This window comes from Streptomyces sp. CAI-85 (genome assembly GCF_013363615.1).
GTDB lineage: Bacteria > Actinomycetota > Actinomycetes > Streptomycetales > Streptomycetaceae > Streptomyces > Streptomyces antibioticus_B.
On sequence record NZ_JAANNX010000001.1, the window covers coordinates 402,305 to 459,975 of the forward strand.

Genomic DNA, 57,671 nt, shown 5'->3' on the forward strand with positions numbered 1-57,671 from the left:
GTCGGTCATCAGGAACTGCCGCATCCCGTAGGAGGTGTCCTTCAGCGGGCCGATGCGCGGCAGGCCCCGGGTCGGGATCCTCCCGTAGGCGGCCTTGAGGCCGGTGCGGAAGGCGTCGTAGAGGCAGTCCACGTCGTCGGTGACGAGGTAGCAGGTGCTCATCGACGTCGAGGGGTCGAAGCTCTTCAGGCCGAAGAACTGAAGCTGGACGGCGCCGCGTTGGACGACCGCGTAGGGGTTGGGGCTGCGCTGGGTGAAGGTCACCTCGAAGCCGAGGGCGGTATAGAAGTCGAGCACCGGCGGAAGCGTGCGGCACGGCAGGATCGGAATCGTCTGCTCTCCCATCCCCTCACTCTAGTCAACTTTGACTAAAGCGCCAGGCGCATCAGCGTCAGATCGAGCCAGCGCCCGAACTTGGTGCCGACCTCAGGAATCACCCCTACGACCCGGAAGCCGAACCGTTCGTGCAGCCGGACGGACGCCTCGTTCCCGGACTCGATGCCCGCGATCATGACGTGATGACCGGCCTCGCGCGCCGCGTCGACCAGCACGGCCATCAGCGCCGAGCCGACACCGAGCCCGTGCCGCCCCTCGCGGACGTAGACAGAGTTCTCGACGGTGTGCCGGTAGCCGTCGTACTGCCGCCACGGGCCGTACACCGCGAACCCGACGACCTCGCCACCCGCCTCGGCCACGAACGCGGAGCCGCGCTCCAGATGGGCGGCGAGCCACAGCGCGCCCTCGGCGGGAGTCTGCGGGGTCTCCGTCCACAGGGCCGTCGAGTGCTCGATCGCGTGGTTGCGGATGGCGAGGATCGCCGCCCCGTCCTCGGCGCGAGCCGGGCGCACCGTCACCGCCACCGTCGCCTTCACCGTCCCCGCCTTCCGGCCGTCCCGCGACCTCTCGTATATTGGATTCATGTCCAACATAGTAGATCCCCTGGTCGGGCAGATCGCCGCGCGGGTCCGGACGGAGCGGGAGCGGCGCCGGTGGACCCTGGCGCGGCTGGCGGAGATCTCCGGGGTCTCGCAGGCCATGATCAGCCGGATCGAGCGCGGGGAGAGCAGCCCCACCGCCGTCGTGCTCGGCAAGCTGTCCGCCGCGTTCCAGCTCAGCGTGTCCTCGCTGATGGCCCTCGCCGAGGGCACGCCGAGCGGGCAGACGGAGACCGGGGTGCGCCGCCGCGCCGACACGGCCGAGTGGCGCGACCCCGCCACCGGTTACCGGCGGCGCCAGATCACCGGCCCGCGCTTCCCCGCCGAGATCGCCGAGGTGCTGCTGCCGCCCGGCGCCCGGGTGCCGTACCCGGCCGCCGCCTTCGCCTTCGTACGGCAGACCGTGTGGGTGCTCGACGGGCACCTCACCTTCCACGAGGGCGACACGGTCCACGCCCTCGGCGCCGGGGACACCATCGAGCTGGGCGAACCGGTGCCGTGCACCTTCGTCAACGACAGCGACAGCGAGTGCCGTTACGCCGTCGTCCTCGTCCGGGGCGAGCGGCCGTGACCCGGGATGCGGCGGACCGGGGCCGCACGCTGCTGCTGGCGGCCGTCGCCGGTACGGCCGTCGCGAACAACTACGCCGTCCAGCCCGCGCTCACCGATGTCGCCGACCAGCTCGGCGTGCCGTCCTCCGCGATCGGGCTCGTGCCCACCGCCGCGCTCGTCGGCTGCACCGCCGGCTTCGCCCTGCTGCTGCCGCTCGTCGACCGGGTCGCGCCGCGACGCCTGATCGCCGGGCAACTCGCCGTGCTGGCAGGCGCGTTGACGCTGGCCGCGGCGGCTCCCGGGGCGGGCGTGCTCCTGGCCGCCTATCTGGTCATCGGCGCGACGGCCGGGGTCGCGGCCCAGGCGGGCGGCATCGCGGGCCGCCTCGCGCCGCCCGGGCGCCGCGCCACCGCCGTGGCCACGGTCGCCGCCGGCATGTCGGCCGGGATCCTGCTCAGCCGGCTGGTCGGCGGCGCCCTCGCCGACGCCCTCGGCTGGCGGCGGATGCTGCTCGTCTTCGCCGCGCTCGCCCTGCTGGGCGCGATCGCCGCCGTACGGCTCCTGCCCGCGCGACGGCCGTCCGCCGACCGCGGCTACCTGGCCACGCTCGGCTCGCTCCCGCTCCTGCTGCGCCAACACCCGCCGCTGCGGCGGGCGGTGGTCTGCGGCGGCCTGTGGTACTTCGCGTTCAACCTCGTCTGGGTCTCGCTCGCCCTCGCGCTCGGCTGGCCGCCCCACGCGCTGAGCGCCACCGCCATCGGGCTGTACAGCCTGGCCGGGCTCCTGGGGTTCGCCGTGCTTCCGCTGACCGGTCGGCTCACCGACCGCCACGCGCCCGGCACCGTCATCGCCGCGAGCATGCTGGTCGCCGCCGCGGGCACGGCACTGCTGGCCACGGGCCTCGGCAGCCCGGCGGTCACCGTCCTCGGGCTCGCGCTCTTCGACGCCGGCTGCTTCGCCGCGCAGGCGGCCAACCAGAGCCGTGTCCTCGCCCTCGACCCGGCGCGCGGCGGCAGCCTCAGCAGCGTCTATCTGGTGCTGTACTTCGTCGTCGGCTCCCTCGGTACGGCGATTGCCGCGCCACTGCTCGACACGGTCGGCCGGCGGGGCACGACGGCCGTGGCGCTGGCCGCGCTGGTGGCGGCGGCGGTCGTGGGACGACGGGCCCACGAGCACCGGGAGCGCGAGCCGGGGAACCGAACTCCCGTCAGACTCCGAGCTGATGCTCAGTGAGCCCGTTCCACGCTCCACCACGGCAGCCGTTCGAAGAACTCCACCGCCTCGGCCCGCCAGCGGGGACGCCAGGCCGCGGCCTCCTCGGACGCCTGCTCCGCATGGCGGCGCATGTCGGAGACCAGCCGGTCCGCCACCCCGCGCGCGAGCCCGATCTCCCGTACCGCGGCGACGGTCTCCGCCGTGCAGGCGAGGTCGCCGAGCGCCGACTCGACCAGGGAGCGCTCCGCCCCGGTCACGGCCGACAGCAGAGCGGTCACGGCGTAACTCCGTTTCCCGTCCCGGATGTCGGTGCCGGTGGGCTTGCCCGTCACGGCCTCGTCCCCGAAGAGGTCGAGGTAGTCGTCCCTCAACTGGCCGCAGATGCCGACCAGTCGGGCGTAGCGGCCCAGTTCCGGGGCGTGGCGCTCCGGCTGTTCACCGGCGGCCAGCAGACCGAGTTGAAGGGGTGCGAGCAGTGAGTAGCGGGCGGACTTGTAGTCGGAGACGGCGTGCAGGACGTCCTCGGTCGGCGCCTCGGGGGTCACGTCCCGTTCCAGGTCGACGATCTGGCCGACGAAGGTGTCCGTCGCGGCGCGGGTCTGCACCTCGGCCATCGCCTGGCGCACGCCGAGAGGTGCCTCGGAGTCGAGCAGCACGCGCAGGGACAGGGCCAGCGCGAGGTCACCGGCGAGGACGGTGAGGCCGAGCGCCGTCCGGGGGCGTTCGGGGAACCGGTCCCGGTAGGCGTAGTAGGTGGAGGGGCCGCCGCGTCTGCGGGGGCTGTCGTCGATGAGGTCGTCGTGGATCAGGCCGTGCGTCTGGAGCAGTTCGACGCTCAACGCCGCGTCGTCCAGCCCCGCCACCGGTCCGTCGGTGACCAGCCGCGCCGCCTCGTGGACGAGCACGACCCTGATCCGCTTGCCGCCGCGCAGCGACAACTCCCGCACCAGATCGAGGCATTCGGGGGCGAAGGTGCTGAACTCCGGTGCGTCGAAGGTGGATCGCAGGGTGTCGAAGTACGCCTCGAAGAGCGCGTGGAAACGGCGCTCGTGACCGGCGAGCCGCTCTCTCATGTCTCCCGCCAGATCGTCGTGTCCACCGTGAGGAAGCTGATCCCGGGGGTGTCCCACAGGGCCGTCGACTTCACCTGGACCACGAGCAGCGCGATGGCGCCGGAGGGATGCTTGACGCAGATCTCGCTGCCTGCCGCCACTGCGGCCAGTGGGAGAGACCCCGCGTCGGGGTTCTTCCCGGTCAGGGCGACGCGGCAGGTGTCGAGGCCGGCGCCGGGCTTGTCGGTGTAGAGCAGGCGGATATCGCTGGTGTCGCTCTCCAGCGCGCAGCCGGCCTGCTTGCAGCGGAAACGGATGTCTCCCTTGCCGTTCTCGCGCCGCAGAGGCTCCTCGAAGGAAAGAGCAGTCTTCTCGTCCAGCCACTGCTGGGGATGCGCCTCCGGCCGTGGTGCCCCGTCGGCCGCCGAGGGAGATTCCGGCTCCTCCCCGGACCCGCCCTCGGCGTCGGCACCGGCGCCCGCGGAGCCGGTCTCGGAATCCGCCCCCGCCGCCGATGCCGATGGCGACGGTCCTCCGGAAGTCTTGGGTCCCGGTGTCGAGGACCCGGACGCGGCGGCCTCCCGTTCACGGATCCGGTCCGCCGCCTCCAGGACGGTCCAGGTCAGACCGCCGAGCACCAGCGCGCCCGTGGTCACCAGGGCGGTGACCAGCGCGGCCCGTCTCCTGCGGGACCGGCGCTCGTCGGCCGCGGAAGACTGCGGCCGTGTCACCTGCAAGGGCTGCGGCGGCCCCGCGTGGAGCGTCGGCGTGTGTACCGGCGTGGGGGCCGGGACCGGCGCCGGGACCGTCACCTCGGGTCCGGTGATCTCCCGCCAGACGGCCGGTCCGCCGCCCGCGTCGGCGTCCCGGCCGAGCCGCTGCCGGCACCAGTCGACGATCTCCGCGAGGTCGGCGCGTCCGTCGGGGTCCCGGGCCAGGCATCGCGCGATCAGCGGGCGGAGCTGCTCGGGCAGCAGGGTCAGATCGGGTTCCGAGTGCACGATCCGGTACAGGACGCCGACCGAGGGGCCGTCCCCGTACAGCGGCTCCCCCAGCGCCGCGAACGCCGCCGTCTGACCGAGCGCGAAGACGTCGGTGGCCGAGGTGACCGCACCCGCGGTGGCCTGCTCGGGGGCCATGAACTGCGGGGTGCCGACGGCGGTGCCGGTGGCCGTGTGGGCGGTGAGGCCGGCGGCCAGCGAGATGCCGAAGTCGATCACGCGCGGCCCGTCGGAGGCCAGCAGGACGTTGGAGGGTTTGAGGTCCCGGTGGACGATCCCCTCGGCGTGGATGGCCTGGAGCGCCTCGGCCACCCCCGCCACCAGCCACAGCACCGCGGGCACGGGCAGCGGGCCGCGCCGGGCGACGGCCTCCGCGAGGGAGGGGCCGGGGACGTAGAGCGTGGCCAGCCAGGGCGGTACGGCGTCCGGGTCGGCGTCGAGGAGTTCGGCGGTGTAGGCGCCCCGGACCCGTCGGGCCGCCTTGATCTCCCGGCCGAAACGGCGCCGGAAGTCGGGGTCGTCGGCCAGTTCGGGCCGGACCACCTTGAGAGCCACAGGACGGCCGCCCGGCGTGTGCGACAGGTAGACGCGGCCCATGCCGCCCGCGCCGAGCCGGGCGGCGAGCCGGTAGCCGGCCACCTCGTGCGGATCGTCCGCCTGGAGTGGCTGGAACACCTCCGTTGCGCTGCTCATCTGCCCCCGTCCCCGTGAACCTCATGATCCGATGAAGTGATCACCAGGAGAAGCCTAAAGGGTCTCGGGCGTACGGCCGTCAGGGGCAGAGCCGGCGCAGGTCGTAGCCGTAGGTCTCGCCGAGGTGGGCGCGGAGGACCTCCACGAAGCCCGGGCCGTCGTCGTTCCTCAGCCGGGCCACCAGGTCCTCGTGTTCGGCGATGACGGCGTCGCTGCGGGCGAGGAGCGTGTCGCCGTAGGCGAAGAGGAGGAAGCGCTGCCGGTCGGCGAGCCGGTCGTGGAGTTCGAGCATCACCAGGTTGTCGCCGGCCTCGACGAAGGAACGGTGGAAGGCGACGGTGAGTTCGGCGAACCGGCGCAGATCGCCGTCGGCGAGGGCTTGCTTCTGGTGGTCGATGTCGGCGGCCAGCCGGTCGGCGACGGCGAGCCTGCGCCGGGGTGTCGCCCGCTGGACGCCCGTGCCCTCCAGGATCAGCCGGGCGTCGGCGAGGTCGGCGACGGCCTTCTCGCTCATGCCGCGCACCAGTGCGCCCCGTTTGGGATACACCGTGATCCAGCCTTCGTCCTGGAGCCGGGCGAGCGCGGCCCGGACCGGGGTGCGGCTGACGCCGAGGCGGGCGGCGAGACCGGCCTCGCCGAGCATGGTGTCCGCTGCGTGGGTGCCGTTCAGGATGCCCTCGCGGATGGCCGCGTACGCCCGCTCGGAAGCGCTCTCGCTGGTTGACATGCGACCCATCTTCGCCCGTCCGATGGGCCGCCGTCCCCTGGCTCGAAGCGATCCATCCGACGGGCGGCGCCATGGGCCCGGGGCGGACGGCCGCCTAGGATACAAGTTGCACTCCAGTGGAGTACCAGCGGTGACGGGCGCCCTGCGGCCCGCGAACGACCGTTCCGTGCACGCCACATGACGAGGAGTCACATCATGTCCTCCCGTTCCGGCTCCGCCTCACCCGCCCGGCGTCACCGGGTCGTCATCGTCGGCGGTGGCAGCGCCGGTGTCGGCGTCGCCGCCCGATTACGCCGTGCCGGGGTCGAGGACATCGTCCTCGTCGAACCCTCCGGCACCCACTGGTACCAGCCGCTGTGGACGCTGGTGGGCGGCGGCCAGGCCCCGTTGGCCGGTTCGCGGCGCCCGCAGGCGTCGGTCGTGCCGCGCGGGGTGCGCTGGATCCGCCGGGCCGCGACGGCCGTCGACCCCGACGCCCGCACCGTCACGCTGGACGACGGCATGCAACTCGCCTACGACCACCTGGTGTTGGCCGCCGGTCTCCAGCTCGACTGGGACGCGGTGCCCGGTCTCGCCGAGGCGGTCGGGCGGGACCGGGTGAGCAGCAACTACGCGGCCGCCCACGCCCCGCGCACCTGGGAGCTGATCAGGGAACTGCGGTCGGGCACCGCCGTGTTCACCCAGCCGGCCACCCCCGTCAAGTGCGGCGGGGCACCGCAGAAGATCATGTATCTGGCGGCCGACCACTGGCGGCGGAGCGGGGTCCTGGCCGGGATCCGGGTCGTCTTCGTGCTCCCCGAGAGCGAGTTGTTCCGGGTGAGCCCCTACCGGGAGATCCTGGAGCGGGTGGTCTCCCGCTACGGCGTCGAGGTGCGGTTCCGCTCGGAGATGACGGCCGTGGACGGCGCCCGGCGCACGCTCACCGTCACCGACCACACGTACGGCACGACGGAAGACCTCCCCTACGACCTGCTGCACGCCGTTCCGCCGCAGAGCGCGCCCGACTGGATCAAGGCGGGGCCGCTCGCCGACCCGGCGAGCCCGCAGGGGTTCGTCGCCGCCGACCGGCACACCCTCCGACACCCGGTGTACGACAGCGTGTTCGCGCTCGGCGACATCGCCCATCTGCCCACCTCCAAGACCGGCGCGGCCGTGCGCGCGCAGGCGCCGGTGGTCGCGGCGAACCTGGTCCAGGCGATGAACGGCCGTCCCCCGAACCGGCGTTACGACGGATACACGTCCTGCCCGCTGGTCACGGCCCGCGACCGCATGCTGCTCGCCGAGTTCGACTACGACCTGCGGCCCCGGCCGTCGTTCCCGCTGATCGACACGTTCAAGGAACGCCGTGACATGTGGGTGTTCAAACGGTACGTCCTGCCGCCGCTGTACTGGCACGGCATGCTGACCGGCCGGCTGTGACGTGCCCGGTGGGTTCTCTGTCGGCTCCCTCCGAGTGAGGAGTGCGCGCGTGTTCTTCATCGACACCGTCGAGACGGCGGGGCTCGGCAACCGGGGCTATCTGGCCGGGGGTTCGCGGAGCGCCGTCGTCGTCGACCCGCCGCGTGACATCGACCGGGTGATCGGGGCGGCGGCCCGGTCCGGGGTGCGGATCTCCCATGTCGTGGAGACGCATCTGCACAACGACCATGTGTCCGGCGGTCTGCATCTGGCCCAGGTGACCGGCGCCGCCTATCTGGTGCCGTCCGGTGCACGGGTGTCCTTCGCCCGGACCGCCGTGGACGACGGGGACACGGTCGTCGTGGACGGGGCGTCCGGGCTGACCCTGCGGGCGCTCGCCACGCCCGGCCACACCCCGCACCATACGGCGTACGTGCTGGAGGAACGGGGCGTGCCGGTCGCGGTGTTCACCGGCGGGTCCCTGCTGCTCGGCACGGTCGGACGGCCCGACCTGGTCGAGCCGCGGCTGACCGGACACCTGGCCCGCGCCCAGCACGCCTCCGCCCGCCGACTGGCCGGCACGCTCCCCGACGACACGGCCGTGCTGCCCACCCATGGGTTCGGCAGCTTCTGCGCCTCGGCACCGGCGGCCTCCGGCGCGGCGACGATCGGCGGGCAGAAGACGGCCAACGCGGCGTTGACCCGCGACGTGGACGGATTCGTCGCGGATCTCCTGGCCGGTCTGGACGACGTGCCCGCCTACTACACGCACATGGGCCCCACCAACGCGGCCGGACCAGCGCCGGTCGACCTCACCCCGGCGGGGGCGGCCGACGCCGACGAGATCGCCGAACGGCTGGCGGCGGGCGAGTGGGTGGTCGACCTGCGGCATCGCGTCGCGTTCGCGGCGGGGCATGTGGCGGGGACGGTCAACTTCGAGACGGACGGGCAGTTCGCCACCTGGCTCGCCTGGCTGCTCCCCTGGGGCCGGCCGGTGACCCTGCTCGGCGACTCGGACGATCAAGTCGCTTACGCGCAACGGGAGTTGGTGCGGGTCGGCATCGACCGGCCGGCCGCTGCGGCGACCGGCGGTCCCGCGGCCTGGCTGACCGCGGGCGAGAAGCCCGTCTCCTTCCCGCGGGCCCGCTTCGACGACCTCGCCGCCGTGCACCCGCGCGAGGGGCTCGTCGTGCTCGACGTCCGGCGGACCGCCGAGCGGGCGGCCGGCGCCGTGCCCGGCTCGGTGCATCTGCCGCTGCACCATCTGCCCCGGGGTCTCGGCGACCTGCCGGACGGTCAGGTGTGGGTGCACTGCGCGGGCGGCGCGCGGGCGGCCGTCGCCGCCTCGCTGCTGGACGCCGCGGGGCGTGCGGTGGTCGCCGTGGACGACACGTTCGAGCCGGACCGGCCCTGGTGAACCCGTGTCCCCGCCCGCGCGCGCCGTCGTGACCGCCCTGGTCCTCGCGCTGGCGGCCGGCTCCCTCGTGGGGCTGGCGCTCGGCGCCCTCGGCGCGGGCGGCGGCCTGCTGACGGTCCCGGCGCTCGTCGGGCTGGGCGTGCCCCCGGTCGCGGCCGGCACCGCCGCGCTGGTCGTCGTGGCGGTCACCGCCGCCACCGCGCTCGCCCGGCACGCACGTCAGGGCCTGGTCCGCTGGCGCACGGGACTGCTGTTCACGGCGGCAGGTGTCCCGACCGCCGTGGCGGGCGGTGCCCTGGCGGCCCGGCTGCCGGACGCGGTCCTGACGGGCGCCTTCGCGGTGATCGCGGCGGCCGCCGCCCCGCGCATGCTGCTCCCGGGACCGGCCGCCGGGGATGTCGTACGGCCGCCCCGGCCCCTGCATGCGCTGGCGGCCGGTGCCGGGCTCGGCGCGACCACCGGAGTCCTCGGCGTCGGCGGCGGATTCCTCGCCGTGCCCGCGCTGACCGCGGCGGTCGGACTGCGGATCCGGGAGGCGGCGGGGACGAGCCTGCTGGTGATCACGCTCAACTCCCTTGCCGCGCTGGCGGTGCGCGCCGGGCCCGCCGACGGGCTCGACCCGGCCGTCCTCGCGCCGTTCGCGGGCGCCGCCGTCCTGGGCGCGTGGGACGGCGGACGGCTCGCGGCGAAGGTCTCCGGGGCGGTGCTGCGGCGCGTGTTCGCCGGGATGCTCCTGGCGGCCGCCGCCCTGATGGCCGTCGAGACGGTGGTCCTCGCAATCACATCGTGACCCGCGATCACAGGATCTCGACTCGGCGCCTGGCACCCGGATGCGATAGAAGTTAGCCTTACCTAAGTCAGAGGGTAGGCTTCTCAAGTGCCGTGAGCCATCGGTCCGGAGGGAAACGTGAGCAAGGCGGACCCGCCCGGCCGGAAGGTCCTGCGGCGTGCCGTGCGCGAACAGCGTCGTGATGTGACGCTGGGCGCCGTACTGGGCATGGGACATCAGACGGGCGAGGCCCTCGTGCCGGTGCTCATCGGTCTGGCGATCGACGAGGGCGTGGTCGACGGCGACGTGCCCGGACTCCTGCTGTGGCTGGGCGTCCTGGCGGTGGTCTACGTCGGGCTGTCGTTCAGCTTCCGGTGGAGTGCCCGCGCCGGTGAGCGCGCCGCCCTGACCACCGCGCACCGCCTCAGGACCGAGGTGATCGGCCGGGTCCTCGCGCCCGAAGGCGGCGCGGAGGAGGGCCGGTTGCCCGGCGAGCTGGCCAACATCGCGACGGAGGACGCCAAACGGGTCGGCGCCGTGATGATGGCGCTGATCGTCGGCATCGCGGCGGCGACCGGTATCGCGGTCGGCGCGGTCGTGCTGCTGCGGGTGTCGCTGCCGCTCGGGCTGCTCGTCCTGCTCGGAACTCCCCTGCTGCTGTGGCTCGTTCATCTGCTGAGCAAGCCTCTCGAGGCGCGCAGCGAGCACGAGCAGGAGCAGGCGGCGCGCGCCTCCGGTGTGGCGGCGGACCTGGTCGCCGGACTGCGCGTGCTCAAGGGCATCGGCATCGAGCCGACGGCCGTCTCCCGCTACCGGCGCATCAGTCAGGAGTCCCTCACCGCCACGCTGCGCGCGGCCCGCGCCGAGGCATGGCAGAACGCGATGGTGACCGTGCTCACCGGCGCGTTCCTGGCCGTCGTCGCGCTCGTCGGCGGACGGCTCGCGGCCGCCGGGGACATCGGGATCGGCGAACTGGTGTCGTCCGTCGCGCTGGCCCTGTTCCTCATCGGGCCGCTCTCCGAGTTCTCCTGGGTCAACGCCGAGTTGGCGCAGGGCCGCGCCTCCGCCGGCCGGATCGCCGAGGTGCTGGACGCGCCGCGCGCGGTGTCCCCCGTGACGGAGTCCGCGCGGACGGCCGTACCGGCGGGCACCGAGGACCGGCCCGGTCTGCCGGTGGCGCTGCGCGGGGTGTCGTACGGGCCGCTGCGCGCGCTGGATCTGGACGTCGCCGCCGGTGAGACGGTCGGTGTCGTCACCGTCGACCCCGCCGACGCGGCCGCGCTGCTGCGCCTGCTCGGCCGCCGCGCCGATCCGGACGAAGGGGCCGTGGAGCTGGACGGGACGGCGCTCACCGCGCTGGAACTCACGGGGCTGCGGGCCGCGTTGCTCGTCGCCGAGCACGACGCCGATCTGTTCGAGGGAACCCTGTTGGACAACGTCACCGCGGCGGTCCCGGCGGCCGTCGGAGGCGCGCGGGTCTCCGCCGTGCTCACCGCGTCCGCGACGGACGAGGTCGTCCGCACCCTGCCCGACGGCCGCGACACCGCCGTCACCGCGCGCGGGCACTCGCTCTCCGGCGGCCAGCGGCAGCGGGTGGCGCTGGCCCGGGCGCTCGCCGCCGACGCGCCGGTCCTCGTGCTGCACGAGCCCACGACCGCCGTGGACGCCGTCACCGAGGTCCGGATCGCCGCCGGGATCAGCGAGATACGCGCTGGCCGCACCACCGTGCTGGTCACCAACAGCCCCGCCCTGCTCGGGATCACGGACCGGGTGATCCTCCTCGACGGCGGCCGCGTGGCGGCGAGCGGCGGTCATGAACAGCTCGTCCACGAGTGCGCCCCCTACCGGACGGCGGTCCTCTCATGAGCGAGCGCCTCACGGACAACGGCGAGCGCCCCACCGAGACCGGCAAGACCTCCACCGAGACCGGCGAGACCCCCACGCTCCTCCCCGTGGCCACCCCCGCCCGCACCCGCGCCGCCGTCGCCGAACTGGTGCGCCCGCAAAGGCGTCTGGCGCTGGGCGCGCTGACGGTGATGGTCGCCTCCACCGCCGTAGGACTGCTGGTGCAGCCGCTGCTGGGGCGGATCGTCGACCTGGCCGCCGACCGGGGCTCCGCGGCCGCCGACGCCATCACCACCACCGCGCTGCTGCTGGTCGCCGTGGCCGTGGCCCAGGGCGTCTCGACCGGGTTCGGGCTGTCGCTGATCTCCCGGCTCGGCGAGACGACGCTCGCCCGGCTGCGGGAGCGGTTCGTCGAACGCGCGCTCGGACTGCCCCTGGAGCGGGTGGAGAAGGCAGGCGCCGGAGACCTCACCGCGCGGGTGACCGCCGACGTGTCGCTGATCGCGGACGCCGTGCGCAGCGCGCTGCCGGAGTTCGCCCGCTCGCTGCTCACCATCGTGCTCACCTTCGGCGCGCTGGCCGTCCTGGACTGGCGGTTCCTGCTCGCCGCGCTGGTCGCGGTGCCCATCCAGGTCGTCACCGCCCGCTGGTATGTGGCCCGCGCGGTGCCGCTGTACGCGCGGCAGCGGGTGGCGGGCAGCGCCCAGCAGCAGCAGTTGCTGGACACGGTCGGCGGCGGTTCCACCGTGCGGTCGTTCCGGCTGGAGCGGGAGCACACCGAGCGGGTCACCGAGCGCTCCGGGTCGCTGGTGGCGCTGATGATGCAGGGCGTCCGGCTCGTGCTCGGCTTCTACAGCCGGCTGCACGTCGCCGAGTACCTCGGTCTCGCGGCGGTCCTGGCGACCGGCTGCTGGATGGTCGACGCGGGCCTCGCGTCGATCGGTACGGCGACGGCGGCGGCCCTGTACTTCCACAGTCTGTTCGCGCCGGTCAACGCCGCCCTGGTGCTGCTGGACGACGCCCAGTCGGCCACCGCCGGCCTGGCGCGGCTCGTCGGTGTCACCGATCTGCCGCCGGCGCAGGCTCCGTCCCGCCCTGCGGCCACCGGCGAGGTGGACATCGCGGTGCGCGGCGTCGGCCACTCCTACCGGCCCGGTCATCCCGTGCTCAGCGGCGTGGACCTGACGGTCCGGGCGGGCGAGCGGGTGGCGCTGGTCGGGGCGAGCGGCGCGGGCAAGACCACGCTGGCCCGGCTGGTGGCGGGCATCCAGCAGCCGGCCGAGGGCACCGTCCTGGTGGGCGGGGTCCCGCCGGCCGAGCTGGGGGCGGCGGGCGCGGGCCGGACGATCGCCCTGCTGACCCAGGAGACCCATGTGTTCGCCGGTCCGCTCGCCGACGATCTGCGGCTGGCACGCGCCGACGCCACCGACGACGAACTGCGCTCCGCGCTCCAGCAGGTCGACGCCCTCGACTGGGCCGAGGCGCTGCCGGACGGGCTGCGCACCGTGGTCGGCGACGGCGGTCACCGGCTGGACGGCGCGCAGACGCAGGCGCTCGCCCTGGCCCGGCTGGTCCTCGCCGATCCGCCGCTGGTGATCCTGGACGAGGCCACCGCCGAGGCGGGCAGCGCCGGTGCCCGTGCGTTGGAGAAGGCCGTGGCGCGTGCCGTGGACGGCCGGACCGCGCTGATCGTCGCCCACCGGCTGAGCCAGGCCGCGACCGCCGACCGGATCGTCGTGATGGACGCGGGCCGGATCGTCGAGACGGGCACGCACGACGAACTCAGGGCCGCCCGGGGGCCGTACGCGGCCCTGTGGGACGCCTGGTCCGACACCCGCTCCCCCGGCGCCTCCTAGACCCCACACCCCCACGCCCCAGCACCCTCACATCCCATCCCCCACACCACCGCCCAGCACCACAGGAACCTACCGAAGGAACCACCGATGCCCCGCTTCCGCAGAGCGTCACGTACGGCCGCAGCGCTGGCCTCCGCCCTCGTCGTCCTCGCCACGGCCGCCGGCTGCGGCGGGGACGACTCGGACTCCGGCTCCTCGTCAGCCGGTTCGAAGGCCACGGCCTCCGGGAAGTCCGCGTTCCCGGTCACCATCACGCACAAGTTCGGCAGTACGACGATCAAGTCCGAGCCGAAGCGGATCGTCACCGTCGGCCTCACCGACCAGGACTCGGTGCTCGCCCTCGGCACGGTGCCGGTGGGCACCACCGAGTGGATCGGCGGCTACAAGGGTGCCGTCGGCCCCTGGGCGTCCGACAAGCTCGGCGGGGAGGCGGCCCCGACCGTCCTGAAGGACACCGGCACCGGCCCGCAGGTGGAGAAGATCGCCGCGCTCAAGCCGGACCTGATCCTCAGCGTCTACGGCGGCATCACCAAGGAGCAGTACGAGTCGCTGTCGAAGTTCGCGCCCGTGGTCGCGCAGCCGAAGGAGTACAACGACTACGGCGTGCCGTGGCAGGAGCAGACCGAGACGATCGGCAAGGCGCTCGGCAAGTCGGCCGAGGCGGCCGCGGCCGTCAAGGAGACCGAGGCGAAGATCGACGCGGTCAAGGCGGAGCACCCCGAGTTCGCGGGGAAGACCGCGCTGATGGCGACGCCGTACGAGGGCATCTTCGTGTTCGGCAGCCAGGACCCGCGCTCGCGGCTGCTGACCAACCTCGGGTTCACGCTGCCCGCGGACCTGGACAAGGTGATCGGGGACCAGTTCGGCGCGAACATCAGCAAGGAGCGCACCGACCTGCTGGACCAGAACGCGATCGTGTGGATCGTCGGTGACGTCGCCAAGGACTCCGCGAAGCTGCACAAGGACGCCACCTACAAGGACCTGAAGGTGGTCACCGAGGGCCGTGAGGTGTACGTCAACGAGTCCAGCGACTACGGCAACGCCGTGTCCTTCGGTACGGTGCTGAGCCTGCCGTACGAACTGGAGCGTCTGGTGCCGCAGTTGACGGCGGCGGTCGACGGCAAGCCGGCCACGAAGGTGGAGCAGCCCGCCTCCTGATCCGGCGGACGTGAGCATGACTGAGGGGGCCGACGGTGTCGGCCCCCTCAGTCATGTCCCGGTGTCTGCTGCCCTGTTGCTCAGCCGTCCATCGACTCGGCCAGGCTGCGCGGCCGCATGTCGGTCCAGTGGGTCTCGACGTGCTCCAGGCACTCCTGGCGGGAGGCGGGCCCGTGGACGGTCCGCCAGCCGGCCGGGACGTCCACGAAGTCGGGCCACAGGCTGTGCTGGTTCTCGTCGTTGACGAGCACCAGGTAGACGCCCTCGGGGTCCTCGAACGGGTTGCTCATGCCGATCCTCTCCATGCCCTCGCGGTCCTCACCGCTGCTGCTTCCTCTCCGCACATGCGACGAGGCCCTCCAGTGCCCTGAACCACGTGCCCGCGAGATCCTCGACGGTCTCGCGCGCCAGCAGTCCTTCCAGATAGGACCAGTGGGCGGCCAGTACCGGCCCGTCCGCCCGATCCTCGGTGACGACGTTGATGCTCAGGGCGTGGCCCTCGCGCATCGCCGCCTCCGGGCCGATGTCGGCCGCGTCCTCCTCGGGCGCGTACGACCAGTCGGTCTCCTCGGGGATCCCGAACCGGCCCAGGTAGTTGAACTCCACGCGCGCCTGCTCCCGGCCCGCGAGCACGTCGCGGGTGCGCGGGTTGAGGTGGCGCAGCAGACCGTATCCGACGCCGTTCGCGGGCAGTGACGCGAGGTGCTCGCGCACCCTGCGCACGGCCTCCTCGGCGGCCGTGCCGCCGTCGAACGCCTCGGCGGGGTCGACCGGTCCGGCGTCGAGCCGTACCGGGAAGACGCTGGTGAACCAGCCGACCGTACGGGACAGGTCGACGTCGTCACCGGCGAGTTCCTCCTCGCGGCCGTGGCCTTCGAGGTCGACCAGGAGCGTGCGGTCGGCGCCGCCCGTGCGCCGGCGCCAGTCGGCGACGGCGAGGGCGAGACCGGCGAGGAGGACGTCGTTGACGGCCGCGCCGAACGCGGCGGGCACGGCGGACAGCAGCGGGCCGGTGCGGTCGGCGGGCAGCCGCAGGACGACCTCGCGCTGGGTGGCGGTGGTGTCGCGGTCCGGGTCGGGCTCGCGCAGCAGCGGCAGCGGTTCGGTGCCGCCGTCCAGGACCTCGGTCCAGACGGGGAGTTCGGCCTCCCGCTCGGGTGCCTGGGCGAGCGTGGTGAGCAGCCGGGACCAGCGGGCGAACGAGGTCTCCACGGGCGGGACGTCGGCCGGGCGGCCGGCGCGCACCTGCTGCCAGGCGGCGGCGAGGTCCGGGAGCAGGACGCGCCAGGACACACCGTCGACGACGAGGTGGTGGCCCATCAGCAGCAGCCGTCCCGGCCGGTCCCCCGCGTCGAACCAGACGGCGCGGACCATGGCACCGGTGTCCGGGTCGAGCAGGGCCCGTGTCGCCTCGGTGTGCCGACGGACCGTGTCGCCCAGCTCCCCTGCGTCCAGGCCGGTGACGTCGACCCGGTCGAGCCAGCCGGCGGCGTCGACCGTGCCGGTGGGCGGCACATGGAGCGACCAGTCCTCGGTGTCCTCGCGGGTGGGCCGCACGAGGGTCGCGCGGAGGAGGTCGTGGCGGTCGGCGAGCGACTGGAGCACGGCGGTGAGGCCGGTCAGGTCCAGTTCGGCCGGGGTGCGGACCAGCGCCGCCTGGTGGTAGGTGGCGAAGGGGCCGCCCAGTTCGCGCAGCCAGTGCATGACCGGGGTCAGCGGCACGGTGCCGGTGCCGTCGTCCACGGGGCGCGGCGCGGCGGTGTCGGCGGTCTCGGCGACGGCGCCGAGGGCGGCGACGGTGCGGTGGCGGAACATCAGCCGGGGGCTGATGCGCAGTCCGGCCGCGCGCGCCCGGCCGACGAGCTGCATGGCGACGATGCTGTCTCCGCCGAGGGCGAAGAAGTCGTCGTCCACGCCGACCTGTTCGAGGCCGAGCACCTCCGCGAAGACCGTGCAGAGCAGTTCCTCCACGGGGCCTTCGGGGGCGCGTCCCGAGGACAGGGCGGTGAAGTCGGGCGCGGGCAGCGCGGACCGGTCCAGCTTGCCGTTGGCGAGCTGCGGGAACCGCTCCAGGGTGACGACGGCCGCCGGGACCATGTGGTCGGGCAGCCGGGCGGCGACATGGCCGCGCAGCAGCGCCGGGTCGGGTGCGCTGTCCGGGGCGGGGACGACGTAGGCCACGAGCAGCTTGCGCGCACCGTCCTGACGGACCGTCACCAACGCCTGGCCGACGGCCGGGTGGGTGGTGAGCGCGGCCTCGATCTCGGCGGGTTCGATACGGAAGCCGCGGATCTTGACCTGGTCGTCGGCGCGCCCGAGGTAGTCGAGGCGGCCGTCGGCGGTCCAGCGGGCCAGGTCGCCGGTGCGGTACAGCCGGGATCCGGGCGGCCCGAACGGGTCGGCGACGAACCTTTCGGCGGTCAGGCCGGGGCTGCCGAGGTAGCCGCGGGCGAGTCCGCCGCCCGCGAGGTACAGCTCGCCGGGCACACCGGGCGGCAGCGGCTGGAGCAGGTCGTCCAGGACGTAGGCGCGGGTGCCGGTCACCGGGCGTCCCACCAGCGGGCGTTCGCTGTCGCGGACACGGGCCACCAGGGCGTCGACGGTGGACTCGGTGGGGCCGTAGAGGTTGAACGCCTCGGTGCCGCGCAGGGCGGCGAGCCGCTGCCACAGGGCGACCGGGACGGCCTCGCCGCCCACGCCGACGACTGCGAGCGGGCAGTCGTCGCCGCTCAGCAGGCCGCTGTCGGCCATCTGCGCGAAGAACGACGGGGTGACCTCCAGGAAGTCGAGGCGGCTCCGGAGCACGGCCTGGGTGACCAGTTCGGGGTCGCGGCGCACCTCCTCGGACAGGACGTGGACGCAGTGGCCGTCCAGCAGCCAGAGCTGGGGCTGCCAAGAGGCGTCGAAGAAGAACGACCAGGCGTGCCCGACCCGCAGGTGGGCGCGTCCGGCGGCCTCGACGGCCGGGCCGTACAGCGTCTCGCGGTGGCTGTGGAAGAGGTTGCCGAGCGTCTCGTGGGTGACGACGACGCCCTTGGGGCGGCCGGTGGAGCCCGAGGTGTAGATGACGTACGCCGGGTGGCGCGGGGTCAGCGGGGCCGTGCGGTCGGCGTCGGTGAGGTCGGCCGGGTCGTGGGCGGCGATGCGTGCGCGGAGCGCGGGGTCGTCCAGGAGCAGCGGCGCGGCGTCGTCCGGCAGGCCGGCGGCGAGGTCGGCGGTGCTGAGGGTGAGGACGGGTCCGGCGTCGGCGAGGACGTCGGCGGTGCGCTCGGCGGGGGCGTCGGGGTCGAGGGGCAGATAGCCGGCGCCCGCCTTGTGGACGGCGAGGACGGCGGTGAGGAAGTGGGCGGTGCGGGGCAGGGCGAGGGCGACGAACCGCTCGGGTCCGGCGCCCGCCTCGACCAGGAGCCGGGCCAGCCGGTTGGCGTCGGCGTTGAGCCGGGCGAAGGTCAGCTCGACGCCGTCGGAGGCGGCGGCGGGCAGGTCGCCGTGAAGGCGGGCCTGGGCCTCGAAGAGGGCGGGCACGGTGGTGGGCGGGCTCGCGAGGGGCGTGCCGTGCCAGCCGCCGGTGAGGCGGGTCCGCTCGTCCGGGCCGAGGATGTCGATACGGCCGAGGGTGCGGTCCGGGTCGGCGGTGACGGCCTTCAGCAGGCGTCGGAGCCGGTCGGCGAAGGACTGCGCGGTGGCCGGGTCGAACAGGTCGGCGCTGTATTCGAGGACGCCGTCGACGCCGGTGCCGTCGGCGCGTTCCACGAAGTCGAAGGAGAGGTCGAACTTGGCGGTGGTGCCCTCCACGTCGTCGCGGCGGGCGAGCAGTCCGGGCAGGCCGGTCTCGTCGTCGCCGGACGCCAGGTAGACGACCATCACCTGGAACAGCGGGTGCCGGGCGAGGGAGCGGGCCGGGTTGAGGGCGTCCACCAGCCGCTCGAACGGCACGTCCTGGTGGTCGTAGGCGGCGAGGTCCGACGCCCTCACCCGGGCGAGGAGTTCACGGAAGGTCGGGTCGCCCGAGGTGTCGGTGCGCAGGACCAGGGTGTTGAGGAAGAAGCCGACGAGCTCGTCCAGTGCGGCGTCGGTGCGGCCGGAGATCGGGCTGCCGACGGGGATGTCGGTGCCGGCGCCGAGCCGGGTGAGCAGGGTGGCGACGGCGGCCTGGAGGACCATGAACACGCTGACGCCGTTGTCGCGGGCCAACGCGTGCAGGGCGGCGCCGAGTTCGGCGTCCAGGGACAGGTCGGCCGCGCCGCCCCGGTAGCTGGACTCCAGGGGGCGGGGCCGGTCGAAGGGCAGCGCCAGTTCCTCGGGCAGCCCGGCCAGGGTCCGCTTCCAGTAGGCGATCTGACGGGCCGACAGGCTCTCGGGGTCCTGTTCGTCGCCGAGGACGTCATGCTGCCAGAGCGTGTAGTCGGCGTACCGGACGGGCAGCGGCTCCCAGTCGGGGGCGTGTCCGGCGGTACGGGCGGCGTAGGCGAGGGCCAGGTCGCGGTTGAGCGGGCCCTCGGACCACTCGTCGCCGGCGATGTGGTGCAGGAGCAGCAGCAGCGTCCAGTCCTGGTCGCCGGTGCGGAACACCTGGACGCGCAGCGGGGGTTCGCGGTCCAGCTCGAAGCCGTACGCGCCGGCCTCGGCGAGGAGTTCGGGCAGCAGGTCCTCGTCGGTGTCGGTCACCTCGAAGGGGATACGGGCCTCGTCGGGCGTCAGCACGTGCTGCCGGGCGCGGCCCTGGCCGTCGGGGAAGACCGTGCGCAGCGTCTCGTGCCGTTCGACGAGGTCGTGCACGGCCGCGCGGAGCGCGTCGACGTCCAGGTCCCCGGTGAGCCGCCAGGCGGAGGGGATGTTGTACGTCGCGCTGGGGCCCTCCACCTGGTAGAGCACCCACAGGCGCTGCTGGGCGGAGGACAGCGGCAGCGGGCCGGTGTGTTCCCGCGCGGTCAGCGCCGGGCGGGTGGGGGCGGCCGCGTCGGTGAGGTGGCGGGCGAGGCGGGCCGGGGTCGGGGCGTCGAAAACGGTGCGCAGCGACACCTCGGCGCCGAGCGCGGCACGGATCCGCGCCGTCAGCCGCATGGCGAGCAGGGAGTGGCCGCCCAGGGCGAAGAAGTCGTCGTCGACCCCCGCCTCGGGTACGCCGAGGACCGCCGCGAACGCCTCGCACAGCAGGTCCTCGCGGGGGGTGCGGGGCCGGCGTCCGGAGGTGAGGGCGCCGAGGTCGGGGGCGGGCAGGGCGCGTACGTCGAGCTTGCCGGCGACGGTGCGGGGCAGGGCGGGGACGGTGACGAAGGCGGCCGGGACCATGTGCGAGGGCAGGGCGGCGGCCGTACGGGCGCGCAGCTCGGCCGGGTCCGGGTCGCGGTCGGCGGCCGGGAGGACGTACGCCACCAGCCGGGGCACGCCCGGGGTGTCCTCGCGGACGACGACGGCGGCCGTGGCCACACCGGGCAGGCCGGCGAGGAACGCCTCGATCTCGCCGGTCTCGATGCGGAAGCCGCGCAGCTTGACCTGGCCGTCGGCGCGGCCCTGGAACTCCAGGGAGCCGTCGCGGCGGCGGCGCACGAGGTCGCCGGTGCGGTACATCCGGGTGCCGGGCGGGCCGTAGGGGTCGGCGGTGAAGCGTTCGGCGGTGAGGTCCGGGCGGCCCAGGTAGCCCCGGGCGAGGCCCTCGCCCGCGAGGTACAGCTCGCCGGTCACGCCGACCGGCACCGGGCGCAGGGCCGCGTCGAGGACGTGGGCGCGGATGTTGTCGAGCGGGGCGGCGTGCCGGCCGGCGGTGTCGCTGTGCCAGCCGTAGGCGTCGACCGCGCTCTCGGTGGGGCCGTACAGGTCGTGGACCTGGACGCCGGGCAGGGCGCACAGCCGCTCCCACAGCGGCGCCGGGGTCGCCTCGCCGCCGACGGCGATGACGCCGGGCAGCGGGGCGCCGGGCTCCAGGAAGCCGTGGTGGAGGAGCTCGCGCAGATAGGTCGGGGTGACGTCGAGGAAGTCGATGTCCTCCCGGCCGAGGAGGGCGAGGAGCGCGGCCGGGTCGGCCATGGTGGCCTCGTCGGTGACGTGCAGCTCGTGTCCGGCGAGCAGCCAGATCAGCGGCTCCCAGGAGCCGTCGAAGCTGAACGACGCGGCGTGCACGGCCCGCAGGGCGGTGCGGCCGAGGGCCTGTTCGGCGGGCCGGATCAGGTCGTCGTGGTGGGCGCCGAAGAAGTTGCTCAGACCGCGGTGGGTGCCGACGACGCCCTTGGGGGTGCCGGTGGAGCCCGAGGTGAAGATGACGTACGCGGCCGCCGAGGGGGCGGGCGGCACGATGGCGTCGGCCGCCGTGCCCTCGTACGCCGCCGTCTCGTCGTGGAGGACGACCGGCGCTCCGTCGGGCAGCTTCGGTGCCAGCTCCGCGGTGGTCAGGACGCACAGCGGGGCGGTGTCGCGGAGCATGAACTCCAGGCGGTCCGCCGGGTATTCGGGGTCGAGCGGCAGATAGGCGGCGCCGGACTTCAGGACGCCGAGGAGGGCCGGGACCATCAGGTGCCGGGGCAGGGCGAGGCCGACGACGTGTTCGGCGCCGGCGCCGCGCTCCCGCAGCAGGCGCGCCACGGCGTCCACCTGGGCGCCCAGTTCGCGGAAGGTGAGCCGGGAGTGGGCGGTGGCCAGGGCGGGGGCGTCGGGGCGGGCGCGGACGACGGCGTCGAGGATCTCCGGGACGGAACGGGTCTCCAGCGGGCGGTCCGTGGCGTTCCAGAGGGTCGCCGCGGCCGTCTCCTCCGCGTCGGTGAGCACGCGGAGGGTGTCCAGCGGGCGGGCGGGGTCGTGGGCGACCTGGGCGAGCAGGTCCACGAAGCGGGCGGCGAGGTCCGCCGCGGTCTCCGGGTCGGTGAGGTCGGTGGCGTACTCCAGCAGGAGGGCCATGTCACGGCCGGGGCCGTGGTCGACGACGGTGAAGTCGAGGTCGAACTTGGCCATGCCGTTGTCCATGTCGAACCACTCGGTGGCCAGGCCGAAGAGGTCGGGGTCGCCGTCGGGGCGGTGGTGGTAGCCGAGCATCACCTGGAAGAGCGGGTTGCGGTCGGCGGCGCGGACCGGGTTGACGGCCTCCACGACCCGGTCGAAGGGCACGTCCTGGTGCTCGAAGGCGGCCAGCGCGGATTCCCGTACCCGGTCGAGGAGTTCGGCGAAGGTCGGGGTGCCGGACAGGTCGGTGCGCAGCACGAGCGTGTTGACGAAGAAGCCGACGACGTCGTCCACCGCGCTGTCGGTGCGGCCCGCGATGGGGGCGCCGAGCGGGATGTCGTCGCCGGCGCCGAGCCGGTGCAGCAGGGCGGCGGTGGCGGCCTGGAACAGCATGAACATGCTGACCTGGTGGGTGGCGGCCAGGTCGCGCAGCGCGGCGCCGGTGGTGTCGGGCAGGGTGGCGCGGACCACGGCGCCGTGGCCGGTGGCGCGGGGGGCGCCGGGCCGGTCCAGGGGCAGCGGGATCTCCTCGGGCAGCCCGCCGAGCGCGTCCGTCCAGTAGGCGAGCTGGCGCTCCCCCAGGTCGGCCAGCAGGCTCTCCTGCCAGAGGGTGTAGTCGGCGTACTGCACCGGCAGCGGCGTCCACGCGGGGGCGTGCCCGGAGGTGCGGGCGGTGTAGGCGTGGTTCAGGTCGGCCAGGAACGGCCGGTCGGACCACTCGTCGGTGGTGATGTGGTGCAGGACGACGGCCACCACGTGGTCGTCGGCGGCCAGGCGCAGCACCCCGGCGCGCACCGGGAGGTCGCGGGCGAGGTCGAACGGGCGCCGCTGGGCGTCCTCGATCCACGCGGCGAGACCCGCCTCGGTGCCCTCGGTGACCTCGAACTCGGGCTCGGCCTCGCCGGGCGCGGCGATCCACTGGCAGGGCTCCCCGTCGACCTCCGGGAACCGTGTGCGCAGGGCTTCATGACGGTCCGTCACATCGTGGAGGGCGGTGCACAGGGCGTCGGTGTCCAGGGTGCCCCGGAGCCGGAAGACGAGCGGGAAGTTGTAGGCGACGCCGTCCCCGGCGATCCGCTCCACCAGCCACAGGCGGCGCTGGGCGGCCGACAGCGGGATCCGGGCGGGCCGGTCGGCGACCGGCGCCAGGACCGGGCGGGCGGGGTGTCCGGCCTCGGCGCGCAGGGCCAGGGTCTCGGGGGTGGGCGCCTCGAACAGGTCACGGATGGCGAGTTCGGCGCCGAGTTCGGTGCGGGCGCGGCTGATCAGCCGGGTGGCCAGCAGGGAGTGTCCGCCGAGGTGGAAGAAGTTGTCCTCGGCGCCGGTCCTGGGCAGACCGAGCACCTCGGCGAACAGCCGGCACAGCACCTCCTCGACGGGGGTGCGCGGGCCGCGCCCGGCCGACAGGGCGACGGCGGGCTCGGGGTCCGGCAGGGCGCGGGCGTCGAGCTTGCCGTTGTCGTTCATCGGCAGTCCGGGCAGCACCACGAACGCGGCGGGCACCATGTAGCCGGGCAGCCGCTGTCCGAGGTCGTCGCGGAGCCTGCGGACGAGCGCGGTGTGCCCGCGGCCGGCCGCCGGGGTGTTGGCGTACGGGGCGTCCTCGCGTCCGGCGCGGGCCCGGTACAGGCCGGAGGTGCGCGGGGCGTCGGTGCCGGGCACGAACACGGCGTCGTAGCGGCCGGGTTCGCCGGACCAGGTGGTGAGCAGCCGGTGTCCGGTCTCGTGCGCGAGGTCGCGCAGGTCCTCCGGTTCCACGCCGGTGGCGTCGAGGCCGGTGGGGCGTCCGGTGTCCAGGGCGCGCAGGGTGGCGAGGTCGCCGGCGGTGCGGGCGTCGGGGATGCCGGTCACCCGCAGCGGTCCGGTGCCGTCGAGGCGGGCGCGCAGCGCGTCGGGGCCGGTCCAGTCGACGGCGGGGGCGTCGGCCACGGGGAGCGCGTCGCCCTCGTACAGCACGACGTCGTAGCGGTAGCGGGTGAGTTCGTTGTGGTGGCGGCCGGCCTTGGTGCGCAGGTCGACTCCGACGCCGAGGGTGGTGAACCAGTCGGGGTCGACGAGGAGTTCCTTCTCCAGGGCGAGGCCGCGTTCGACGGCCCGGCGCAGCGCGTCGGGGGCGGTGTCCGGTTCGGCGCGGGCGGCCTGGATGCCGGCCTGGAACACCCGGGCCTGGCGCAGGTCGCGGACGTCGCCGAGGAAGAGGGCGCCGCCGGGGGCGAGCAGGCCGAGCGCGCCGCGGATCACCTGGTGGAGGTGGTCCAGGCTCGGGAAGTACTGGAGGACGGAGTTGATGACGACCGTGTCGAAGTATCCGGTGGGCAGGCCCTGGGTGTCCTCGGCGGGCTGGCAGCGCAGTTCGACCTTGGCGGCCAGTTCGGGGACGGTGCGCACGCCCTCGGTGAGCTTGCGGATGACGGGGGCGGCGAAGTCGGTCGCCCAGTACGCCTCGGCGTCCGGCGCCAGCCGGGACAGCAGCAGACCGGAGCCGACGCCGATCTCCAGGATGCGGCGGGGCTTCAGCTCGCGGATGCGGGCGACGGTGGCCTCGCGCCACTCGCGCATGTGCTCGACGGGGATGGGGGTGCCGTCGTAGGAGCTGTCCCAGCCGGCGAAGTCCTCGGTGAACAGGGCGGTGCCGATCTCGGTGTACTCGGCGGAGTAGATCTCCTGCCACTCACCGATCTGCTCGCGTTCGGCCGACTCCCGTGCCTCGGCGTCGGGTTCGGCCGGTACGACGTACGCGACCAGCCGCTTGGTGCCGGGCGCGGAGGTGTCGTCGCGGGCCAGGACGGCGGCCCGGGAGACCTCCGGGAGCTGCGCCAACGCCGTCTCGATCTCGCCGAGTTCGACGCGGTGGCCGCGGATCTTGACCTGGTCGTCGGTACGGCCGAGGAAGTCGAGGTTGCCGTCGGCACGGCGGCGCACCAGGTCGCCGGTGCGGTACATGCGCTCGCCGGGCAGCCCGTAGGGGTCGGCGACGAACCGTTCGGCGGTCAGGCCGGCCCGGTCCAGGTAGCCGCGGGCCAGGCCGACGCCGGCGATGTACAGCTCGCCCGCCACGCCCTCGGGGACGGGGCGCAGCCAGGTGTCGAGGATCCGGGCGCGGGTGGCGCGGATGGGCTTGCCGACGGTCGGGGTGGCGCTGTCGTGGGTGCCGCCGCCGAGGGTGTTGATGGTGTACTCGGTGGGCCCGTACAGGTTGTAGCCGTAGGTGCCGTCGGTGTCGCGCAGGGTGTTCCACACGGTCTCGGTGACGGCCTCGCCGCCGAGCAGCACCAGCGGCGGCCGGTGCCCCTCCAACAGGCCCTCCTCCAGCAGGAGATGGGCGTAGGTGGGGGTCACGTTGACGACGTCGACACGGTGTTCCTCGCAGTACGCCACCAGGGCGATGGCGTCGCGGCGCAACTCCTCGTCGCAGATGTGCACTTCGTGGCCCTCGACGAGCCACAGCAGCTCTTCCCAGGACATGTCGAAGGCGAAGGACACGGTGTGCGCGATGCGCAGCCGCCGCCCGCCGGCCGAGGCGATGGCCGGGGCGAAGATCTCCTTCTGGTGGTTGAGCTGCATGTTGGTCAGACCGAGGTACGGCGTGACGACACCCTTGGGCCGGCCGGTGGAGCCGGAGGTGTAGATGACGTAGGCCGGGTGGTCCAGGCTGAAGGACACCGTGACGGGAACGCCGGACTGCGCGGCGAGTTCGGCGGCCGTGCCGGGGTCGTCGAGGAGCAGGCGCGGGGTGTCGCCGGTGAGGGTCGCCGAGACCGCCCGGTTCGACAGCAGGAGCAGCGGGCGGGCGTCGGCCAGCATCAGGGAGAGCCGCTCGGCCGGGTGGTCCAGCTCCAGCGGCAGGTAGGCGGCGCCGGTGCGCAGGACGGCGAACAGGGCGACGACGGTGTCGATGGAGCGGGGCAGGCCGAGGGCGACGACCCGCTCGGGTCCGGCGCCGTGGGCGATCAGCAGCCGGGCCATCCGGTTGCAGCGCTCGTCGAGTTCGGCGTAGGTGAGGGTGGCGGAGCCGAAGACCAGGGCCGTGTCGTGCGGGGTGCGCAGGGCCTGGGCGGCCAGCATGTCGGCGATCGTCTCGTGCGGCACGGGCTCGCGCCGCTCGGCGTCCTCGCGGGCCAGCAGGGCGGTCTCGGCGGGCAGCAGCCCGTCCAGGCAGCCGACCGGGGCGGCCGGGTCGGCGACCAGCCGGCCGACGAGCAGCACGAACCGCTCCAGGAGGGCGCGGGCGTAGCCGTCGTCGAGCAGGTCGGGCCGGTAGGCGAGGGTGACGCGGACGCGTTCGCCGGGGGTGACGACCAGGTTGGCCGGGTAGTGGGTGGCGTCCACGTTGGCCACGGCGGTCGCGCCGTGCCGGTCGCGCAGTTCCGCGAGCCGCTCCTCGGTGTCGGCGTTGCGCAGCACGAACAGCGTGTCGAACAGCCGCCGGTGCCCGGTCTCGGCCTGGAGGACGCCGAGGCCCAGGTACTCGTACGGCATCAGCGCGAGGCGTTCGCCCTGGACGCGGCGGAGCAGGTCGAGGACGGGTTCGCGCGGGTCGAAGGCGATCCGGGCGGGCACGGTGTTGAGGAACATGCCGATGACGTTCTCGACGTCCGGCACCTCGCTGGGGCGGCCGGCGACGGTGGTGCCGAAGGCGATGTCGGTGCGGCCGGTGACGGCGGCCAGCGCCAGGCCCCAGGCCGCGTTGAGCACGGTGTTCAGGGTGAGGCCGTGGCGGCGGGCGGTCTCGCGCAGCCGCTCGCCCACCTCGGGGTCGAGGAGGGCGTCGAGCTGCTCGGGGATGACGGGTTCGAGGCCCCGGTCGGAGACGGCGGGCGCGAGCAGGGTCGGCTCCTCGAAGCCGGCCAGGGCGGTGCGCCAGGCGCCGGTGGCCCGGGTGTCGTCCTGGCGCTCCAGCCAGGTCAGGTAGTCGCGGTAGGAACCGGGCTCGGCGAGGCCGGCCGGGTCGCCCGCGGTCTCGTAGAGGGCGAAGAGCTGGTCCAGGAAGAGCCAGGCGGACCAGCCGTCCCACAGGATGAGGTGGCGGCCGATCACGAGCCGGTCGCCGCGGCCCTCGCCGAGCCGCACGAGCAGCATGCGGAACAGCAGCGGGAGGCTGAGGTCGAAGCGGCGGGAGCGCTCCTCGTCCATCAACTCCCGCAGCCGCACGTCCTGTTCGTCACGGGTGAGCGTGGACAGGTCGACCTCGGTGAGCGGGATCTCGGCGTCACGGACGATGAACTGCACCGGCTGGCGCAGCCCGTCGCTGGTGAACCCGGCGCGCAGGCTGGGGTTGCGGGCGAGCAGGGTGCGGGTGGCGGCCGTCAGGCGTGCGGTGTCGACGCGTTCGGCGAAGTCGAAGGACTCGTGGACGGTGTAGACGTCGAGGGTGCCGTCGTCGTAGGTGGAGTGGAAGAACAGACCCTCCTGGAGGGGGGCGAGCGGCCACACGTCCTCGACCCGGCCGGGGGCGAGGCGTTCGACGCGGGCGTGCTCCTCCTCGGTGAGCGTGAAGGCGGGCGCGGGCTCGGCGGTCTCGGCCTCGTCCAGGGTCGCGGCGGCGGCGAGCGCGGCCGGGGTGCGGTGCTCGAAGACGTCGCGCGGGTCGAGGACCAGACCGGCGCGGCGGGCCCGGCTGGAGACGGCGATCGAGGTGATGCTGTCGCCGCCGAGCAGGAAGAAGTCGTCGTCCACACCGGCGTCGGGCAGCTTCAGCACGGCGGCGAAGATCTCGGTGAGGAGCTGTTCGCGCGGGGTGCGGGGGGCGCGGGCCTCGGCGCGGACGGCCTGCGGGGCGGGCAGCGCGTTCCGGTCCAGCTTGCCGCTGGGGGTCAGCGGCAGGGCGTCGAGGACGACCCAGGCGCCGGGCAGCAGGGCGGTGGGCAGGACCCCGGCGAGCGCGTCGCGCAGCGCGGTGACGTCCGCGGTGGCACCCGCGGACGGGACCGGGACGACGTAGGCGACGAGCGCGTTGTCGCGGACCGTGACGGCGGACTGAGCGACCTCGGGCAGCGCGGTCAACGCGGCCTCGATCTCGCCGAGTTCGATGCGGTTGCCGCGCAGCTTGACCTGACGGTCGGTGCGGCCGAGGTACTCGATCACCCCGTCGGCGCGGCGGCGCACCAGGTCGCCGGTGCGGTACATGCGGGTGCCGGGCGGGCCGTACGGGTCGGCGGTGAAACGCTCGGCGGTCAGCGCGGGCCGGGCGTGGTAGCCGCGGGCGAGCTGGACGCCGGTCAGGTACAGCTCGCCAGGCACGTCGTCGGGGACCGGGCGCAGGCAGGTGTCCAGGACGCGCAGGCCGGTGTTCCACACCGGGCGGCCGATGGGCACGGAGGGGCCGTCGTCGGTGCCGTCGTAGCGGTGGTGGGTGACGTCGACGGCGGCCTCGGTGGGGCCGTACAGGTTGTGCAGCGGGACGCCGGTGAGGGCGTGCCAGCGGGCGGCGGCGCCGGCCGGCAGGGCCTCGCCGCTGCTCAGGACGCGGCGCAGGGAGGCGGCCCAGGCGGGGTCCTCGGTGACCTGGTCGTGCTGGAGGAACGCCTCCAGCATGGACGGCACGAAGTGCATCGTGGTGACGCGCTCGGCGCGCACGAGGCCGGCCAGGTAGGCCGGGTCGCGGTGGCCGTCGGGGCGGGCGAGGACGACGGCGGCGCCTTCGAGGAGCGGCCAGAAGAACTCCCAGACCGACACGTCGAAGCTGGACGGCGTCTTCTGGAGGATCCGGTCGTCGGCGGTCAGCCCGTAGGCGCCCTGCATCCAGGCGAGCCGGTTGACGATGGCGCGGTGGGTGACGACGACGCCCTTGGGGCGGCCGGTGGAGCCGGAGGTGTAGATCAGGTAGGCGGGGTCGTCGGGGCGGGACGGGACGGGAACGGCCGTGCCGCTCTCGTCGGTGTCGAGGAGCAGGACGCGGGTGCCGTCGGTGTCCGGGAGGCGGTCGGCCGTGGCGGCGAGCGTGATCACCGTGCCGGCGCCGGAGTCGGTGAGCATGTGCGCCACACGGTCCGCGGGGTAGTCCAGGTCGAGCGGCAGATAGGCCGCGCCGGACTTCAGGACACCGAGCAGGGCCACCATCAGCTCGGCCGAGCGGGGCACGGCGACGGCGACGAACTCACCGGGGCGGGCGCCGCGTTCGGCGAGCCGGGCGGCGAGTGCCGTGGCGCGGGCGTCGAGTTCGGCGTAGGTGAGGCGTTCGGTGCCGAAGACGACGGCCGTGGCGTCCGGGGTGCGGCGCACCTGGTCGGCGAAGGCGGCGGCGAGCGTGGTCGCGGGGACCTCGCGCTCCTCGCCCCGGGGGTGGGCGCGCAGGGCCTCGTCGGCGGTGAGCAGGGCGAGCGAGGCGGCGGTGCTCGACGGGTCCTCGGCGATGGCCTCCAGGACACGGGTCAGCCGGTCTCCGAGGACGCGGACGCGGTCGGCGTCCAGGCGTTCGGCGTGGTGCTTGAGACGCAGGTCGAGGCGGCGGCCGGGCTTGACGATGAGGGCCAGCGGGTAGTGGACGGCGTCGTTGAAGGCGTCGGCGGTGATGCGCACGGTGCCGGTCACGTCGCGCAGGTCGGCCTCGGCCGGGTAGTTCTCGAACACCACGAGGGTGTCGAAGAGTTCGCCCTCGCCGGCGTGGCCGGTGAGCCGCTGGATCTCCGCGAGGCCGAGGTGCTGGTGGTCGAGGAGACGCGCCTGCTCGTCCTGGAGCCGGGTCAGCAGGTCCGCGAGCGTGGCCCGGGGCGTCCAACGGAAGCGGGTGGGCAGGGTGTTGATGAACAGGCCGACCATGGAGGCGATGCCGTCGACCTCGCCGTCACGGCCGGAGACGGTGGTGCCGAACACCACGTCGTCGCGGCCGGTGAGGGTGCCGAGCAGCAGGCCCCAGGCGGCCTGGACGACCGTGCCGAGGGTGACGCCGTGCTCGCGCGCGCGGTCGGTGAGCAGGGCGGTGGTCCGCTCGGTCAGCTCCACCCGCACGTGCGCGGGCCGTACGGCCCCGGCGACGGCCGGGGCGGTGACGAGCCGGGTCGGCTCCTCCAGGCCCGCGAGGGCGGTGCGCCAGGTGTCGCGCGCCGCGTCCCGGTCCTGCTCGGCGAGGCGGCGCAGGAAGCCGCGGTAGGGGGCGACTTCGGGCAGTCCGGGCTCGTCGGTGCCGTAGAACGCCATGAGTTCGCGGTGCAGGACGGGCAGCGACCAGCCGTCGGCAATGATGTGATGGAACGTCAGGACCAGGCGGCTGCGCCGGTCGCCGAGGCGGATCAGGGCGCAGCGCAGCAGCGGCGGGGCGGCCAGGTCGAAGCCGGCGGCGCGCTCGTCCTCGGCGACGGCCGCGCCGAGGCTCCCGCGGACCGTGGCGTCCTGGGCGGTGAGGTCGACCTCGCGCCAGGGCAGGACGGCGTCCCGGATGACGATCTGCACGGGGGTGCCGTCGGGGCGCTGGCGGAACCCGGCGCGCAGCGGCGCGTGCCGGTCCAGGAGGCGCTGGGCGGCGCGGCGCAGGGTGGTTCCGTCGACGGGTCCGGTGAGGTCGAGGACCTGCTGGACGACATAGGTGTCGCCGTCGGCGCCGCCTGTCAGGGCGTGGAAGAAGAAGCCCTGCTGGAGCGGGGTCAGCGGCAGGAGTTCCTCGACGGCGAGCGGGTTCGTGCCCTGGATCTCGGCGAGTTCGGCGGCGTCCGCGTCGACGAGGGGCGCGTCGGAGGCGCCGGTGTGCTCGTCGGTGCGGGCGACGGCGGCCTGTGCGAGGGCCTCGACGGTGCGGTGCCGGAACACCTCGCGGGTGGTGAGCCGCAGCCCCGACTCGCGGGCGCGGACGAGGAGTTGGATGGCGGTGATGCTGTCGCCGCCGAGGGCCAGGAAGTCGTCCTCGGCGGTCACCGAGTCCAGGCCGAGCACCTCGGCGTACAGGGCGCACAGGAGCTTCTCGCGCGGGGTGCGCGGGGGGCGTCCGGAGCTCATCGCCGCGTAGTCCGGGGCGGGCAGGGCGCGGGCGTCGATCTTGCCGCTGGGGGTGACCGGCAGGGCGTGCACGGGCACGAAGGCGGCGGGGACCATGTAGTCCGGCAGCAGGTCGGCGGCGTGGCCGCGCAGGGTGCGCATCAGCGCCGTGACGTCCCGGAAGGGGGCGGGACGGTTGGCGTGCGGGTAGCCGCCGGCGGTGCGGTACAGGCCGGTGAGGGGGCCGTCGACGTCGTCGACGGTGAGCACGGCGTCGAACGCGCCGTCGTCGGAGGCGCCGTTCCAGGTGAGCGCGGCGCGGTAGCCGTGGGCGGCGGCGAGGGCGTGCAGGTCCTCGGGGTCGGTGCCGGCGGCGGCCTCGCGGCTGCTGCCGTCCAGGGCGCGCAGGGCGGCGAGGTCGTCGGTGAGCCGGGCGTTGGGCACGCCGGTGATCCGCAGCCGGGCCGGGCGCTCGGCGAGCAGCGCGGTGAGCCCGGCGGGGCCGCCGGTCTCGCTCCAGGGGACCTCCCGCTCGTCGGGCGCGGTGTCTGCGGCGGTCGCGGTGTCCGTGGCGCGGAGGACGACGTCGTAGCGGTAGCGGCTGAGTTCGTTGTGGTGGGCGGCCCGCTTGAGGCGGATGTCGGCGTCGAAGCCGTCGAGGGCGGCGAAGAAGTCGGGGTCGAGGAGGAGTTCGCCCTCCCAGCGCACCGAGCGTTCGACGGCCTCGCGCAGCGCGGTCTTGTCCTCGGGGTCGGGGCCGCCGGCCGCGCGCAGGGTCTCCACGGCGGCGCGCAGGGTGCGCAGCAGCCGCAGGTTGCGGACGTCGCCGACGAGGATCCGGCCGCCGGGCGCGAGCAGGGTGGCGGCGCGGCGCAGTACGTCGGCGAGGTAGTCGGCGCTCGGGAAGTACTGGGCGACGGAGTTGATGACGATCGTGTCGAAGTGCCCGGCGGGCAGCCCGTCGGTGTCGTGGGCGGGCCGGGCGCTCAGCTCGACCTTGGCGGCCAGCTCCGGGAACGCCGCCAACTGGCCGCGCAGGGCGGCGATCGCCTCGGCCGACAGGTCGGTGCCCCAGTAGGACTCGCAGTCGGGGGCGATCGCGGACAGGATCAGACCGGAGCCGACGCCGATCTCCAGGACCCGGCGGACGTCACCGAGGCCGCGGATCGCGGCGACGGTCGCCGCGCGCCACTCGCGCATCTCCTCGACGGGGATGGGCCGGCCGTCGTACATGCTGTTCCAGCCGGCGAAGTTCTCGCGGAGGCCGTCGCTGTGCGCGGGCGCGCCCTCGGAACCGGCCGCCCGGTAGAGCAGTTCGTGCAGTTCGCGCCACTCCTCGACACCGGCGTCGGGGTCGTCGTCGCGCGGGGTGTCGAGGGCGGGGACGACATAGGCGGCGAGGCGCCGGTCGCCGGGGCGGTCCTCGCGGGCGACGACGGTGACCTGGTCGACGGCCGGGTGGGAGCGCAGGACGGACTCGATCTCGCCGGGTTCGATGCGGAAGCCGCGGATCTTGATCTGGGCGTCGGCGCGGCCGAGGAACTCCAGCCGTCCGTCGGGGCGCCAGCGGACCAGGTCGCCGGTGCGGTACAGGCGTTCGCCGGGGGCGCCGAAGGGGTCGGCGACGAACCGTTCGGCGGTCAGGGCGGCGCGCCCCAGGTAGCCGCGGGCGAGCCCGGCACCGCCGAGGTACAGCTCACCCGTGACACCGGGGGCGACCGGGCGGAGCGCGGCGTCGAGGACGTAGGCGCGGGTGCCGGGGTCGGGGACGCCGATCGGCACGATGGAGCCGGCCGGGATGTCCGGATCGCACAGGCCGAGCGTGGAGTTGGTGGTGGCCTCGGTGGGGCCGTAGGCGTTGAACATCATCCGGCCGCGGGCGTACCGGCCCACCAGTTCCGGGGAGACGCGCTCGGTGCCGGCCAGCAGGGTGGCGGTGGGCGGCAGTTCGACGTCGTCGGGCATGGCCGCGAGCAGGGCGGGCGGCAGGATCATGAAGGTGATGCCGTGCCGGTGCGCGTAGTCGGCCAACGCAGCGCCGGGCACCCGGAGTTCGGCGGGGACGACGACGAGGCGGCCGCCGGAGAGCAGGCCGAGGCACAGGTCCCAGAACGCCACGTCGAAGCTGGGCGAGGCGAACTGGAGGACACGGCTGTGCGGGCCGATGCCGAACCGCTCGCTCTGGGTGGCGACGAGCTTGGCGACACCGGTGTGCGCCAGGACGACACCCTTGGGGCGGCCGGTGGATCCCGAGGTGTAGATCACATAGGCCGCGCCGAGGACCGTGAGGGGCGCGCCGCGGTCGGCGTCGGTCGGGTCGTGGGCGGGACGCTGCGCCAACTCCGCGACGGTGTCCGGCGCGTCGAGCGCCAGCGTGCGGGTGCCGTCCCGGCCGGGGAGGTCGCGGGCGGTCTCCCGGTCGGTGACGAGGCAGACGGGCGCGGCGTCGTCGAGCATGTAGGCGACGCGGTCGGCGGGGTAGTCGTGGTCGATCGGCAGATAGGCCGCGCCGGACTTGAGGATCGCCACCTCGGTGACGAACAGGTCGACGGAGCGGGGCAGCGCCAGCGCGACGATGCGCTCGGGTCCCGCGCCCCGGGCGATCAGGGCGTGCGCCAGGCGGTTGGCGCGCTCGTCGAGTTCGGCGTAGGTGAGGTGCTCGTCGCCGAGGACGAGGGCGGTCTCGTCGGGGCGGGTGCGGACCTGCTCGGCGAACATCTCGGGCCAGGTGCGGGCCGGGACGGTGTGCTCGGTGGCGTTCCAGTCGAGGACGACCTGCCGGTACTCGTCCGCGTCCATCAGGGCGAGCCGGGATATGGGCGCGTCGGGGCGCTCCAGGGCGTCGGCCAGCAGGGTCCGGTAGTGGCCGAGGAGCCGGTCCACGGTCGCGGCGTCGAAGAGGGCCGGGTCGTAGGTGGCCCGCACCTCGCCGTCGGCGGTCTCCAGCAACAGGTCGACGGGGCCGGGCAGTTCACCGGCCGGGCGGTCGGCGGTGCCGAAGGCGGCGTTGAGGAGGAGGCCGCCGCCGCGGGTGGGCCGGGGCGACAGTTCGTCCACGAGGAGCGAGACGGGCACCCGGTGGGTGACGGCCTCGTCGTAGGACTCGCGCACCCGCCGCACCAGTTCACGGAAGGCGGGTTCATGGTCGGCGGAGACCCGCACCGGGAGGCCGTCGTGGCCCACCGTCAGGTCGAGCGCGGAGCTGTGGCGGTGCAGCAGGGCGACGAAGGCGGCGAGCGCCTCGGTGTCGGAGGCGGCGGGCAGTCCGGTCAGGACACGGCTCTCCCGGGAACCGGCGTCCGGCTCCGGACCGTAGGGGCGGTCGACGGGCAGTGAGATCTCCGCCGGAAGCGGAGTGAGCGTACGACGCCAAAAGGTCAGAACTTCTTCGGACCCGCACACGACAGTGCCTCCCCAGGCTACGTCCCGGCCTCGAGCCGGAGGATCGCCGCCATAGTAAGGTAAGGGTTACCTAATTTCACAGCCCTCCCACAGGGCGAGGTCGAGGGGAGTGCGACGAGCGGGAACTCCCCCTACAGTTAAGGTAAGCCTGACCAAAGGAAGTTGAACGTGGGGACCTCGACGGTCCGGGCGGCCACGGGCCCCCGCGCTGTACTGCTGCTCTCGTTGTCGTGCGCGGCGCTGCTGGCACTGTGCGCCCTGTCCATGGCGTACGGCGCGCTCGACGTACCGCTGCGCCAGGTCTGGGACACCCTCCTCGGCGACGCCCCCAACTCCCGTGTGGACAACGTCATCTGGTCGGTCCGGCTCCCCCGCACCGCCCTCGCCCTCGCCACCGGCGCCGCGCTCGGACTGTCCGGCGCGCTGATGCAGGCACTCACCCGCAATCCGCTCGCCGACCCCGGCATCCTCGGGGTGAGCGCGGGCGCGGCCTTCGCGGTCGTCCTGTCGGTCGGTGTGCTCGGCATCGGCTCGGTGTACGGCTACATCTGGTTCGCGTTCGCCGGCGCGATGGCCGCGAGCGTCCTGGTCTACTTCCTCGGCGGGGTGGGCCGGTCCGGCTCCACCCCGGTCAAACTCGCCCTGTCCGGTGTCGCGGTGACCTCCGTGCTGTTCTCGCTGACCAGCGCGATCGCCCTCACCGACCCGGACGCCCTGAACCGTTACCGCTTCTGGTCGGCGGGCTCGCTGGCCAATCAGGACACCGAGGTCCTGCTGCGGGTGCTGCCCTTCCTCGCCGTCGGCGCGGTGCTCGCCCTGCTGAGCGCGCCCTCCCTTAACAGCCTCGCCCTCGGTGACGACGTCGCGAAGTCGCTGGGACTGCGGCTCGGGGCGGTGCGCATCCAGGGGGTGGTGGCCGTCACCCTGCTGACCGGCGGGGCCGTCGCCGTCATCGGACCGGTCGTCTTCGTCGGCCTGGTCGTACCGCACATCGCCCGCGTCCTCGCCCAGTACGCCGGGCTCGGCCCCGACCACCGCTGGCTGCTGCCGCTGTCGGCGGTCCTCGCGCCCTGTCTGCTGCTGGCCGCCGACGTCACGGGCCGGCTCATCGACCGCCCCGTCGAGATCCAGGCCGGTGTCCTGGTGGCCTTCATCGGCGGGCCGTTCTTCATCGCCCTGGTGCGGCGCCGCCGGCTCGCGGAGCTGTGAGGAATGGCACGGCTCGGGGGGAGGCGGAGACGGTGACACGACGACACGTCCGAGGCCCCGCACCCGGCTCACCCGCCCGCACACACGCGCACAGCCGACCCACCTCCCGACCGAACCAGTGGAGCCGTACGCCATGACCACCGAGCTTTCGCCGCCGGCGGGCCGGCCCGGGCCCCGGGAGACGAAGGGGCCCGCGCGCACGACGGACCCCGCGGACCGCACACCCGCCCGGCGCACCGGCGGCCGTGTCACCTTCCGGCTCGCGGTGCCGCCCGTGTCCGGGCTGCTGCGGCCCCGGCTGCTGGCCGTGTCGCTGCTGCTCCTGGCCGCCGCGCTCCTCGCCTTCTGCGCCGAGACGGCGGTCGGCGACATTCCCCTGTCCCTCGCCGACGTCTCCCGGGCCCTGGTGGGCGGCGGCGACCCGGGCACCCAACTCATCGTGCGGGAGCTGCGGCTGCCGCGCTCCCTGGCGGGCCTGCTGGTGGGCGTCGCGTTCGGGGTGTCGGGCGCGCTGCTCCAGGCGATGACCCGCAACCCGCTGGCCAGTCCCGACATGATGGGCATCACGCAGGGCGCCGGTGTCGCCGTGGTGGCCGGGATCGTCCTCGGCTGGGACGGCGGGCCGAGCACCCAGGTCCTCGGTCTGTTCGGCGCGCTGGCGGCGGCGTTCGTCGTCTACACCCTGGCCTGGAAGCGGGGCACCACCGGCTACCGGATCGTGCTGGTCGGCGTCGGCGTCTCATGGATCTGCACCAGCGCCACCGACTACCTCATGGCCCGCGGCGAGCGCTTCCAGGCGCAGGCGGCGCTCGGCTGGCTGGTCGGCAACCTCAACGGCCGGAGCTGGGACCAGATCACGCCCCTCGCCGTGGCGCTGGCCGTGCTGCTGCCGACGGCGCTGCTGCTCGGCCGGCTGATGCGGACCCTGGAACTCGGCGACGACGTCGCCCGCGGCCTGGGCACCCGGGTGCAGACGGTACGGGTGGCGGTGCTGCTCGTCTCGGTCGGCCTGGTGGCCTTCGGTACGTCCACCGCGGGCCCGGTCGCCTTCGTCGCGCTCGCCGCCCCGCAGGTCGCCCAGCGCCTCGCGGGCACCGCGTTCCCGCCGCCGTTCGCCTCGGGCCTGACCGGCGCCGTCATGGTGCTGGGGTCCGACCTCGTCGCCCGAAAGATCGTCCCGGACACCGAACTGCCGGTGGGGATCGTGACGGGCGTGCTCGGCGCGCCCGTCCTGCTGTGGCTGCTCATCCGCGCCAACCGCGCCGGTTCAGGAGGCTGAAGACGTGTCATCGACCACCGACGTGGTGTCGGCCATCGAAGGGCCCGCCGACGGCCCCGACCTGCGGGCGCACGGACTGCGGCTCGCCTACGACGACCGGATCGTCGTCGACGATCTGGACCTGGCGGTTCCCACCGGGCGGATCACGGCGATCGTCGGCGCCAACGCCTGCGGCAAGTCGACCCTGTTGCGCGCGCTGGCCCGGCTGCTCACCCCGAAGGCCGGGGCCGTCCACCTCGACGGCCGCGCCGTGCACTCGATCCCGACCCGGGCGCTGGCGCAGCAGCTCGGCATCCTGCCGCAGACGCCGGTGGCGCCGGAGGGGCTCACCGTCGTCGACCTGGTCGGACGCGGCCGCGCGCCGCACCAGACCTGGTGGCGGCAGTGGTCGTCCGGTGACGAGGACGCCGTGCACGAGGCGCTGCGGGCCACCGCGATGAGCGACCTCGCGCACCGCGCCGTGGACGAACTCTCCGGCGGCCAGCGGCAGCGCGCCTGGATCGCGATGGCGGTCGCCCAGGGCACCCCGGTGATGCTGCTGGACGAGCCGACCACGTATCTCGACCTGGCCCACCAGATCGACGTCCTGGACCTGATCACCGACCTCAACCGGCATCAGGGCCGTACGGTCGTGATGGTGCTGCACGATCTCAACCAGGCGTGCCGCTACGCGGACCACATCGTCGCCATGAAGTCCGGCCGGATCGTCGCCGAGGGCACGCCGTCCGAGGTGATCACCGCCGAGGTCGTGGAGAACGTCTTCGGACTGCGGTGCGTGGTCGGCGAGGACCCGGTCAGCAGGACGCCGATGGTGATCCCGATGGGGCGTCACCACGAGGGCGAGGCGCCCGAGCCGGAGACGGAGAAGGCGGGAGTCGCCGGAGCGTAGCGGAAGGCAGCCTCAGTCCCGCATCGGTACGCACAGCACCGGGATCGGGGACAGGTGCAGGAGTTTGTGCGGGGTGGAGCCGAGGAGCGCCCCGCGGACCGGGCTCTCGCCCCAGCTCCCCACCACGATGAAGCGGGCCCCGTGCCGGGACGCGGCGTCCAGGAGGGCCTGGTCGGGCTTCTCGTCGAGGACCTCGACCGTGGTGGGGACGCCCGCCTCGTCGGCGGCCGCGACCGCGTGTTCCAGGGCGGCGCGGCCGGCCTCGCGGACGGCCTGCTGGTGGGTGCGGTACTCCTCCCCCATCCCGCCCGGCGGCGCCGCGCCGAAGACCAGCACCAGGGGCTCGCCGAAGGCGGTCGCCACCTCCAGCGCGACCCGCAGCGCGTGGACCGCGCCCGAGGACTCGTCGTAGCCGAGCACCACCGACATCTCAGGACTCCTTTCCGTGCACGAGGTCGGGGTCGGCGACGCCCGGCCGTTCCGACCAGAAGGCGGGCGCCGTGAACCGCCACACCACCATGAGGATCACGCCGGCGAGGGTGATGCCGATGCCGATGACCAGCGGCGGCCCGAGCCCGAACCAGGAGACCCCGCTGTAGGAGTTGGCCGGATCGGCCATGTCGGAGACGGACTCCACCAGCAGCCAGGAGAGCAGCGCCGCCCCCACCACCGGGCCGACGCCGATGAGGAAGAAGTTGCGCACGCTCTCCGTGAGATGGCGGCGGTAGTACACGGCGCAGGCGACGCCGGTGAGCGCGTAGTAGAAGGCGATCAGCAGCGACAGCGCGGTGAGGGAGTCGAACAGGGCGTTCTCGCTGAGCTGGTTGAGGATCAGGTACCAGGCGATGGCGATGCCCGCGACCCACCAGGTGCTGGCGTCCGGGGTGCGGAACCGCGGGTGGATGTGGGCGAAGTGGTGGGGCAGCGCGTGCCGGCGGGCCATGGACAGGGCGGTGCGGGACGCGGGGATGATCGTCGTCTGGGTCGAGGCGATCGCCGAGGTGGAGACGGCGAGCAGGACGACCCAGTCCCAGCCGCCCATCGCCTCGTTGGCGAGCAGGGCGAAGATGAACTCCTCTTCGTCCGCGTTCTCGGCGAGGAAGGTCGTACCGGCGTAGGCGACGACCGCGTAGGCGACGGACACATAGGTGACGAGCAGGATGACGGTGGACCAGACGCCCGCCTTGCCGGGGGCGGTGGCGGAGTGCTCGGTCTCCTCGGTGAGGTTGACCGCCGACTCCCAGCCCCAGTAGATGAACACGCCGAGAAGCAGGGCGGCGGTGAGTTCCGCGCCGCCGGCGCCGAAGGGGTTCAGCCAGGTGACGGACGGGTCGACGGAGTCGAAGGTGCCGGTGCCGGCGTAGACCCGGTACAGCGCCACGATCGCGAAGGCGAGCAGACAGGCGACCTGGGCGAGGATGAGCGCGTTCTGCACCTTGGCGGACACCTCGGTGCCGACGACGCACAGCGCGGTCATCACGATGATCAGCAGGACGGCGAGCGTCTGGCGTACGACGGTGTTCTCGGCCCAACTGTCGAGGCCGAAGGCGAGCAGGGCGAAGGTGACGGCGACGTCCGCGAGCGATCCGACGACGAGGACGCCGGTCATCGCGATGGCCCAGCCGCCGAGCCAGCCGGTCCACGGGCCCATGGCGCGGGTGACCCAGGAGAAGGTGGTGCCGCAGTCCTGGTCGACGCGGTTGAGGTAGTAGAACGCCGACGCGATGAGCAGCATCGGGATGAAGGACGCCACCATGACGCCGGGGGCGTAGACGCCCACGAGCACCACGATCGGGCCGATGACCGCGGCCAGCGAGTAGGCGGGGGAGGTGGCGTTGAGCCCGATGACGAGGGCGTCCACGAAGCCGATCGCGTCGGCCTTCAGCCCCTCCTCCGCCGGTGGTCGTGCGTCCGCGCTGCTCTCGGCCATCCGCCCTCATTTCGCTCGTGCCTGGGGTCATCCAACAGGCCGGGGCGCGGATTCCCGTGGCACGGACACCGGCGGGGGCCACATTCACCCGGCTGCGCGGGACCTGCCGAACGAACTTAGGCTTCCTAACTTGTCGGGGGTGGCGGTCGACGGGCACCGCACCGGCTCGCCGCCCGGGCCCGGAGAGGTGACCATGGAGGACGGGAACCGGTTCGGGGGGCCCGACGCAGGGAGGCACGCGTGGCGCACACCCGGACGACCGACGTACTGATCGTGGGCGCCGGCCCGGTCGGCCTGAGCGCCGCCGCCGAGCTGGGCCGGCACGGGGTGCCGTGCCGGATCGTGGACCGGCTGTCGGCCCGGCTGCCGTACGCGAAGGCCGTCGGCATCCAGCCGCGCACCCTGGAGATCTGGGACCGGATGGGCCTGGCCCGCACGATGCTGGAGGCGGCCGCGCTGATCCGCGGGCAGCTCATCTACGTCAACGGCCGGGAGCAGGCGCGGATCGACCTCGCGCTGCCGCCCGAGGTGCCGTACCGGTTCGCCGCGCTCCCCCAGTACGAGACCGAGCGCCTCCTGGAGGAGTACGTCGCGGGACAGGGCACGGTCGTCGAGCGCGGCACCGAGCTGCTGTCGTTCGTACAGGACCCGGAGGGGGTCACCGCCGTGCTGCGCACCCCTTCCGGCGCCGAGGAGGAGGTGCGGGCCGGGTACCTGGTCGGCTGCGACGGGGCGCACAGCACCGTCCGCAAGACGCTGGGGCTGAGCTTCGAGGGCGGGGCGTTCGGCGAGGAGTACATGCTGGGCGACGTCGAGGCCGACTGGGACATGCCGCACGGCTACGGCATCCGGTCCATGCACCTCGCCGACGACGGCACCAGCGACGACCTGCTGGTCTGCATCCCGCTGCCCGGCACCGGCCGCTACCGGATGTCGATGCTGGTCCCGCCCGAGCTGTCCACCGGGACGAACGGCATGCGGGACGGAGTGGCGCACGGCCTGGAGGACGACCGCATCCCCGAACTCGAACACATCCAGGCGGTCGTCGACCGGCTCGGCCCGCGCCCCGCCGTGCTCTCCCGGATGCGCTGGTCCTCCGTCTTCCGCATCAGCCACCGCATCGTCGACCGCTACGGCGAGGGCCGTGTCTTCGTCGCGGGCGACGCCGCCCACATCCATCCGCCGACCGGCGCCCAGGGCATGAACACCGGGGTGCAGGACGCCTGCAACCTGGCGTGGAAGCTCGCCATGGTGCTGCGCGACGAGGCGGGCCCCGCCCTGCTGGAGAGCTACGACGCCGAACGCCGCCCGGTCGGCGAGGAGGTCGTCGGACGCACCGTGCGGCACGCCACGCAGGGCGTCCACAGCGACCCCGACGACCCGGGCACGGTCATGCTCCGAGAGGCCCAGCTCCTCGTCGGCTACCGCGAAGGACCGCTGGCGGGTGCCCCGTACGGGTCCCTGGAGGCACCGCAGCCCGGCGACCGCGCCCCGGACTGCGACGGACTGACCGCCCCGGCGGCCGCCTACCATCTGCGGCTGCTGGACGTGCTGCGCGGCCGTGTGGGGCATGTGGCGCTGCTGTACGCCGCCGATGTCACCGACCTGGCCAGGGCGGCCGCCGAGGCCACCGTGGCGGTCGCGCCGCTCGACACGGGCCCCGGCGTCGGCCTCCAGGTCGTCGCGATCCTCTCCCGTGAGGCCGCGCCGGGCGCCGCCGACCGGCTGCCCGTCCCCGCCTACCGGGACGCCGGCGGGCAGTTCGCCCGGCTCTACCGGCCGGACGGCCCGACCGGCTTCGTCGTCCGCCCCGACGGCCACCTCGGCACCCGCTTCCCGCTCGACGGCACGGCGGCGGGGGTGGCCGAGTACGTCGCGGCGCTCTCCGGACGTACGACGCGGAGGCGGAGCGCCGGGGCCGCGCGCACGGGGTAACCGTACGACGGGGCGGGTGTCACCGTGGGATCCACAGCCAGGCGGGCCGCTCGAAGTCCTTCACCCGGACCGTGTGCCGCTCGAACTGCTCGGCGCGCAGCCCCGGATAGCCCTCGCCGACGACGTACTCGTACAACGGGTCGGCGACCAGGGCGACGAGATCGACCTCCGGACGGTCGGCCAGCGCACCGCGCAGCACCGCGCTGTCCAGCAGCCGGCTGACCTCCACGATCGTGGCCCCGGAGAACCCCAGCGCGGCGAGCCCCACCGGTCCCACCCCGGCGGACAGGCGCAGCCGCATCCGGTCGCGGAAGCGCTCGTTGTCGGCCGCGAGCCGGTCCCGCCAGGACAACAGCAGTGCGGGCAGCGCCCGGTGGAGTTCGACGTCGGCCGGGAGGAAGACGTTGATGCCGTCGCCGGTGCCCTGATGGTCGGTCTCGTCCATACGGTGGCCGAGGTCGCCGAGAACCTCCCGCGTCAGCGCGGCGATCCGCTGCTGCACGCCCAGTTTCTGGGGTGAGGTACGGCTGCTGTAGCGCTCGACGTCGACGGCGAAACCCACCCGCAGCCGGACCCGTTCACGGTCGTCCCGGCTCTTCGCGGGCAGCGCCGGCGCCTCCTGGGCGAACGGGCCGGGTGACCGGTCCGCCGCGCTCTGCTGGACCAACCGGCCGAACTCCTGGGCCAGTTCCCGGGCCGCCTCCACGTACTCGGTGTCGTCGTCCAGTTGGCCGACCAGCCATTCGGCGAGCCGCCGGTCACCGCGCCACGGCTCGGCGACCGCGGCGCTCATGTTGTGCGCGGCGATCTCCACGGTGCGCCGTATCGCGCGGATGTCCCGCACGGCGGAGGCCAGATCGGCCTCGTCCAGCCGCAGCCGGCCGAGAGCGGCCGGGTCGTCCGTCTCCCGCTCCAACGCGTCCCGCACCTGGGCGACATGCTCGTTCACCCGCCCGATGAGCCGCCTGAGCCGCGGCTCGCCCTCGCCCCACACCCGGGCCTGGTAGCGGAGTTTCGCCGCGTGCATCAGATAGCGGGCCAGCGGCGGCATGTCCGGCCGGCCCTGGCTCCACGTCCAGGCGCTCAGCTCGGCCTCCCGGCCCTCGGGGGCGAGGACGACGATCCGCCGCCCCGCCCCCTCGTCGTCCGGTGTCACCTCCCAGACGGCGAACCCCTCCGCCGTGGTGCTGCCGCGCCGCCACCAGTCGGGTGCCTGGCCGGGACCGGTCAGCGCCGAACGGGCCTCGTGCGCAAGCCCGTCGAGCGTAGGGGCCGATCCGGCGGCGTACAGCGCCTGGCAGACCTGGACGATCCCGAGCAGGGCGTCCGTGCCGTCGGCGGCCAACTCCCCCCACCAGCGGTCGAACTCGACCCAGCCGGGCGGCGACGCGGAGCCGATCCGCAGCCGGCGGGACGCGGTGTCCTGGGGCGCGGCGAACACCAACGACAGGTTCACCACGTCGTGTTCGCGGCGTACGACGGCCTGGTGGTCGGCCGCCCGGTCCTCGATCGCCGCCACGGGCCGGCCCGGTGTCATCGCGTCGGGGCCGGAGGGCAGCACGGCCGGCAGTCCGGTGGCGGCGATCTCCCGGACCATGCCCAGCCGGTCCCGGCAGCGGTCCCAGATGCCCTGGAGCTGCCGGTGGGCGGCCTCGGCGTACGGGCCGTCGGTCGGGGCGTAGACGTGGACGACGAGTTCCTGGTCAAGGAGCGGGAGTCGGGGATCCGTCACCGTCACCTCCCGTGGGCTGCGGCCGGCCGTCGCCCTGTCCCGGCCGGGGCGGCTGCCCGAGCGAGTGCACCAGATGGTTGGCGCGGTCCCTGGTCCGCTCCGGGACCGGGACGGGCCCGGGCGACTGGGCGCCGATCCGGGTGATCCGGATGGGCCCGGACACCTCCAGTTCGGCGGTGGCCTCCCGCAGCGCGTCGCCGTCCCCGCGGTCGAGCGCGTCGGCGAGCGCGTCCACGATCGTCTCGACCCGCGCCCAGCGCTCCGGCACCAACTGCCATACGAGCAGGTCCCGCAGGACGTCCACGGCGTCCTCGCGCGCCTCGTCGTCGATCGGACTCCCTGCGGACATGTGCGCCCCTTTCCACCCGCGCCCCTGCTGCCGGGCATTCACCCACTGTAGGCAGCGGGTGACCTGGTGTCCGCGTCATCACAACTCTCCCCACTCCTGCGGAAGATGGCCTCCCCCGCGCCCACGAGCACGAACGCGGCCCAGGTCCACGGGGCGGCGTAGGTGTGCGGATGACTGCGGCGGACCTGGCGTCTGGCGGCGGCCAGCGCGACCGCGGGCGGATCGCCGTGCCGCAGATGCCGGTGGAAGGCACGCATCAGCCGCCGGGTGGGCGTGTCCGGCACGGACCACAGACTGACGACCAGACAGCGCGCGCCCGCGTGAAAGAGCGCCCGGCTCATCCCGAGCAGCCCCTCACCGGCATGCGTCCGACCGAGCGCGGTCTCGCACCCGCCGGCAGGGCCCGCAGCAGGGCGTCCCGGGTGGCGGCGGGGCCGGTGAGCGACACGGTGGATCCGCCGAACAGGGCGCGCGCAGAGGTTAGACGGGGTGTGGGACACGGCCACGTCGTCGGAGAGATGCCGTGGCCGGCCGTCCACCCGGTAGCGGGTCGCGTGGCGGGGCAGCACGCCGAGGACCCCGGTGGGCACCAGCACCGCGCGGGCCGCGCCCGGCAGGTCGAGGAGCACGGTCAGGGCCCGTTCGTCGTGCCAGTGGAGGTCGGGGGGGGTGGGGTGCGGTCCACGCGGTTGCCCTTCGTGGCTGTCAGCGCATCGTCTCGGCCGCGCTCAGCGCCGCCGACACCGCCAGGGCCGCCAGGGCGACCAGCAGCAGGGCGATACTGCGGCCCACCCACCGGTACTTGGTGCGTGTCACGTGTGCGGTGGCCCAGATCTGTTCGGCCAGGGTGGTCACCAACGCCTCCTCGTCCCGCAGCAGGGCGCGCAGCCGGTCGCGGTAGTCGGCGTGATGCGTGGCGAACTCGCGGCCGATGTGTTCGTAGAACAGCAGGCTGGTGGGGAGCGTGTCCTCGGCGATCCGCTGGCGCGGCCAGAGCACCAGGCCGGCGGTGAGGCCGGCCGCCAGCGTGCAGACGGCGGTGACCGCCACGGCGACGACGAACCACGGCGAGTCGGCGTCACCGGTGGTGACCAGGCTGTACAGGACGCCGGCCAGCACGCCGGACGCCGCGAGCGTGGTGCCGGCCTTGGCCTCGGCGTGCTTGGACAGGTCCCGGACGGTGTCCAGGATCCGCCAGGCGTCCTCCGCCCCCGTCGGCCCCACCGTCGGCGGGCTCTCCTGCTCTTCCGCCATCCCTCGGCTCCCCTCCTCGGCGCGGCCCGTCACCCACGCGGTCCGCTCCCCCGGCACCGCTCGTGCGCCCCCGTATCGTCCCCAGACCCCAGCCGCTTCATTCCCTCACCTGCGGGGCTCGGCCGATCAGGTGGAGGAGGGAGGGGACAGGCGCTCGACCTCGCGGGCCGCGGCCTGCGCGTGCTCCTCCGCCTCGCTCACGGCAGCGGTGGCGGCGCGCTGCCGTTCCTCCGCCTTGTGCCGCTCCTCCTCGGCGAGCCGTAGCCTCGACCGGGCCTGGTCCAGCCGTCGTTCGGCCTCGGACATCTCCGCGCCGGCCCGGTCGTGGTCCTCGCGCGCTCGCTTCAACTCCTCGTCGGATACGGCCTGTTCGGTACGCCGGTCACGCAGGCGCCGGTCCGCCGCCGCGGCCTCCCGCCGGGCTTCCTCCAGCCGCTGCCCCTTCTCGGCCTCCCGCCGTCGGCGCCGCTCGGCGAGTTCGTCCCGTGCCTGAGGCACAGCGGGCTCCGCCGTCCCCTCGCCGAAGTCCGTCGGCGGCGTGAGGGGATGTTCGAGGCGCCCGGTCGCCCACCGCTCCGCCGCTTCCCGGTCGGCGAGCACGGCACGCAGCGTGGACTCGACGTCCTGCCGTGCGCTGTCCGACAGCCGTTGCCCGGACTGCTCGGCGAGGGCGACGGCCTGTCGGGTGAGCGCGGCGACGACGCTCCGGCGCCGGTCGGAGAGTTCCTTGACCTCGCCCGCGTCGAGAGTCCGGAACGCCTCCCGCAGCGCCTCGCCCAGTTCCAGGAACCGTCGGCTCTCCTCCGGGGCGGCGCGCAGCAGCAGGTTGGCCGCCCAGGCGGCGAGCGTGGGGCGGCGGGCGGCGCGGATCCGCCGGGCGTCCGCCGCGTTCCCGGCGCCCTTGGCCGCCAGGGCCAGCTCCGCGCGGCGGGTGACGAACCCGGACGGCGGGGTCGTGTAGAGGTCGTCGAGGAGCCGCTCCACGTCCTGTGCTCCGCCGTCCCCGGCGCGCTCGCGGGCCATGCCCCTCAGGTTCCACCGGGCCGCGCAGGCCCGCACGCCGGAACCCGTCACGTTGCACCGGCCGCACCGTCCCGCACTCCGGGATCCCGTCACGTTCCACCGCGCCACGACGGCCCGCACGCCGGGCCCCGTCACATTCCACCGCGCCGCGCCGACCCGCACGCCGGAACCTCGTCACATTCCGCCGCGCCGCGCCGACCCGCCCACACGCCGGATCCCGTCACGGACAGCGATCGGCCGTTGACCACAAGGCAGCGTGCGGCCGTCCCGCGTGGTCGGGTGCCGTCGGTGGTGCGACGCTGGAGGGAGATGCGTCCGGAAGCGACGGGCCGGGCGGGCCGACGGTACGGGAGGGCAGATGGGACGCGATGTCCCGGCGCTGGTCTTCACCCGCGAGGACCGCCGCCGGTACCGGATCAAGATGCAGGAGTGCCTCGAGGTGTTCGCGCAGATGCTGCGCGAGGCCCGGTTCGAGGCCGAGCGGCCCCAGGTGGGTCTGGAGATCGAGCTGAACCTGGTCGACGACCGCGCCGAGCCGGCGATGCGCAACACCGAGGTGCTGGAGGCGATCGCGGACCCGGCCTGGGACACCGAGCTGGGCCGGTTCAACCTGGAGATCAACGTGCCGCCGCGCCGGCTGACGGAGGGCGGTCCCGACGCCTGGGAGTCGGCGATCCGCGACGCGCTCAACCACGCCGACGAACGCGCCCGCTCGGTCGGCGCGCATCTGATCATGGTCGGTATCCTGCCCACGCTGCGGCAGGACCACGTCGGTGAGTCGGCGCTGTCGGAGAACGCGCGCTACCGGCTGCTGAACGACCAGGTGTTCGCGGCGCGGGGCGAGGATCTGCGGCTCGACATCGACGGCCCGGACCGGCTGCGGACGTACGCCGACACGATCACGCCCGAGGCCGCGTGCACCAGTACGCAGTTCCATCTCCAGGTCTCCCCGCAGGAGTTCCCGCGCTACTGGAACGCGGCGCAGGCGATCGCGGGCGTCCAGGTGGCGCTGGCGGCCAACTCGCCCTTCCTGTTCGGCAAGGAGCTGTGGCACGAGACCCGGATCCCGCTGTTCGAGCAGGCCACCGACACCCGCCCGCAGGAGATCAAGGTGCAGGGCGTACGGCCCCGGGTGTGGTTCGGGGAGCGGTGGATCAACAGCGTGTTCGACCTCTTCGAGGAGAACCTGCGCTACTTCCCCGCCCTGCTGCCGCTCTGCGACGAGGAGGACCCGGTCCGCACCCTGGAGCGCGGCGACATCCCCGAGCTGGGCGAACTCACCCTGCACAACGGCACGATCTACCGCTGGAACCGGCCCGTCTACGCCGTCGCGAACGGCACTCCGCACGTCCGGGTGGAGAACCGCTGTCTCCCGGCCGGCCCGACGGTCGCCGACACGCTCGCCAACGGCGCGTTCTACTACGGCCTCACCCGCGCCCTGGTGGACGAGGAGCGGCCGGTGTGGTCGCGGATGTCCTTCCAGGCCGCCGAGGACAATCTGCACACCGCCGCCCGCAACGGCATCGACGCCGAGCTGTACTGGCCGGGCATGGGCGAGGTGCCGGTGCCCGAACTCGTGCTGCGCCGGCTGCTTCCCCTCGCGCACCGGGGACTTGAGCTGACCGGGATGGACGACGCGTGGCGCGAACCGCTCCTCGGTGTCATCGAGCAGCGCTGTGTCACCGCCCGCAACGGCGCGGTCTGGCAGAAGGAGATCTTCCACCGGCTCACCGGGAGCCACACGGATCCGCACGAGGCGCTGCGCCGGATGACCGAGCTGTACGTCGACTACATGCACCTCAACGCCCCGGCGCACACCTGGCCCACGGACTGAGCCGATGTGGCGTCAGGGCGTCACCGTCAGGACGGTACGGCGAACTGGCTGCCGGTCTTACGGCCGTTGTCGGTGTCGGCCGCCGCGACGCAGCGGTAGACGCGCAGGCCCTTGTCCCATTCGGAGGCGGTGGGCGGGATGACGTCGACGTCCCAGGTGCGGGCGAGGGTACGGCCGTCGGCGCTCATGGAGTCGGCCATGACGGTCTGGGAGCAGAGCGCCTTGACGTCCGGGTGCTTGACGAGGTCCCGTGCGTTGTTCGTCTGGCCGTCCTCGGGAAGCGGGGCGATGGCGAAGGTCTCCCAGACGTGCTCGGCCTGGCAGTCGGCGCGGCTGACGGTGATGATCCCCGAGATGTCGGTGATGCCGCTCCAGCACTCGGGGGTGGCGGTGCACCGGCCGCCGAGCCCGTCGACGGCCGTGGCGGCGCAGTCCTCCGTCGTGGTGGCGACGCCGAAGCCGGGTCCGGCGGACGGTGTGGCGGAGGCCGCGGCCGAGGCGCCCGAGCGGGCGTCGGTGTCACGGCCGCCGTCCGGCTGCCGGCCGTTGCCGTACGTCATGACGGTGACCGTGACGCTCACGGACACGGTGACGACCGCCAGCGCGCCGATCAGCAGGGACCGGGACCGTCCGGCCCGCCCGCCGGGCGCGACGGGCGCGGTCGTCGCCCCGCCGCCCGGCCGGTCCGGCGGGGCGGAGGCGATCACGGGCGCGGGAGCGGCGGTCAGCGGGGCCGCGTCCCGGTGGGCGGGCACGGTGGCCAGGGTGTTCATGCCGGGCGCGGGTCCGAAGCCGCCCGGATCGGCGAGGTCGACGGCGGCGAGGGCGTCCCGGAAGGCGCCCGCGTCCGAGAGCCGTTCGGCGGGGTCGGGGGCCATGGCCTGCCGGAGCGTGTCGTTCAGGGCGGCCGGTACGCCGGGGAGGGCGGGGTAGGGCCAGGTGTGCCGGACGATGAGTTCGGCGATGCTGAGGTGGGTGCCGTCATCGGGGTGGTGCGGCGGGCGGCCGGACAGCAGGGCGTAGACGGTGGCGGCGAGCGAGTACACGTCCCCGGCGGGGGTCGGGTCCGCGCCGCGGAACGCCTCGGGCGGGGCGTAGGCGGGGGTCAACGCCTCCCGGGTGACGGAGAGTTCCTGGCCGGGCCGGGGCATGGCCGCGAGACCGAAGTCGGTGAGGGCGATCCCGCCGTACCGGTTGACCATGATGTTGCCGGGCTTGATGTCGCGGTGCAGCACTCCGGAGGCGTGCGCGGCGGCCACCGCGTCCGCGAGGCCGACGCCGATGTCGCGGGCCTCCTTCGGCGGCAGCGGGCCCTGCCGGACCAGCCGCTCGCCCAGGGAGCCGCCGGGGCACAACTCAAGCACCATGTAGGGGCGGTTGTCGGGGAGCACCCCGGCGTCGTACACGGGCACCACGTGCGGGTGTCCGGAGAGCTGTCCGGCCGCCGTGACCTCGCGCAGGAAGCGCTGCCGGTCGCGCGGGGTGGCGAGCAGCCTGCCGTCCACCTTGAGCGCGACCTCCCGGCCCACGGCGAGCTGCCGGGCCCGGTAGACCGTGGCGAACCCGCCCTGGCCCAGGACACCCTGGATGTCGTAACCGGGCAGTTCCATGCGTCGTGGCTCCCTCTGCCGTACCCCAGCACGCCCCGGGGCGAAGACGTCGTCCGGCCGGGGATGAGCCGAGAGTAGCCGAGACCTCGGACACCGGTACGAGGAGCGTCCTCAGGACAGGGCGAGTACGCAGAACTCGTGCCCCTCGGGGTCGGTCAGGCACGTCCACGGGACGTCGCCCTGCCCGAGGTCGAGGTCGACGGCGCCGAGGGCGCGCAGCCGGGCCACCTCCGCCGCCTTGTCGTCACCGGGGTAGGGCAGCAGGTCGAGATGGACGCGGTCGGGCACGGTCTTCGCGCCGGGCGTACGCAGGAACTCCAGATACGGTCCGCCGCCCGACGCGGACCGCAGCACCGCCTGCCGGTCGTTCACCTCGTGCACGGTCCAGTCGGTCGCCGCGCCCCAGAACCGCGCCATCTCCCGCGGCTCCTCGCAGTCCACGACCACCGCGGCGACCGGCCCGGTGTCCCGGTAGACCTCCCGGGGCTCCAGCACACAGAACTCGTTGCCCTCGGGATCGGCGAGCACCACCCACGGCACGTCCCCCTGCCCCACGTCCACGGCCGTCGCACCGAGCGCCTTCAGCCGCGCGACCAACTCCTCCTGATGCGCGAGGGAGTTGCTGGCGAGATCGAGATGCGTACGGTTCTTCACCGCCGGCTTGCCCGCCGGAACCGGTACGACATCGATCCCGAGCACCACCGGATCCGGCCACACGAGCGCCTCCCCCGGCCCCACATAGGCGGTCACACCGGGCCGGAACACGCTCCACCCGAGCGCCTCCCCCCAGAACCGCCCGACCACCCCCGGGTCGAGAGCCTTCAGGTTCACGTGAACGGGTCGCAGTGCCATGCGGCCGATCATCGCATCCCGCCCCGGGGCGGACGCGGATCAGAAGGAGACGTCGAAGTAGTCGATGTCGGTGAGGGACACGTCCAGGGCGGCGGCGCGGTGGCCGCCGTCCCGGAAGTAGACGTCGCGCAGGCCCTCGGCGACGATGCCCCGCAACTGGGCGTCCTCCGCGCCGGCTCGGGCGGCGTCGAAGAGGCGGCGGGCGTACTCCGGGGGGAGGTGGACGGTGAGGCGGCGCATACGGGGGTCGTCGGTGGTGCCGACGGGGGCGCTGTAGCCGAAGCGGGCGCGGGTCTCGATGGTGATGCCGGTGCGGGCGGCGGCGTTCTTGCGGGCGCGCTGCCGGACCCGTGGCTGCCATGCCTTGGCGACCTCGCGTTCCAGGGCCCGGCGCAGGGCCGGACGGGGGTGCTTGGCCGTGCCGGCCAGATAGCGTTCCACCTGCCGCTGGGAGATGCCGAGGCGGCGCGCCACCGCCCTCGTGGAGCCCTTCTCCGCCCGCAGCAGCAGCCGGATCTGCGCGGGCGCGGTCTTCGGCGGCGGCTTGGTGACATGGGCCCGGCCGCCGCGTTCGAGGGCGTCGTCGATCTCTCCCGCCACCGGTCACTCCCCTTCGTCGACGACGGCGTCGCCGCCCTTGATGTGACGGGCCGGGTTGTGTCCCTGTTCAAGGAGGTCCACGGCCCAGGCCGTCTCCTGGACGCCCTCGAGTTTGCACTGCCCGGGGCCCACGCCGACCCGGAACGTGCCGTGCACCGGGCTGCCGTCGGCGTTCACCGGCAGGAGATCCAGCGGGGAGGCGCCGGGGGCGGCGTAGACGACGCAGTCCGAGAGCACCGCCAGCGGGTGGCGGCCGGTCAGGGCGGCGAGCCGGGCCATCTTGCGGTGCATGTTGACGCGCGCCTTGGCGATGACGGCGGCGCGGATGTGGGGGCTCCAGGTGGGGCGTTCGAGGGCGGGCCAGCGCTCGCCGTCCCGGTAGGTGTGGCCCTGCGGCCGTTCCCTGAGCTTGCCGATGCCGCCCTTGACGGTCGCCTTGATCGCCGACAGCACCATCGCGCCCTGCCGGTGCCTGCGGACGGCGGCGACGAGCCGCGCGTCGTCCGCCTCGACGGGGCGTCCGTGGTGCAGGGGCAGCCGGTGCAGGGCGTCCCGCAGCGCGTCGAGGTCGTCCTCGTCGGCGGCCGCGTACGTCCGGTGCACCGCCATCGCGTCGAGATAGGCGGCCGGATCGGCGTCCTTGCCGACGGGGATGCCCATGTCCGCGCTGGTGGTGAGGTACGCGTCCTTGAGCCGGTCGTGCCAGGGGTCGAGATAGGCGCCGCTCTCCTGCCGTACGTACGCCTCCGACGGGCGGACGGCGCAGCCGAGTTCCTCGGCGTAGGCCAGCGTCGGGGTGCTGTACCAGGCCGGGCCCTCGGGGCGCAGGCCGGTGGGGGTGAAGGGGTTGGGCAGCCGTGGGTCGAGTTCGGCTCCGGAGAGGTCCACCAGCCACGCGCCCGGGACCTTCTTGTCGAAGACGGGCGCGGTGACGTGCACCGGCTCCGACAGACCGACCGGGAGCCGGGACGCGGCGGCGAGGAAGGCCGTGTTGATGTCGATGCCGACCGCCCAGGGCAGCAGGCACTCCTCGTCCGACAGCAGATCCGCCGCCCGCGTCCACTGCCACGCCTCCTCGTCGAGGAAGCCGCCCTGCCAGCCCTGCGCGACCGGATGCTCGACGGGCGCCTCCGGCGGCGCCGGGTCCACGGGCCGGGTGAGCGCACCCGGGTTGGGCCCCGACACCCAGCCGCCGGTCGCCTCGTCCCGGACCGGGCGCGTCGGCGGCCGCAGCGCGGTCATCAGCTCCAGGCCGGTCACCGCCGACGAACCGCGCGGGGTCAGCACCCGGGACGCGAACACGCCGAGGACGCGGGCCAGATCGGCCGGGTGCAGCCGGTCCGCGTCCCCCCAGGCCCGGGGGTCCAGGGCCTCCCAGGGCAGCACCGCGAGCTGCACACACTGCCGCCGGCCGTTCTGCGCGGGCCGGTAGATCCGCGCCCACGGTCCGAACCCGCGCTGCGTGAGCTGCCACTTGGCGCGCGTCAACTGCTTGACGACGGGATGGTCCGGGGCGAGCCGCAGGCCCCGGCGGTCCTCCAGCCGTTCCGGCAGCCCGAACCGGGCGGCGGCGGACGCCGTCAGCACGACGAGCGGGTCGGAGTCCTTGCCATGCCGGTGCAGCCGCGGCGCCCCGATCCCGGCCTCGGCCAGCGTCCACTCCACGAGCTGCGGCAGGGTCGTCGCCGGACACTCCAGCAGCACACCACCGAGGCAGTACGCCGTCCCGTCCCCGTCGACGACGGCCAGCGGACCGTTGGTGAAAGGGGAATCGGGGGCAGGCGCGGCGGCGGCGGAACGCGGCGCTGGGGGGCGGCGGGTGGCGGGGCGAGGTGAGCTGCGGACGGGTTCGGGCGGCTCAGGACTGACCACCACCTCCGCGACCGTTTCCGTCTCCGTCTCCGGTGCTTCGGGCTCCTCCGTCGCCGGCCCCGCCGGATCCGGGTACTTGGCCGCCCAGCCCTCCAGCAGGCGCAGATACGCCTGGCGGCGCGGCGGGCGTGGTTCGGAGCGGCCGTTCTCCCAGTTCTTCACGGTCTGCGGGGTGGTCCGCAGTGCCGCGGCCAGCCGCGCCTGGGTCACCCCGGCCGCCTCCCGCAGCCGTCCCCGCTCCTCGGGGTCCGGCAGTTCGGGTTCGCCCGCGAGCAGTTCGTCCACGGCCGCGAACAGCTCTTCCTCCGTCGCCACAGGCCACCTCCTCCCCGGAGACTAGCAATGTTCCACCTCGGATTTAGCCTCGGAATCGCCGCGGAATTAGCCTGCCGTGAGCGCGGTCCGGGCCCCGTCAGGTCCGTTGTCAGTGGCTGGCCGTATGTTCGGGTGCATGACGACAGACCTGGTCGCGGCCTCGTGGGACCGTATCGACGCCTGGCTGCGGGTGCATGCGCCGCGCACGTTCGCCTCTCTCGGCGCGCCTGCGGCGGAGGCGGAGATACGGGCGGCGGAGGCGGAGCTCGGGCTGGTGTTCCCGGGCGATCTGGTCGCGTCGTTGCGGCGGCACGACGGGGCGGCGGAGGGGACGGAGGCGTTCCGGCTGCCGACGGGTGACCGTCTGCTGGGGGTGCGGGAGATCGTGACGGCGAGCGGGTTCCTGCGTTCGGCCGCCGCCGATCTGGACGAGGAGAGCGCCGAGTCCTACTGGCATCCCGGCTATGTGCAGTTCGGGTCGTACGGGGTCACCGCCGACGGTCTGACGGTCGACTGCCGTCCCGGTGATTCCCTCGGCGCGATCGGGCGGTTCTTCGACGAGACCGGCACCGACTTCGGCCGGGCCGACTCGCTGGGCGGGTATCTGGCGGAGGTGGCCGACCAGTTGGAGCGCGGGCCGGTCGCGGGTGCGGTGACGTTCAACGGCCGGCTGATCTGGGAGTGGGCGGCGACCGGCCGCCCGGACTGGGGTGACGCCGGGGATCCACTGCCGTCGGCGGACACGGACCTCGCGCCGCTGGAGTGGCCGACCGGGCCGACGGAGGCACTGCGGCCCGGGCCGCTGTTCGGGCTCGAGGAACTCGGCGCGCTGATCGCCTCGACGTCCCGGGAGCACGTCACGGTCGCGGCGTGGAGGCAGATGCGCAGACTGGCCGTGGAGACCGGCCTCGCCAAGTATCCGGAGGTCGCGGCGGCGCTGGACGCGGGCGGGCGGGGCGAGTCCGTGGCTCTCGCTCAGGACGGGCCGCTCGGCCTCAGGCTGCGCGGGGTGATCGCCTCGGCCGGGGCGCAGCGGGACAGCTACCGGGAGTGGGCCGCACAGGCCCTGGTGGTCACCGTGTGCGGATCGCCGTACGCCGCGCTGGCGAAGAGCGCGACGATCCGGGGCCGGCTGAACCCGGACTGGCGGGAGGAGCTGCACTCCGACCTCGGCGGCCCGCCCCTGCCGCCCGTCCCGGACGACCGGTTCTGGGCGACACTGGGCAACCCTGCCATCGACACCGGCTACTACGAGGGGCTGTTCACGGCGAGCGGCGACGGCGTGGAGGGTGGGGCCGGATGAGCGACGACGGCTCCCTGCTCGCCCGGATCGAGCGGTACTACGCCACCGTTCCGCTGCTGTTCGCCGATGCCGAGGAGTACGGCACGCTGCGGCTGTTCGTGCGGAAGGAGCCGGGTGCGCCGTACTACGGCGGGCCGGGGCACGCCCAGCCCAGCGGGGCGGGCGGTGTGGCCGACGGTGACATCGCGCGAGTGCGGGCCCGGCAGCGGGAGCTGGGGGTGCCGGAGACGTTCGAGTGGCTGGCCGAGGCCGCGCCGGATCTGCGGGAACGGGTCGGGGCCGCCGGACTGACCGTGGCGGAGCGGCCGTTGATGGTGCTGGACCCGGGGCTGCCCCGGGCGCCGCAGGCGCTGCCGGCCGCAGTGTCCGTCCGTGCGGTGAAGGCCGACGATCCGGCCCTGCCCGCCGTCCTCGCGCTGCCCCGGCCGGCCTTCGGCCGGGACGACACGGCCGGTGTCCGGGAGTTGGCGGCAGCCGCCGAGGGCGTGGTCGCGGACGGCACCGTCGAGGCGGTACGGCCGACCCTGCGCGGCGGGCACAAGCGGCTGCTCGCCGCCTTCGGGCCGGACGGCGTCCCGCTGGCCGCCGGCCACTACCATCCGGCGGGCGGCGCGACCGAGATCGGTGGTGTGGGCACCCTGCCCACGGCCCGTCGGCAGGGGCTGGCCGCCGCGGTCACGACAGCCCTGGCCGTCGATGCCCGGGAGCACGGTGTGACCACCGTGTTCCTGGCCTACGCCGCGGAATCCGTCGCCCGTCTCTACGCCCGCCTGGGTTTCCGCCCCGCCGGGGTCACGCTTCTGATAGCCGATCAGCCCGCCCGCTCCTGACCGTCACGCGGGCTGGGGGGTGAGGCGTTTGTGGCCCTTCCTGTCGTAGTAGCCGGTCATCGCGAAACCGAAGGCGAACGCGAGGACCGTGCCGATGGCGATCATGATCCAGGAGCGGGTGAGGCCGGCGTCGCCGCGGGCGTCGAAGAAGAGGATGGCGCGGACGCCGTCGCTGAGCTGGCGCATCGGCTCGAAGTAGGACAGGAAGCGGTAGAAGGCGGGCACCGCCTGGAGCGGGACGGTGGCGCCGGAGGAGGGCAGGCCCAGGACGATGAAGACGAACATGGAGACCAGTTGGCCGATCCCGCCGAACGCGGCGTTGATGGCCTGCACACCAAGGCCGACGGCGAGCGCCGCGCAGTACGAGTAGACCCACAGCAGGGGCAGATGGGTGGCGTCCATGCCGAGGATCGTGACGCAGGCCAGCATGACCAGGGAGGCGCTGACCAGCGTGATGCCCGCCGTCATCGCCATCTTCAGCAGCAGGGTCTGGGTGCGGTTGATCGGCACGGTCGGGCGGCGGGTGTGCCAGGGGCCGATCTCGTTGTCGGCGTAGCCGAGGGCGGTGTCGACGCCGTTGCTGATGACGTTGCCGCCCATGAAGCCCGCCAGGACGAGCAGCAGCGTGTAGTAGAAGGCGGACAGGCCCAGGCCGCTGTGGCTGCCGATGGGGTGGCCGACCTCGGTGACGATCTGCACCGGGTCGGCGAGCAGCACCTTGGTCGTGGAGTCGGCCGAGCCGGCGGCCGCGGTGAGCTGTTCGCCGAGGCCGGCGGACGCCTGCCGGGCCGCCGCGGTGGAGATCTGGCTCGCCAGGGAGGAGCCGAGGCTGCCCTTGCCGGGGTTGGTGAGCACCGTCATCGTCGGCCGGGCGGTGGCGCCGGTGGTGGTCAGCGCGGTGACCGAGTCGGTGAAGCCGGGCGGGATGACGAGGGCGCCGTAGACCCGGCCGGAGTCGAGCTGTTCCTGTGCCTCGGCGCGGCTGAGGGTGCGCCAGTCGGCCTTGCCGCCGGCCGTGTCGGCGGCGATGGCGGTGGCGATCCGCGTGCCGATGTTCTGCCGCTGTCCCGCCGGGGGTTCGCCGGTGTCGCCGTTGACCAGGGCGATGGGCAGATCGCGCAGGTCGCCGTTGGGGTTGACGATGCCGCCCATGTAGAGGAGGGACAGCAGCAGGGTGAGCAGTCCCGTCAGGACGGTGGGGACGAGCCACAGGTGGGGGCGGCGCAGCAGTGCGGTGGCGCGGGCCTCGGGACCGGGGTCGGCCATGGTTCTCCACAGGGTCCGGGCGGTGCGGGGACCGCGCTGGGGGCGGGGCGGCCTCGTCGGAGGTCAGGTTGCAGGATGCGGTGTGCGCCGGGCGGGACGGCCACCGCCTCGCCCCGCCTCCCCCGGTTGCAGTACAAGGAGCCGCGCCGCTCCGGTCAGCGGGCGCGGATCGTGCCCACGGTCCGCAGGGTCCGTACGGCGGCGCTCTTGAGGGCCGGATGGTCCCGCACCAGCCGGTGGGCGGCCCGCATCGGCTCCCGGCGCAGCCAGTGCAGGGCGGCGCCGGGGCCCGCCGTGCGCAGGGCGCCCTCGTGGACGAGCAGATCGCCCGTCTTGAAGGAGTTCTTGTACGCCGCCTCGCCCCGGCCGAAGTCCACGAGGCCGATGCCGGCCTCGGCGGCGGCCTCGATCATGCGCAGATAGAGGACACGGCCGGGTGAGTACGTCGCCACGGCCAGGTCGTACGAGGGGAACCAGCAGGACAGGACGGTGCGGGAGCGCAGGCCGAAGTGGGCGGCGACGGGGCGGTCCCCGGCGTAGAGGACCGACAGGGTGCCCGTGCAGTCCGGGGCGGCGGTCGCGGAGAGCAGGTCGACCAGCCGGGCGATCCACGGCTGGGAGAAGGGGTCGCGGCGGCCGGTGCGGCGGTAGTGGGCCGACTTCCAGGCGATCAGGGCGCGCAGGGCGGCGGGGTCCGGGTCGTCGAAGACGAAGCGCAGCGGGCCGAGGTTGCGGGTCATCCGGCGTTCCTGGGACCGGGCCGCCTTCCAGAAGCCGCGGGCGTGGGCGCGCAGGTGCTCCTCGTAGGCCGTGAAGCCGCCGGTGAGGTCCACGACGGGGGAGGCGAACTGGGCGGTGGCGTAGGGCAGGAAGAGGTCCTGGCCGCTCTCCAGGTGGTTGAACTCCCACGCGTTCAGCGAGCAGGCCCGCATCAGGTGGTGCGGGTCCAGGTGCAGGCCGGGCGGGAGGACGGCGCCCTGGCAGTCGGAGACGCCCAGGCCGACGGCGCGGCCGCAGCCCCAGCGGCCGCGCTGGTAGGGGAAGTAACCGACGGGTTTGCCTCTGCGGCGCAGGACCGCGACGCGGGTGTCCGAGCGGACCCGGCCGACCGCCCGGCTGAACTCCGCGCTCATGAAGGGGTTGGCCGCGCTGGCCGTCGCGGCGGTGGTGCGGAGGTCGTTCCACAGGGCGAGGTCGGTGGCCGTCAGGTCGGTGGGGTGGACGATGTCGATTCGGGGTGCGGGGGCGGTCATGGCGGGGTGGCTCCTGGGGTCGCGCGGGGCGGAGTTTGGGCGACATGGCCTCCGGGGGTGTGTCGGGTGCATGTCTGTGGGGGCTGGTCGCGCAGTTCCCCGCGCCCCTGAGTGGGTCGGGGCGGGGTTGGCGGCAAGGCTCGGGCGGACCGTCTTCGGGTGCGGGTCTGTGGGGGCTGGTCGCGCAGTTCCCCGCGCCCCTGGGTGGGTCGGGCCGGCGTCGGTGGTGAGAGCGGCGTGATCATGGTTTTTCCATGGTCCGGGAGAAGCGTGGGGTGCGCTCCGGAACCGGGAAACCCGGTGATGTGAACGTTCAGCCGAAGGCTCACGGGCACGGGTGAACCGCCGGACGGTCAGTCGTCGCGGCCGTAGGACAGGGGATCGTAGGGGGCGCGGCGGTTGTCGTCGGCGGTGAGGTGTTCGAGAACCTCGACCAGCTCCTGGCAGGCGCTCTCCACGGAGCGTCGGGTGTTGCG

36 protein-coding genes (2 of these 36 running past the window's edge) are annotated in these 57,671 nt (G+C 74.0%); 15 read left to right on the plus strand and 21 right to left on the minus strand.

The window, feature by feature from the left end; genetic code table 11:
- Both G6W55_RS01700 and G6W55_RS01705 read right to left on the minus strand, forming a co-directional pair.
- Window positions 1-345, minus strand: partial view of a VOC family protein gene (locus G6W55_RS01700; protein ID WP_175518961.1) — the beginning only. It extends 372 nt beyond the left edge of the window; 345 of the gene's 717 nt are visible here — the first part of the coding sequence; it begins with the start codon at window positions 343-345; its stop codon lies beyond the left edge, outside the window.
- Between the two features lie 23 nt (window positions 346-368).
- Entirely contained in the window at window positions 369-920 is a 552-nt protein-coding gene (locus tag G6W55_RS01705; protein WP_175518962.1) for a GNAT family N-acetyltransferase, read from the minus strand.
- Here G6W55_RS01705 and G6W55_RS01710 point away from each other — a divergent pair.
- Window positions 919-1,506, plus strand: coding sequence for an XRE family transcriptional regulator (locus G6W55_RS01710; protein ID WP_175518963.1), 588 nt, complete (start codon window positions 919-921; stop codon window positions 1,504-1,506). The two genes, G6W55_RS01705 and G6W55_RS01710, sit on opposite strands and share 2 nt — an antisense overlap.
- Window positions 1,503-2,720 carry an MFS transporter gene (locus G6W55_RS01715; RefSeq protein ID WP_175518964.1) on the plus strand — a complete coding sequence of 406 codons (1,218 nt, stop codon included), beginning with the start codon at window positions 1,503-1,505 and terminating at the stop codon, window positions 2,718-2,720. The genes G6W55_RS01710 and G6W55_RS01715 overlap by 4 nt, the downstream gene beginning before the upstream one ends.
- Here the strand turns inward: G6W55_RS01715 and G6W55_RS01720 are convergent.
- From G6W55_RS01720 to G6W55_RS01730, 3 genes are all read right to left on the minus strand, one after another.
- Complete coding sequence (locus G6W55_RS01720) at window positions 2,714-3,775, minus strand: polyprenyl synthetase family protein (protein ID WP_175518965.1); 1,062 nt, start codon at window positions 3,773-3,775, stop codon at window positions 2,714-2,716. The two genes, G6W55_RS01715 and G6W55_RS01720, sit on opposite strands and share 7 nt — an antisense overlap.
- On the minus strand, window positions 3,772-5,448 hold the full coding sequence (locus G6W55_RS01725; protein ID WP_175518966.1) for a serine/threonine-protein kinase: 1,677 nt from the start codon (window positions 5,446-5,448) through the stop codon (window positions 3,772-3,774). Before G6W55_RS01725 ends, G6W55_RS01720 begins: the two co-directional genes overlap by 4 nt.
- Before the next feature lie 79 nt (window positions 5,449-5,527).
- The gene (locus G6W55_RS01730; RefSeq protein ID WP_175518967.1) at window positions 5,528-6,175 is read right to left on the minus strand and encodes a GntR family transcriptional regulator; all 648 of its coding nucleotides are present in this window, start codon (window positions 6,173-6,175) and stop codon (window positions 5,528-5,530) included.
- 195 nt (window positions 6,176-6,370) lie between these two features.
- Between G6W55_RS01730 and G6W55_RS01735 the strand changes: the two genes are divergently transcribed.
- From G6W55_RS01735 to G6W55_RS01760, 6 genes are all read left to right on the plus strand, one after another.
- Window positions 6,371-7,594 carry an FAD/NAD(P)-binding oxidoreductase gene (locus tag G6W55_RS01735; protein ID WP_175518968.1) on the plus strand — a complete coding sequence of 408 codons (1,224 nt, stop codon included), beginning with the start codon at window positions 6,371-6,373 and terminating at the stop codon, window positions 7,592-7,594.
- A 49-nt stretch (window positions 7,595-7,643) separates the two neighbouring features.
- Window positions 7,644-8,990: a rhodanese-like domain-containing protein gene (locus G6W55_RS01740; RefSeq protein WP_175518969.1), complete on the plus strand. Its 1,347-nt coding sequence runs from the start codon at window positions 7,644-7,646 to the stop codon at window positions 8,988-8,990.
- A gap of 28 nt (window positions 8,991-9,018) precedes the next feature.
- Entirely contained in the window at window positions 9,019-9,780 is a 762-nt protein-coding gene (locus G6W55_RS01745) for a sulfite exporter TauE/SafE family protein (protein ID WP_175519169.1), read from the plus strand.
- Window positions 9,781-9,897: 117 nt separating this feature from the next.
- Window positions 9,898-11,625 carry an ABC transporter ATP-binding protein gene (locus G6W55_RS01750; protein WP_175518970.1) on the plus strand — a complete coding sequence of 576 codons (1,728 nt, stop codon included), beginning with the start codon at window positions 9,898-9,900 and terminating at the stop codon, window positions 11,623-11,625.
- Complete coding sequence (locus G6W55_RS01755) at window positions 11,622-13,460, plus strand: ABC transporter ATP-binding protein (RefSeq protein WP_175518971.1); 1,839 nt, start codon at window positions 11,622-11,624, stop codon at window positions 13,458-13,460. Before G6W55_RS01750 ends, G6W55_RS01755 begins: the two co-directional genes overlap by 4 nt.
- A gap of 87 nt (window positions 13,461-13,547) precedes the next feature.
- Window positions 13,548-14,618: an iron-siderophore ABC transporter substrate-binding protein gene (locus G6W55_RS01760; protein WP_175518972.1), complete on the plus strand. Its 1,071-nt coding sequence runs from the start codon at window positions 13,548-13,550 to the stop codon at window positions 14,616-14,618.
- Window positions 14,619-14,698: 80 nt separating this feature from the next.
- On the opposite strand, the gene G6W55_RS01765 is transcribed toward G6W55_RS01760, so the two are convergent.
- Entirely contained in the window at window positions 14,699-14,908 is a 210-nt protein-coding gene (locus tag G6W55_RS01765) for an MbtH family protein (protein ID WP_030783072.1), read from the minus strand.
- Window positions 14,909-14,936: 28 nt separating this feature from the next.
- The gene (locus G6W55_RS01770; RefSeq protein ID WP_175518973.1) at window positions 14,937-33,860 is read right to left on the minus strand and encodes a non-ribosomal peptide synthetase; all 18,924 of its coding nucleotides are present in this window, start codon (window positions 33,858-33,860) and stop codon (window positions 14,937-14,939) included.
- A 168-nt stretch (window positions 33,861-34,028) separates the two neighbouring features.
- Here G6W55_RS01770 and G6W55_RS01775 point away from each other — a divergent pair, with 168 nt between their 5' ends.
- From G6W55_RS01775 to G6W55_RS01785, 3 genes are all read left to right on the plus strand, one after another.
- Window positions 34,029-35,069, plus strand: coding sequence for an iron ABC transporter permease (locus tag G6W55_RS01775; RefSeq protein WP_175518974.1), 1,041 nt, complete (start codon window positions 34,029-34,031; stop codon window positions 35,067-35,069).
- 133 nt (window positions 35,070-35,202) lie between these two features.
- Window positions 35,203-36,348, plus strand: coding sequence for an iron chelate uptake ABC transporter family permease subunit (locus G6W55_RS01780; protein ID WP_175518975.1), 1,146 nt, complete (start codon window positions 35,203-35,205; stop codon window positions 36,346-36,348).
- 4 nt (window positions 36,349-36,352) lie between these two features.
- On the plus strand, window positions 36,353-37,237 hold the full coding sequence (locus G6W55_RS01785; protein ID WP_309243596.1) for an ABC transporter ATP-binding protein: 885 nt from the start codon (window positions 36,353-36,355) through the stop codon (window positions 37,235-37,237).
- Between the two features lie 12 nt (window positions 37,238-37,249).
- On the opposite strand, the gene G6W55_RS01790 is transcribed toward G6W55_RS01785, so the two are convergent.
- Both G6W55_RS01790 and G6W55_RS01795 read right to left on the minus strand, forming a co-directional pair.
- Window positions 37,250-37,666: a universal stress protein gene (locus G6W55_RS01790; protein ID WP_175518976.1), complete on the minus strand. Its 417-nt coding sequence runs from the start codon at window positions 37,664-37,666 to the stop codon at window positions 37,250-37,252.
- A 1-nt stretch (window position 37,667) separates the two neighbouring features.
- A complete protein-coding gene (locus G6W55_RS01795; protein WP_175518977.1) occupies window positions 37,668-39,167 on the minus strand; it encodes an APC family permease in 1,500 nt (499 codons plus the stop codon).
- A gap of 240 nt (window positions 39,168-39,407) precedes the next feature.
- On the opposite strand from G6W55_RS01795, the gene G6W55_RS01800 reads away from it, so the two are divergent.
- Window positions 39,408-41,102 (plus strand): FAD-dependent monooxygenase, encoded by a 1,695-nt coding sequence (locus G6W55_RS01800; protein WP_175518978.1) that lies wholly within the window; start codon window positions 39,408-39,410, stop codon window positions 41,100-41,102.
- A 19-nt stretch (window positions 41,103-41,121) separates the two neighbouring features.
- Here the strand turns inward: G6W55_RS01800 and G6W55_RS01805 are convergent, their stop codons facing one another.
- From G6W55_RS01805 to G6W55_RS01825, 5 genes are all read right to left on the minus strand, one after another.
- Window positions 41,122-42,834 carry a CATRA conflict system CASPASE/TPR repeat-associated protein gene (locus G6W55_RS01805; protein WP_175518979.1) on the minus strand — a complete coding sequence of 571 codons (1,713 nt, stop codon included), beginning with the start codon at window positions 42,832-42,834 and terminating at the stop codon, window positions 41,122-41,124.
- Window positions 42,806-43,183: a CATRA system-associated protein gene (locus G6W55_RS01810; RefSeq protein ID WP_175518980.1), complete on the minus strand. Its 378-nt coding sequence runs from the start codon at window positions 43,181-43,183 to the stop codon at window positions 42,806-42,808. The genes G6W55_RS01805 and G6W55_RS01810 overlap by 29 nt, the downstream gene beginning before the upstream one ends.
- Window positions 43,184-43,221: 38 nt before the next feature.
- Entirely contained in the window at window positions 43,222-43,812 is a 591-nt protein-coding gene (locus tag G6W55_RS39180) for a CHAT domain-containing protein (protein ID WP_175518981.1), read from the minus strand.
- 76 nt (window positions 43,813-43,888) lie between these two features.
- Window positions 43,889-44,437, minus strand: coding sequence for a Pycsar system effector family protein (locus G6W55_RS01820; protein ID WP_175518982.1), 549 nt, complete (start codon window positions 44,435-44,437; stop codon window positions 43,889-43,891).
- A 126-nt stretch (window positions 44,438-44,563) separates the two neighbouring features.
- Window positions 44,564-45,460 (minus strand): hypothetical protein, encoded by an 897-nt coding sequence (locus G6W55_RS01825; RefSeq protein WP_175518983.1) that lies wholly within the window; start codon window positions 45,458-45,460, stop codon window positions 44,564-44,566.
- Window positions 45,461-45,818: 358 nt separating this feature from the next.
- On the opposite strand from G6W55_RS01825, the gene G6W55_RS01830 reads away from it, so the two are divergent.
- Window positions 45,819-47,294, plus strand: a complete 1,476-nt coding sequence (locus tag G6W55_RS01830) for a glutamate-cysteine ligase family protein (RefSeq protein WP_175518984.1) — start codon at window positions 45,819-45,821, stop codon at window positions 47,292-47,294.
- Window positions 47,295-47,320: 26 nt separating this feature from the next.
- Here G6W55_RS01830 and G6W55_RS39185 read toward each other — a convergent pair whose 3' ends face one another.
- The 4 genes from G6W55_RS39185 to G6W55_RS01855 form a co-directional block, all read right to left on the minus strand.
- On the minus strand, window positions 47,321-48,904 hold the full coding sequence (locus tag G6W55_RS39185; protein ID WP_175518985.1) for a serine/threonine-protein kinase: 1,584 nt from the start codon (window positions 48,902-48,904) through the stop codon (window positions 47,321-47,323).
- Between the two features lie 111 nt (window positions 48,905-49,015).
- Complete coding sequence (locus G6W55_RS01840) at window positions 49,016-49,756, minus strand: VOC family protein (RefSeq protein ID WP_175518986.1); 741 nt, start codon at window positions 49,754-49,756, stop codon at window positions 49,016-49,018.
- 39 nt (window positions 49,757-49,795) lie between these two features.
- Complete coding sequence (locus G6W55_RS01845) at window positions 49,796-50,356, minus strand: telomere-protecting terminal protein Tpg (RefSeq protein WP_175518987.1); 561 nt, start codon at window positions 50,354-50,356, stop codon at window positions 49,796-49,798.
- A gap of 3 nt (window positions 50,357-50,359) precedes the next feature.
- The gene (locus G6W55_RS01855; RefSeq protein WP_309243597.1) at window positions 50,360-52,543 is read right to left on the minus strand and encodes a telomere-associated protein Tap; all 2,184 of its coding nucleotides are present in this window, start codon (window positions 52,541-52,543) and stop codon (window positions 50,360-50,362) included.
- 136 nt (window positions 52,544-52,679) lie between these two features.
- Here G6W55_RS01855 and G6W55_RS01860 point away from each other — a divergent pair, with 136 nt between their 5' ends.
- Together G6W55_RS01860 and G6W55_RS01865 are read left to right on the plus strand one after the other, a co-directional pair.
- Window positions 52,680-53,846: an SMI1/KNR4 family protein gene (locus tag G6W55_RS01860; protein ID WP_175518988.1), complete on the plus strand. Its 1,167-nt coding sequence runs from the start codon at window positions 52,680-52,682 to the stop codon at window positions 53,844-53,846.
- Window positions 53,843-54,676, plus strand: a complete 834-nt coding sequence (locus tag G6W55_RS01865) for a GNAT family N-acetyltransferase (protein WP_175518989.1) — start codon at window positions 53,843-53,845, stop codon at window positions 54,674-54,676. Before G6W55_RS01860 ends, G6W55_RS01865 begins: the two co-directional genes overlap by 4 nt.
- A gap of 3 nt (window positions 54,677-54,679) precedes the next feature.
- Here G6W55_RS01865 and G6W55_RS01870 read toward each other — a convergent pair whose 3' ends face one another.
- From G6W55_RS01870 to G6W55_RS01880, 3 genes are all read right to left on the minus strand, one after another.
- Window positions 54,680-55,942: a YhgE/Pip domain-containing protein gene (locus G6W55_RS01870; protein WP_175518990.1), complete on the minus strand. Its 1,263-nt coding sequence runs from the start codon at window positions 55,940-55,942 to the stop codon at window positions 54,680-54,682.
- A gap of 155 nt (window positions 55,943-56,097) precedes the next feature.
- A complete protein-coding gene (locus tag G6W55_RS01875; RefSeq protein WP_175518991.1) occupies window positions 56,098-57,195 on the minus strand; it encodes a GNAT family N-acetyltransferase in 1,098 nt (365 codons plus the stop codon).
- Between the two features lie 353 nt (window positions 57,196-57,548).
- Window positions 57,549-57,671 carry the 3' portion of an MASE1 domain-containing protein gene (locus G6W55_RS01880; RefSeq protein ID WP_175518992.1) on the minus strand. It continues 882 nt past the right edge of the window, so only the last 123 of its 1,005 coding nucleotides appear in the window; the start codon falls outside the window, past its right edge; its stop codon occupies window positions 57,549-57,551.

Excerpts from the sequence above, each read along its gene's own strand:
- G6W55_RS01710 (WP_175518963.1), top strand. The coding sequence starts at position 919 with ATGTCCAACATAGTAGATCCCCTGGTCGGGCAGATCGCCGCGCGGGTC.
- G6W55_RS01705 (WP_175518962.1), bottom strand. The coding sequence starts at position 920 with ATGAATCCAATATACGAGAGGTCGCGGGACGGCCGGAAGGCGGGGACG.
- G6W55_RS01720 (WP_175518965.1), bottom strand. The coding sequence starts at position 3,775 with ATGAGAGAGCGGCTCGCCGGTCACGAGCGCCGTTTCCACGCGCTCTTC.
- G6W55_RS01725 (WP_175518966.1), bottom strand. The coding sequence starts at position 5,448 with ATGAGCAGCGCAACGGAGGTGTTCCAGCCACTCCAGGCGGACGATCCG.
- G6W55_RS01730 (WP_175518967.1), bottom strand. The coding sequence starts at position 6,175 with ATGTCAACCAGCGAGAGCGCTTCCGAGCGGGCGTACGCGGCCATCCGC.
- G6W55_RS01735 (WP_175518968.1), top strand. The coding sequence starts at position 6,371 with ATGTCCTCCCGTTCCGGCTCCGCCTCACCCGCCCGGCGTCACCGGGTC.
- G6W55_RS01755 (WP_175518971.1), top strand. The coding sequence starts at position 11,622 with ATGAGCGAGCGCCTCACGGACAACGGCGAGCGCCCCACCGAGACCGGC.
- G6W55_RS01760 (WP_175518972.1), top strand. The coding sequence starts at position 13,548 with ATGCCCCGCTTCCGCAGAGCGTCACGTACGGCCGCAGCGCTGGCCTCC.
- G6W55_RS01765 (WP_030783072.1), bottom strand. The coding sequence starts at position 14,908 with ATGAGCAACCCGTTCGAGGACCCCGAGGGCGTCTACCTGGTGCTCGTC.
- G6W55_RS01780 (WP_175518975.1), top strand. The coding sequence starts at position 35,203 with ATGACCACCGAGCTTTCGCCGCCGGCGGGCCGGCCCGGGCCCCGGGAG.
- G6W55_RS01790 (WP_175518976.1), bottom strand. The coding sequence starts at position 37,666 with ATGTCGGTGGTGCTCGGCTACGACGAGTCCTCGGGCGCGGTCCACGCG.
- G6W55_RS01795 (WP_175518977.1), bottom strand. The coding sequence starts at position 39,167 with ATGGCCGAGAGCAGCGCGGACGCACGACCACCGGCGGAGGAGGGGCTG.
- G6W55_RS01810 (WP_175518980.1), bottom strand. The coding sequence starts at position 43,183 with ATGTCCGCAGGGAGTCCGATCGACGACGAGGCGCGCGAGGACGCCGTG.
- G6W55_RS01820 (WP_175518982.1), bottom strand. The coding sequence starts at position 44,437 with ATGGCGGAAGAGCAGGAGAGCCCGCCGACGGTGGGGCCGACGGGGGCG.
- G6W55_RS01825 (WP_175518983.1), bottom strand. The coding sequence starts at position 45,460 with ATGGCCCGCGAGCGCGCCGGGGACGGCGGAGCACAGGACGTGGAGCGG.
- G6W55_RS01830 (WP_175518984.1), top strand. The coding sequence starts at position 45,819 with ATGGGACGCGATGTCCCGGCGCTGGTCTTCACCCGCGAGGACCGCCGC.
- G6W55_RS39185 (WP_175518985.1), bottom strand. The coding sequence starts at position 48,904 with ATGGAACTGCCCGGTTACGACATCCAGGGTGTCCTGGGCCAGGGCGGG.
- G6W55_RS01840 (WP_175518986.1), bottom strand. The coding sequence starts at position 49,756 with ATGGCACTGCGACCCGTTCACGTGAACCTGAAGGCTCTCGACCCGGGG.
- G6W55_RS01860 (WP_175518988.1), top strand. The coding sequence starts at position 52,680 with ATGACGACAGACCTGGTCGCGGCCTCGTGGGACCGTATCGACGCCTGG.
- G6W55_RS01865 (WP_175518989.1), top strand. The coding sequence starts at position 53,843 with ATGAGCGACGACGGCTCCCTGCTCGCCCGGATCGAGCGGTACTACGCC.
- G6W55_RS01870 (WP_175518990.1), bottom strand. The coding sequence starts at position 55,942 with ATGGCCGACCCCGGTCCCGAGGCCCGCGCCACCGCACTGCTGCGCCGC.
- G6W55_RS01875 (WP_175518991.1), bottom strand. The coding sequence starts at position 57,195 with ATGACCGCCCCCGCACCCCGAATCGACATCGTCCACCCCACCGACCTG.